General features: G+C 67.9%; 37 protein-coding genes (1 of these 37 running past the window's edge). 28 read left to right on the forward strand and 9 right to left on the reverse strand.

Going from position 1 to position 57671, the window contains the following annotated elements; translation table 11 throughout:
* Nucleotides 1-1476, forward strand: a 1476-nt coding sequence (locus ABZX86_RS37470) for an FAD-dependent oxidoreductase (RefSeq protein WP_355130771.1), incomplete at its 5' end; no start/stop codon positions are given.
* 121 nt (nt 1477-1597) lie between these two features.
* Here the strand turns inward: ABZX86_RS37470 and ABZX86_RS37475 are convergent.
* The gene (locus tag ABZX86_RS37475) at nt 1598-2362 is read right to left on the reverse strand and encodes a hypothetical protein (protein WP_355130773.1); all 765 of its coding nucleotides are present in this window, start codon (nt 2360-2362) and stop codon (nt 1598-1600) included.
* A 116-nt stretch (nt 2363-2478) separates the two neighbouring features.
* The gene (locus ABZX86_RS37480; RefSeq protein ID WP_355130775.1) at nt 2479-3252 is read right to left on the reverse strand and encodes an acyl-ACP thioesterase domain-containing protein; all 774 of its coding nucleotides are present in this window, start codon (nt 3250-3252) and stop codon (nt 2479-2481) included.
* Between the two features lie 201 nt (nt 3253-3453).
* On the opposite strand from ABZX86_RS37480, the gene ABZX86_RS37485 reads away from it, so the two are divergent.
* The 10 genes from ABZX86_RS37485 (at nt 3454) to ABZX86_RS37530 (ending at nt 15120) form a co-directional block, all read left to right on the forward strand.
* Nucleotides 3454-4944 carry a serine/threonine-protein kinase gene (locus ABZX86_RS37485; RefSeq protein ID WP_355130777.1) on the forward strand — a complete coding sequence of 497 codons (1491 nt, stop codon included), beginning with the start codon at nt 3454-3456 and terminating at the stop codon, nt 4942-4944.
* Nucleotides 4945-5028: 84 nt separating this feature from the next.
* Nucleotides 5029-6756 carry a serine/threonine-protein kinase gene (locus ABZX86_RS37490; RefSeq protein WP_355130779.1) on the forward strand — a complete coding sequence of 576 codons (1728 nt, stop codon included), beginning with the start codon at nt 5029-5031 and terminating at the stop codon, nt 6754-6756.
* A 93-nt stretch (nt 6757-6849) separates the two neighbouring features.
* Nucleotides 6850-7824 (forward strand): NADPH:quinone oxidoreductase family protein, encoded by a 975-nt coding sequence (locus ABZX86_RS37495; RefSeq protein WP_355130781.1) that lies wholly within the window; start codon nt 6850-6852, stop codon nt 7822-7824.
* Between the two features lie 43 nt (nt 7825-7867).
* Nucleotides 7868-8980: a winged helix DNA-binding domain-containing protein gene (locus ABZX86_RS37500; protein ID WP_355130783.1), complete on the forward strand. Its 1113-nt coding sequence runs from the start codon at nt 7868-7870 to the stop codon at nt 8978-8980.
* 168 nt (nt 8981-9148) lie between these two features.
* Nucleotides 9149-10489 (forward strand): amidohydrolase family protein, encoded by a 1341-nt coding sequence (locus ABZX86_RS37505; protein WP_355130784.1) that lies wholly within the window; start codon nt 9149-9151, stop codon nt 10487-10489.
* A gap of 175 nt (nt 10490-10664) precedes the next feature.
* Nucleotides 10665-11396 carry an ABC transporter ATP-binding protein gene (locus ABZX86_RS37510; RefSeq protein WP_355130884.1) on the forward strand — a complete coding sequence of 244 codons (732 nt, stop codon included), beginning with the start codon at nt 10665-10667 and terminating at the stop codon, nt 11394-11396.
* Entirely contained in the window at nt 11396-12232 is an 837-nt protein-coding gene (locus ABZX86_RS37515; protein ID WP_355130786.1) for an ABC transporter permease, read from the forward strand. Before ABZX86_RS37510 ends, ABZX86_RS37515 begins: the two co-directional genes overlap by 1 nt.
* Before the next feature lie 39 nt (nt 12233-12271).
* Nucleotides 12272-13438, forward strand: a complete 1167-nt coding sequence (locus ABZX86_RS37520; protein WP_355130787.1) for a nitrate ABC transporter substrate-binding protein — start codon at nt 12272-12274, stop codon at nt 13436-13438.
* Nucleotides 13439-13463: 25 nt separating this feature from the next.
* Nucleotides 13464-14447: a 2-oxoglutarate and iron-dependent oxygenase domain-containing protein gene (locus ABZX86_RS37525; protein WP_355130789.1), complete on the forward strand. Its 984-nt coding sequence runs from the start codon at nt 13464-13466 to the stop codon at nt 14445-14447.
* A gap of 28 nt (nt 14448-14475) precedes the next feature.
* On the forward strand, nt 14476-15120 hold the full coding sequence (locus tag ABZX86_RS37530; RefSeq protein ID WP_355130791.1) for a GntR family transcriptional regulator: 645 nt from the start codon (nt 14476-14478) through the stop codon (nt 15118-15120).
* 199 nt (nt 15121-15319) lie between these two features.
* Here the strand turns inward: ABZX86_RS37530 and ABZX86_RS37535 are convergent, their stop codons facing one another.
* Nucleotides 15320-15838 carry an Lrp/AsnC ligand binding domain-containing protein gene (locus tag ABZX86_RS37535; RefSeq protein ID WP_327146748.1) on the reverse strand — a complete coding sequence of 173 codons (519 nt, stop codon included), beginning with the start codon at nt 15836-15838 and terminating at the stop codon, nt 15320-15322.
* Between the two features lie 138 nt (nt 15839-15976).
* Here ABZX86_RS37535 and hppD point away from each other — a divergent pair, with 138 nt between their 5' ends.
* The 7 genes from hppD to tuf all read left to right on the forward strand — a co-directional run bounded on the left by hppD (nt 15977) and on the right by tuf (nt 23079).
* On the forward strand, nt 15977-17158 hold the full coding sequence (gene hppD / locus ABZX86_RS37540; protein WP_355130793.1) for a 4-hydroxyphenylpyruvate dioxygenase: 1182 nt from the start codon (nt 15977-15979) through the stop codon (nt 17156-17158).
* 104 nt (nt 17159-17262) lie between these two features.
* Entirely contained in the window at nt 17263-17793 is a 531-nt protein-coding gene (locus ABZX86_RS37545) for a DUF3558 domain-containing protein (protein WP_327142351.1), read from the forward strand.
* Between the two features lie 11 nt (nt 17794-17804).
* A complete protein-coding gene (locus ABZX86_RS37550; RefSeq protein WP_355130795.1) occupies nt 17805-18362 on the forward strand; it encodes a DUF3558 domain-containing protein in 558 nt (185 codons plus the stop codon).
* Between the two features lie 280 nt (nt 18363-18642).
* Nucleotides 18643-19017 (forward strand): 30S ribosomal protein S12, encoded by a 375-nt coding sequence (gene rpsL / locus ABZX86_RS37555; RefSeq protein WP_297627061.1) that lies wholly within the window; start codon nt 18643-18645, stop codon nt 19015-19017.
* 1 nt (nt 19018) lies between these two features.
* On the forward strand, nt 19019-19489 hold the full coding sequence (gene rpsG, locus ABZX86_RS37560) for a 30S ribosomal protein S7 (protein ID WP_297627059.1): 471 nt from the start codon (nt 19019-19021) through the stop codon (nt 19487-19489).
* Nucleotides 19490-19662: 173 nt separating this feature from the next.
* Entirely contained in the window at nt 19663-21768 is a 2106-nt protein-coding gene (gene fusA, locus ABZX86_RS37565; protein WP_355130798.1) for an elongation factor G, read from the forward strand.
* Nucleotides 21769-21888: 120 nt separating this feature from the next.
* Entirely contained in the window at nt 21889-23079 is a 1191-nt protein-coding gene (gene tuf / locus ABZX86_RS37570) for an elongation factor Tu (protein WP_327142348.1), read from the forward strand.
* 55 nt (nt 23080-23134) lie between these two features.
* Here tuf and ABZX86_RS37575 read toward each other — a convergent pair whose 3' ends face one another.
* The 3 genes from ABZX86_RS37575 to ABZX86_RS37585 form a co-directional block, all read right to left on the reverse strand.
* The gene (locus ABZX86_RS37575; RefSeq protein WP_355130800.1) at nt 23135-23407 is read right to left on the reverse strand and encodes a hypothetical protein; all 273 of its coding nucleotides are present in this window, start codon (nt 23405-23407) and stop codon (nt 23135-23137) included.
* Between the two features lie 51 nt (nt 23408-23458).
* Nucleotides 23459-24247, reverse strand: a complete 789-nt coding sequence (locus tag ABZX86_RS37580) for an aspartate/glutamate racemase family protein (protein ID WP_355130886.1) — start codon at nt 24245-24247, stop codon at nt 23459-23461.
* Between the two features lie 127 nt (nt 24248-24374).
* Complete coding sequence (locus tag ABZX86_RS37585; protein ID WP_355130802.1) at nt 24375-25619, reverse strand: FAD/NAD(P)-binding oxidoreductase; 1245 nt, start codon at nt 25617-25619, stop codon at nt 24375-24377.
* Nucleotides 25620-25782: 163 nt separating this feature from the next.
* Here ABZX86_RS37585 and ABZX86_RS37590 point away from each other — a divergent pair, with 163 nt between their 5' ends.
* From ABZX86_RS37590 to ABZX86_RS37615, 6 genes are all read left to right on the forward strand, one after another.
* Nucleotides 25783-26136, forward strand: coding sequence for an SPW repeat protein (locus ABZX86_RS37590; RefSeq protein WP_297610141.1), 354 nt, complete (start codon nt 25783-25785; stop codon nt 26134-26136).
* 5 nt (nt 26137-26141) lie between these two features.
* The gene (locus tag ABZX86_RS37595; protein WP_355130888.1) at nt 26142-26762 is read left to right on the forward strand and encodes a helix-turn-helix domain-containing protein; all 621 of its coding nucleotides are present in this window, start codon (nt 26142-26144) and stop codon (nt 26760-26762) included.
* A gap of 116 nt (nt 26763-26878) precedes the next feature.
* The gene (locus tag ABZX86_RS37600) at nt 26879-28099 is read left to right on the forward strand and encodes a lipase family protein (RefSeq protein ID WP_355130804.1); all 1221 of its coding nucleotides are present in this window, start codon (nt 26879-26881) and stop codon (nt 28097-28099) included.
* A gap of 89 nt (nt 28100-28188) precedes the next feature.
* Nucleotides 28189-29157, forward strand: coding sequence for a hypothetical protein (locus ABZX86_RS37605; RefSeq protein WP_355130806.1), 969 nt, complete (start codon nt 28189-28191; stop codon nt 29155-29157).
* A gap of 150 nt (nt 29158-29307) precedes the next feature.
* Nucleotides 29308-30045 (forward strand): DNA alkylation repair protein, encoded by a 738-nt coding sequence (locus tag ABZX86_RS37610; protein WP_355130808.1) that lies wholly within the window; start codon nt 29308-29310, stop codon nt 30043-30045.
* 224 nt (nt 30046-30269) lie between these two features.
* Nucleotides 30270-30806 (forward strand): transglycosylase SLT domain-containing protein, encoded by a 537-nt coding sequence (locus ABZX86_RS37615; RefSeq protein ID WP_355130810.1) that lies wholly within the window; start codon nt 30270-30272, stop codon nt 30804-30806.
* Between the two features lie 119 nt (nt 30807-30925).
* On the opposite strand, the gene ABZX86_RS37620 is transcribed toward ABZX86_RS37615, so the two are convergent.
* On the reverse strand, nt 30926-31981 hold the full coding sequence (locus tag ABZX86_RS37620; RefSeq protein WP_355130812.1) for a ferredoxin--NADP reductase: 1056 nt from the start codon (nt 31979-31981) through the stop codon (nt 30926-30928).
* Nucleotides 31982-32021: 40 nt separating this feature from the next.
* Entirely contained in the window at nt 32022-32645 is a 624-nt protein-coding gene (gene mftR2, locus ABZX86_RS37625; protein WP_355130814.1) for a mycofactocin system transcriptional regulator MftR2, read from the reverse strand.
* 227 nt (nt 32646-32872) lie between these two features.
* On the opposite strand from mftR2, the gene mftF reads away from it, so the two are divergent.
* Nucleotides 32873-34273, forward strand: a complete 1401-nt coding sequence (gene mftF, locus ABZX86_RS37630) for a mycofactocin biosynthesis glycosyltransferase MftF (RefSeq protein WP_355130816.1) — start codon at nt 32873-32875, stop codon at nt 34271-34273.
* Between the two features lie 2 nt (nt 34274-34275).
* Here the strand turns inward: mftF and ABZX86_RS37635 are convergent, their stop codons facing one another.
* Nucleotides 34276-35502, reverse strand: a complete 1227-nt coding sequence (locus ABZX86_RS37635) for a cytochrome P450 (protein ID WP_355130818.1) — start codon at nt 35500-35502, stop codon at nt 34276-34278.
* 167 nt (nt 35503-35669) lie between these two features.
* On the opposite strand from ABZX86_RS37635, the gene ABZX86_RS37640 reads away from it, so the two are divergent.
* From ABZX86_RS37640 to ABZX86_RS37650, 3 genes are all read left to right on the forward strand, one after another.
* Nucleotides 35670-37019, forward strand: a complete 1350-nt coding sequence (locus tag ABZX86_RS37640) for a GAF domain-containing protein (RefSeq protein ID WP_297610166.1) — start codon at nt 35670-35672, stop codon at nt 37017-37019.
* A gap of 513 nt (nt 37020-37532) precedes the next feature.
* The gene (locus ABZX86_RS37645) at nt 37533-55502 is read left to right on the forward strand and encodes a non-ribosomal peptide synthase/polyketide synthase (protein WP_355130821.1); all 17970 of its coding nucleotides are present in this window, start codon (nt 37533-37535) and stop codon (nt 55500-55502) included.
* A protein-coding gene (locus ABZX86_RS37650; protein WP_355130822.1) for a non-ribosomal peptide synthase/polyketide synthase crosses the window boundary here: on the forward strand, nt 55502-57671 show its start. The gene runs 36185 nt beyond the window's last position; only the first 2170 of its 38355 coding nucleotides appear in the window; it begins with the start codon at nt 55502-55504; the stop codon falls past the right edge of the window. Before ABZX86_RS37645 ends, ABZX86_RS37650 begins: the two co-directional genes overlap by 1 nt.

Below are 57671 nucleotides of genomic sequence, written 5' to 3' on the forward strand. Positions count from 1 at the left end.
GACCTGCTCGCGTCGCTGGCCAGGTTCCAGGACATCAATGCCGCGTACTTCGTCCGGCACCCCCTGGAGTCGAACTTCGAGCCGCTGGTGCCGCCGAGCCGCGCGCCCAAGGAGCTGGGCACCCTGCGCGTCGCCATTGTCGGCGCCGGGCCGGCCGCCAGCTACGCGGCCGAGGAGCTACTGCGCCGTGCCGATGTGGAGGTGGAGCTGTTCGACCGGCTGCCCACCCCGTACGGCCTGGTGCGCGCGGGCGTCGCCCCCGACCACCCGGGCACCAAATCGGTGGCGACCCTGTTCGAATCGGCCTTCCGCCGCGATGCGCTGCAGTTCCGGCTCAATGTCGAGGTCGGCAAGCACATTTCGCACGAGGAGCTGCTGCAGCACCACCACGCGGTGCTGTACGCGCACGGCGCCTCCACCGATCGCCGTCTCGGCGTCCCGGGTGAGGAGCTGTCCGGCAGCATTTCGGCCACCGAATTCGTCGCCTGGTACAACGGGCACCCGGATTTCGCGGACCGCGAATTCGACCTGTCCGGTGAGCGGGCCGTGATTGTCGGCAACGGCAATGTCGCGCTCGATGTGGCGCGCGTGCTGACCGTCGATCCGGATGTGCTGGCCAAGACCGATATCGCCGACCACGCCCTGGATGCGCTGCGCCGCAGCAATATCCAGGAGGTCGTGGTGCTGGGCCGCCGTGGGCCGCTGCAGGCCGCCTACACCTCGTCGGAGTTCCTGGCGCTGGCGCATCTGAAGGGCGTCGACATCATTGTCGATCCCGCCGATCTGGAACTCGATCCGGCCAGCCGGGCCGAGCTCGAGGATCCGGACGTGGAGCCCTCGCTGAAGCTCAAGTACACCCTCGCGCAGGAGTACTCGGCCAACAAGCCGAAGCCGGGCAATAAGCGAATCGTCTTCCACTACCTGGTTTCGCCGACCGAGATCACCGGCGACGGCAAGGTCGAGACCGTCGAGTACGTGCACAACGAACTCGTCAAGGAGGAGGGCGGCACCGTGGCGCGGCCGTCCGATCGCACCGGCAGCCTGGAGGCGTCGCTCGTACTGCGCTCCGTCGGCTACCGGGGCACGGCGCTCGCCGATGTCCCGTTCGACGAGAGCCGGGGCGTGGTGCCCAATGCCGGTGGCCGCGTGCTCGATGCGGACGGCAACCCGGTGCAGGGCGTCTACGTCTCCGGCTGGATCAAGCGCGGCCCCCGCGGTGTGATCGGCTCCAACCGCGTCGACTCGCAGGAGACCGTCGATCACCTGATCGCCGATTTCACCAACGGCAAACTGGTTGCGCCGCAGGCGGACCGGCAGGCCCTCGCGGCGCTGCTGACCGAACGGCAGCCCGATATGGTCGGCCGCGAAGGCTGGAAGGCCATCGATCAGGCCGAACGCACCGCGGGCAAGGCCGCCGGCCGCCCCCGCGTCAAGTTCACCAGCCTCGAGGATCTCCTCAAGGCCGCCAAGGGCTGAGCGCGATACCCGAACGCCCCGCGATATCTGAAACAGTGCGGCCCCTCCGAATCGGAGGGGCCGCACTGCTGTCCGCAGATGCCGTGCCGGGTTCCGCGCGGCCGCAGCGTAATCCGCTGCGTCAGTGCGCGAGCAGGTTGATCAGCAGGCCGTCCTTGGCGCAGATGGACGGGATCGCGGGGTCGGGCTGGGCATTGCAGCTCCAGCCGTCGATGCTGGCCACATCGGTATCGCTGACGGTCTGCACGTATTGCGTTGCGACATTGATGGCTTCGGTGCAGCCGACGCGCCCGGCCGGAGTGCCGACCGCGATGATGGTGCGGAGGCCGCCGCCCGCATCGGTGACCGTGCCGCAGCTGGCGTCCCCGACCGGGGCCGGGGAGGTGGTGGGCGGCGGGGTGGTGGTCGGCGGGGCGGGCGGAGTGGGGGCCGCCGTGCCGCGCAGGCCGATCTGGAAGCCGTCCTTGAAGCAGATGTGCGGAACGTCGGTGTCCGGCTGCGGCTCACAGGTCCAGCCGTCCACCTGTGCGGCATCGCCGGTGCGGCCGGCATTGACGTAATCGCTGGCGACCGTGACGGCCTCGGTGCAGCCGGGGATACCGGCCTGGTTCGAGTACGCGATCACATCCGAGGATCCGCCGTTGGCTCCGGTGACCGGCCCGCAGTTCACATCGGCGGGTGAGGGTGTGGGCGCGGGCGGGCGAGTCGGGTTGGGCGACTGGGTCGGACCGACGGGCCCCGGCGTGGTCGTGCCCGCGGCGCTCGTCGACTTCGCGGAGGTGGTGGTGGTGCTGCTCGTCGCCGAATCCGAGGAGTGGCCGCAGGCGGTCAGCCCGACCACCAATGCCGGCGCGGCCGCGAGCAGTGTGAGACGGGCGAATCTCATGTCGGCGAACTCCTGTTCTCGACCACCGCACGGTGATCGGCACTGCGAGAGTCTGCCAGGCTAATTGTCAGCGAACGTTATTTCGCCGGGAATGTCCGGCGAGCACCACTATTCGATCAGACCGGCAGCGGGCCGATCCGGACCGTGGTGGTGGTGATCCCGCCGACCACGAACCACAGTCGCAGTACCGGATAGCCGGTCCTGTCACCGGGCTCGTAGCGGCTGCGCACACTCACGCGCTGCCGCGCCAGCACCGGCGCGATGTATTCGATGACCGCGCGATGCGGCCCGGCCACCAGCTTCGGATAGTCGACCAGATACTGCTCCACGGCCTGCCAGTACGCGGCATTGTTCACATGGTTGTACTGGTCGATATCCGTGGCGCGCACCGGAAACGTGAGGTCGGCATCGGATTCCGGCGGTGTCTGGTCGACCAGCCACGGCCGCCAGCGCAGCCGGTGCTCACTGGTCGTGCGCGAGAGTTCGGCCAGTCCCTCATCGCTGATGCGGGTCGGCATATTGGTGAACTCGTTGATATTGATCCAGAAACCCTCGGTCTCGATGAGACCGCCGTTCTCGCTGGTGACCCGGACCCGCATATTCGTCCAGCGGGTGGACATGGCCGAACACCAGCGTGTCAGCTCCACCCGTTCCGGCCAGTGGATCGGCCGCACCACGTCCACGACCGTGCGGCGCACGATCCAGGCCGGGTCGGTGCGATGGAAGAACCCGGAATGCATTTCCTCCCAGGCAATATCCTGCAAATAACGGGCTACGGCGTCGAAACGCACCCGTTGATAGGGATCCACATCGCCAGCCCGGACGGGCCACGCCGTGGCGAAACCCATGCCCTCCTGGGGAAGCGGGGCGAGTGGCTGATCGAGTGACACTGGTGCTCCTCGCGCTGCACAGGTGTGCCGCGTTTCGTGCGGTGCTTGCTGTGACTCGACTTTACGGGGCGTGTGTCACACACTCGCGGCGAGTCGCCCCTACTTGTGTCGGACGGGTCCGGAATCCCGCACGGAATGACAGTCGACCGCCCGGCCCGTAACCTTTTCCCGTTGCACGAAAGCACGGGGAGGGCGACGCGGGTGGCTGCGGAAAACAGGGCCGGTTCGCGGTTCGGACAGTACGAATTGCGCCGGCTGCTCGGCGTCGGCGGCATGGGTGAGGTCTACGAGGCGCACGACACGGTGCGCGACCGCGTGGTGGCGCTGAAACTTCTCGATGTGGACCTGGCCAAGTCGACCACCTATGTGGAGCGCTTCCGCCGGGAATCCCGCACCGCGGCCCGATTACAGGAGCCGCATGTCATTCCGGTGCACGACTGGGGTGAGGTGGACGGTGTTCTCTTCATCGATATGCGCCTGGTGCGCGGCCAGGACCTCAGCGCGCACCTGGCCACGCACGGCCCGCTCACCCCGCGGCAGGCCGTCGAGGTGGTGGAACAGATCGCCGCCGCCCTGGACGCCGCGCATGAAAGCGGTCTGGTGCATCGCGATGTCAAACCCGCCAATATTCTGCTGACCGGTGAATTGTTCGCGTACCTGGTCGATTTCGGCATCGCACACGCGGAATCCGATATGCAGCTCACCACCGCGGGCAGTGCCATCGGGTCGTTCGCATATATGGCTCCGGAACGCTTCGAGCACAGCACCGGCGCGTCGATCAGCGCCGATATTTACGCGCTGGCATGCGTGCTGTACGAAAGTCTCGTCGGTGAGACTCCGTTTCGCACCGATGGTCATCTGGCCACCATTCACGCGCACATGATGACTCCGCCGCCGCAACCCAGTCTGCGCGCGGGCGTACCCGCCGGTTTCGATCAGGTGATCGCGACCGGTATGGCGAAGGATCCGGCGCGCCGCTACACCTCGGCGAGCCAGCTGGCCCGGGCCGCCCGGGCGGCGCTGTCACCCGCGCCTGCGCAACCGCTCGTCACGGTCCCGCCGAGCGTGGGGGGTCCGGCTGTCTCGCAACCGATTCCGCTCGTCTACCCGCCGACCGGAAGCACGGGGTCACCGGCCGTGGCCAACGGCCGTCCCGCCACGGCTCCGCTCGCACCGCCGCCGAAGCGGATCCTGCGCCCGGTCGTGGCGGTCGGGGGTGTGATCGTGGGCATGGTGCTGCTCGGGGGCGTGCTGGGCTGGCGGCTGTGGTCCGGCGACGACGTCGCCGGTGGCACCACCACCGGCGGTACCACGACGACAACGACCACCACGGGCGCCGTCACCACCACCGTCGCACCGTATGTCGGCACCGTATCCGATACGGACGCACAGGGTTTCGTCGGCGGACTGCGCTGTAATGCCAGTGATCCGGCCCTGGCGGTCGGTACTACGGCGGCCTCGCGGCTCGTGGTGTGCCGGACCGATACCGGCCGCTACTACTACAGGGGGCTGCGGATCAGCGATGGTGCGACCCAGGAGATCGATGATCCGGTCCCGGTCGGAATCGGCGGATTCACCGCGACCAATCCCGCCGACGGCACCAAGTACCTCATCACCACGCATGCACTGACCATTGTCAAGGCCGGTCAGATCCTGGCCACCGAGCCGATGCTCGAATACGCCCACCGCTGACGATTTCCCTTCAGGGACATGACAGGCCGGTGCGCGGGCCGTAGCCTTTTCCTGGGGTAGGACAACACAGGGGAGGCGACGCAGGTGGTCGCAGGGGACCGGGCCGGTTCACGATTCGGGCAGTACGAGTTACGGCGCCTACTCGGCGTCGGCGGCATGGGCGAGGTCTACGACGCCTATGACACCGTCCGAGATCGCACGGTCGCGCTCAAACTGCTGGATGTCGAGCTGGCCAAATCGCCCACCTATGTGGAGCGCTTCCGCCGCGAATCCCGCACTGCCGCCCGGCTGCAGGAGCCGCACGTCATTCCGGTGCACGACTGGGGTGAGGTGGACGGTGTCCTGTTCATCGATATGCGACTGGTCAGCGGCCGAGATCTCAAGGCGTACCTGACCTCCGAGGGGCCGATGCCGCCGGGGCGCGCCGTCGAAGTGGTGGAACAGATCGCCTCGGCGCTGGACGCCGCGCATCAGGGCGGCCTGGTGCATCGCGATATCAAGCCCGCGAATATTCTGCTGACCGGTGAATTGTTCGCGTACCTGGTCGATTTCGGTATCGCACACGCGGAATCGGATGTGCAGCTGACGAGTATGGGCAGCGCCATCGGATCGTTCGCGTATATGGCGCCGGAACGCTTCGAGCACAGCACGGCGATCTCCCCGTCCGTCGATATCTACGCGCTGGCCTGTGTGCTGTACGAAAGCCTCACCGGCGAAATACCTTTCAAGACCGACAGCAATCTCGCCACCATTCGCGCGCATATGATGACCCCGCCGCCCCGGCCCAGTGCCCGGCCCGGGGTGCCGATCGGCTTCGACCAGGTGATCGCGATCGGCATGGCGAAGGATCCGGCCCGCCGGTACGCCACCGCGGGCGAGCTGGCCAGGGCGGCCCGCGCGGCGCTCGTATCCGCCGAACACGGTGCGACCACCCGCACCTCGGTCGCGCCGACCCACCTGATTTCGCATGTCCCGCAATCATTTCCGCCGACCGGCTATCTGCCGTCGCAGGGCAGCCATCCCTCCGGGCCGGTCGGTTATCCGGGCGATCACTCCTCGGGCCCGGTCGGCTACTCCTCAGGTCCGGCCGATTACCAGCCAGGCCCGGTCGGCTATTCGTCCGGCCCTGCCGATCACCCGTCGGGCCCGGTCGACTACCAGGCGTCGCAGCCGACGCAGTTCCGCATGCCGTACGCGGAACCGCTGCGCGAGCACCCGTCCGCGCCGCTGCCCCTGCCGCCCCCGCAGCGCAGTTCCCTGCCGATCGTGGTGGGTGCGCTCGTGGGTGCGGTGCTGGTGATGGGCGGCCTGCTGGGCTGGCTACTGTTGTCCGGCAAGAACAATGGCGGCAACACCACGACCACTGCGGGCGGCACTACGACGATCGCCACCACCCCGGATGCGACCGCGCCGACCGCCGCGACGGCCCCGCCCTACAGCAATCCCGCGACCAGTCCCGCCCCCGCCGCCCTGCCCCCCTTCGCCGGATCCGTATCCGGCACGGACGCACAGGGTTTCGTCGCCGGACCGCGCTGCAATGCCGACAACCCGGCCTACGCCATCGGCCGCACCACCGCCTCCCGCGTGGTGATCTGCCGAACCGGCGTCGGCCGCTACTACTACAAGGGCGCCCGCATCAGCGACGGTGCGGGCATCGAGATCGACGATCCGGTGCCGGACGGTTCCGGCGGCTTCACCGCCACCAACGGCGGCGACGGCACCCAGTACCGCGTCACCTCCAGCGCGCTGACCATCGTCCAGGGCGGCGCCACCCTCGCCGACGAGCCGATGATCGAGTACACCCACCGCTGATTACTGCCGACTCGCCCGGTGGCGGTGACACGCCATGGCTGTATGGGTTACGTTCGGCTGGTATCCAATGGTGCATTGATCGGAGTGTGTGGCATGCGTGCAGCCGTGGTGAGCAAGCTCGAGGGGCCGGAGGCCATCGAGGTTCTCGACGTACCGGAGCCCGCGGCCTACCCCGGCGGCGTTGTCATCGAGGTGCACGCGGCGGGCATCGCCTTCCCCGATGTGCTCATGACGCGCGGTCTGTACCAGATGAAGCCGCCGCTGCCGTATGTCGTCGGCTGTGAGGTCGCCGGCATCGTGCGCGAGGCTCCCGAGGACGCGCACGTCAAGGCGGGCGACCGGGTGGTGGCGCTGACGCTGCTGGGCAATGCTGCCGCCGAGGTCGCGGTGTCGCCCGCGAACATGGTGTTCACGCTGCCCGACAATGTGTCCCTCGCCGCGGGCGCGGGTGTGCTGTTCAACGATCTGACCGTGCACTTCTGCCTCACCAAGCGCGGCCGCCTGGCCTCCGGTGAGACCGTGCTGGTGCACGGCGCCGCGGGTGGTATCGGCACCTCCACACTGCGTATGGCGCAGGCGCTGGGCGCGGGCCGGGTCATCGCCGTGGTGAGCACCGAGGAGAAGGCCGAAGTGGCGCGCGCGAACGGGGCGACCGATGTGGTCCTCACCGACGGCTGGCTGGCCGCGGTCAAGGAACTGACCGGCGGGCGCGGGGTGGATATCGTGCTGGACCCGGTCGGCGGCGACCGCTTCACCGACAGCATTCGCTCGCTCGCCTCCGGCGGCCGGGTGCTGGTCGTCGGCTTCACCGCGGGCGATATCCCGACCGTGAAGGTGAATCGCCTGCTGCTCAAGAACGTCGAGGTGATCGGTGCGGCCTGGGGTGAATGGGTCATGACCCACCCCGGCTACCTGCAGGAGCAGTGGGCCGAGGTGGCGCCGCTGCTCGCCAGCGGCCAGATCGCCCCGCCGGACCCGCTGCTGTACACCCTCGAGCACACCGCCGAGGCCGTCTCCGCGCTCGACAAGCGCACCGCGACAGGCAAGGTCGTCGTCACCCTGCGCTGACCGCACCTGCCCTGAGCGTGAAATCCCGTAGCGTGGCTGCATTGTGAAGCTTTCCCGGCAGGTCCTGAACCGCACGCTGCTCTCGCGCCAGCACCTGCTGGCGCGTACCACGCTCACCGCGCCGCAGCTGTGTGCACAGCTGGTCGGATTGCAGGCGCAGGACATGCTGCCGCCGTTCGTCGCTTTATGGAGTCGCACAACCGATTTCGATCCGGCTACAGTCTCGGCGGCGCTGGACGACCGCTCGCTGGTGCGAATCACCTTGATGCGCGGCACTATTCACCTGGTCACCCCGGTGGACGCGCTGCGTATCGCCCCGCACATCCAGCCGGAGCTCGAAAAGATCCCGTTCCGTAAGGGATTCAACTACGGCGCCATGGTCGGCCTCGATCCCGAAGAGGTGCGCGCGCAGGGTGAGAAGGTCCTGGGCGAGGAGCCCATGTCCGCGGCCGACCTGCGTGCGCACGCCGCCGCGCTGTACCCCGACCGCGATCCGGGCGCGGTCCTGCAGACCTGGCTCTACCAGCTCCCCGTGCTGCAGACCCCGCCGCGCGGCCGCTGGGGAGACAGCAGCCGCCCCGTCTGGTCCCGCGCCGAACCCTGGCTGGGCGCACCCCTGGACCACGGGTATCCGCTGGAGGAACTGCTGCTGCGCTATCTGCGCGCCTTCGGACCCGCCACCACCATGGATATGCAGACCTGGTCCAAACTCACCGGCATGAAACCGGCCGTGGCCCGCCTCGGCGACCGCGTCCGCACCTACACCGACGACCGCGGCCGCACCCTCTACGACGCCGCCGACGCCGAACTCGCCGACCCGGACCTCCCCGCCCCCGTCCGCCTGCTGAGCTGGTACGACAACGCCCTGCTGTCCCACCAGGACCGCACCCGCATCATCCCCGACGGCACCGCCCCACCCCTGCAAGCCTTCGCCGCCCAGGTCTCCTCCCTCCTCGTCGACGGCTACCTCGCCGGCATCTACAAAACCTTCACCACCGCCGACACCGCCCGCCTCCGCATCAGCCCCCGCGCGGCCTGGTCACCCCGGCAGCACGCCGACGTCGAAGCGGAAGCCCATGCCCTACTGGAATTCCTGGAACCCGACCGCACACACAGTGTCGAAATCCTCCCTCCGGGAGCGAATCTCAAACCCTGATCTCCCCGGGCTGGATGCAGTCGTCATAGACAGCTCCGTTGTCGGGGTTTACCGGCATGCAATATGGGGTGGTTAGGGTGGCGGCACGGCGTTCATGGCTGAAACGGACGCAGGTGCACCGTCGGATGGAGGCGGGCGAACCAGCCGCATTTCCGGGAGGAATGCCGCATGGTGCGCTCTACTGCTCTGTCCGCTGTTATCGGTGATGTCACCGTCTATGCCGCCACTGAGGCCGGGCCGCAATGGCTTTCGGGTCAGGATGTCGTTGTCGAGGACAGTCGCGTAGTCGCGATCGGGCCCGGCGCGGGCGCCGATCGCCCGGGATCGCGGTTCGACGGGAGCGGCGGGCATCTGATTCCCGGGTTCGTCAATACCCACACCCATCTGCAGCAGTCGGTGCTGCGCGGGGCGGGGGAGGGGCTGCCGCTGCTCGAATGGCTGCACTGCGTAGGCGAATTCACGGTGACGGCCACCCCCGAGCAGACCTATCTCGCCGCATTGGCGGGCGGGCTGGAGCTGCTGCGCAGCGGCGTCACCACCGTGGTCGAGCACATGTGGCCGAACCCCTCGGAGGCCGTGCACGATGCCGCGCTGCGGGCGCTGCAGGAGCTGGGCATTCGAGTGGTCTTCGGGCGTGGTCTCGCCGATCGTGCGGACGCCTCCCGCAAATGGGGGATGGATCCGCGCCTGGTCCAACCACTTTCGGAGATCCTCGCGCATATCGACGATCTCGATGTGCGGCTGGCGGGTTCCCGCATCACCACCGCGCTGGCGGTACCGAACCCGCGCTGCCTCACGCCCGAGGGCATGGCGACCGTGCGCGATTACGCCGACCGCACCGGCAAAACCATCTCCATCCATCTGCTGGAAACCAGCACCGACGAGGACATGTGCCAATTGCATGCAGCCACGTCGGCCGTCGACTACCTCGACGCCGGCGGCCTGCTCGGCGAACGGACGCTGGCCGTGCACTGCTGCAAACTCGACGAGCGCGGCCGGGCCGTCTTCGCCGAACGCGGAGTCTCGGTGTCCTACAACCCTTTGAGCAATATGCGACTGGGCAGCGGCGTGGCCCCGGTGCCCGCCATGCTGGCCGCCGGAATCGGCGTCGGCCTCGGCGTGGACGGCGCGGCCTCCAATGACACCCAGGACATGCTGCTGGCCCTGCGCATGGGCGCCTACCTGCAGCGCGTCACCCACCAGCGCGCCGACCTGCTCGGCTTCGACGACATGCTGCGCATGGCCACCCGCGGTGCGGGCCGCGCCCTGGGCGATCCCGCCACCCATTCCGGAGTCCGGGTGGGCGACCGCGCCGACCTGGCCCTCATCCGCTTCGATCGGGATTTCGCCTGCCTCCCGGCGCGGGATCCGGGAGCCATGCTGCTCACCACCGCCTCCCCGCGCGTGGTGGACACGGTGTGGGTGGACGGGGAGGCCGTGATCCGCGACGGCCACAGCACCCGCACCGATGAACAGGCTTTGGTTAAGCAGCTCAATAGCATGCAGTGACAGTTAATCAATTGGAAACAGTCGCACGATTGCATGTAATTCAGATCGATAACACTGATCTCACGCACACAGTGCACGCAATTCCAAGCGAGAGAAGGTGAGTGCGGTGGTCCTGCAAGACACAGCGCGGAACCCGGCCGGCAGCACCGTGCACGACCTGGGGACGAACCCGGAGATCGCGTTCGCCGGCATCGGAAAGCGCTACTCCGGCAATGGATCCGGCGAGGTCATTGCACTCGCCGATATCAACCTGCAGGTGCGGAACGGCGAATTCGTCGCTGTGGTGGGACCTTCCGGCTGCGGTAAGTCCACCCTGCTGCGACTGGCCGCTGGCCTGGAACCGCCGACCTCCGGAAGCGTTGTGGTGCAGACCGATTCGGTCGGCTTCATCTTCCAGGACGCCACACTGCTCCCGTGGCGCAATGTGCTGCGCAATGTCGAACTCTGCGCCCAATTGCGCGGTATCGACCGCACCGCGCGGCGTGAGCGAGCCACCCGCGCGCTGAATGCGGTCGGCCTGGCCGATTTCGCTACCAAACTCCCCGGTCAGCTCTCCGGTGGTATGCGCATGCGGGTGTCCCTCGCCCGCGCGCTGGCCCTCGAACCACGCCTCATGCTGCTCGACGAACCCTTCGGCGCCCTCGACGAGATCACCCGGCTGAGCATGCAGGAGGAGCTGCTGCGGCTCTACCGCGACAATGCCTTCACCGCACTGTTCATCACCCATTCGGTCTCGGAGGCGGTGTTCCTGGCGGGCCGGGTGGTGGTCATGTCCGCCCGCCCCGGCCGGGTGCACGAGGTGATCGATATCGACCTGCCGTATCCGCGCGGCCGGGAACTGCGCTTCGAGCCCGCCTTCACCGAACTGGTGTCGCGGGTCTCCCGTTCTCTGAAAGAGGCTTCGTAATGGTGGGTCTCGCCCTCTCCGCCCCCGTGCACACCCGCACCACCCCGCGCCTCCCGTACCGCTGGCTCGGCAAAGCCGTTGTGCCCCTGGTCTGTATCGGCCTGGCGCTGGGCGCCTGGTACACGGTATCGCTGGTGCTGCTCGCCCCCGACCGCCGCTTCCTGCTGCCACCGCCGCACCAGGTCTTCGCCGAATCCCTCAGCAACCCGGCGAAAATGGAGGTGATGCTGCGCGCGCTGGCGGTCACCGCCAGGGTTGCGGTCACCGGACTGTTCTTCGCCGCCGTCCTGGGAATCGCCATCGGCATGCTCATGAGCCAGACCAAGGCGATCGAACGGGTGGTGTATCCGTATGCCGTAGTGCTGCAGGCGATTCCGGTGCTCGCCGTGGTCCCGCTCATCGGCCTGTGGTTCGGCTACGGGCTCACCGCCCGCGTACTGGTCTGTGTGCTCATCGCGGTGCACCCGATCATCGCCATGACCCTGTTCGGCATCCAGAGCGTCGACCGCAACCTGCGGGAACTGTTCACCCTCGGCCGGGCGAATCGACTGCGGCGCTTGATATCCCTGGAATTGCCCGCCGCCCTGCCGTCCATCATGGCCAGCCTGCGCACCGCGGCCGGACTCTCGGTGACCGGCGCGGTCATCGGCGACATGTTCTTCGCCAAGGGCCAGCCCGGAATCGGCACCCTGCTCGACACCTACCGCGCCCGGCTGCAATCGGAGGATCTGCTCGCCGCGCTGCTGCTGGCCGCCCTGTTCGGTGTCGCTGTCTTCGCGTTCTTCACCGTCGCGCAGCGACTCACCGTCGGCCGCTGGCACGCGTCGGGCCGCTGAACTTCCCGCACCCACTTATCAACAGCCTGTGGAGAACTCATGCACACCCCTCTGCGCCTCCTCGGCGCCGCCGCGATCGCCACCCTGGTCGTCGCCGCCGGTTCCGCCTGCTCCAGCTCCTCCGAGAACGATTCCGCCGCAGTGCAACTCCCGGCCGCGCCGGCCGAACAGCAACTGGCCGGCCGCTGCCCCGCGACCGTCGTGGTCCAGTTGCAATGGGATCCGGAGACCGACTCCGGCCCCATCTTCGGGCTGCTCGGGCCCGGCTATCACGTCGATTCCGACAACAACAAGGTCACCGGACTGCTGGTGGTGGACGGCAAGGACACCGGCGTCAAACTGGAGATCCGCGCCGGCGGCCCGGCCATCGGCTTCCAGACCGTGCCCTCGCAGATGTACGTCGATTCATCCATCACGCTGGGCCTGGACCACTCCGAGGACGCCATCGCGGCCTCGGGCAAGCAGCCGATCACCGCGGTCACCACCCTGCTGCGCTCCAGCCCGCAGATGCTCATGTGGGACCCCAAAACCCATCCCGACTGGCACGGCATCGCCGATATCGGCAAAGCCGGTGCACCCGTGGTGGTTTCGCAGGGCCAGCTCTATCCGGAATGGCTGGTGTCGCGAGGGCTGTTGAACGCCAAGCAGATCGACGCCTCCTACGACAACGGACCCTCCCGCTTCGTCTCCGATCCCTCCTTCGCACAGCAGGGTTTCGCCAACTCCGAGCCCTACGTCTACGAGCACGAGGTGAAAGCCTGGGACAAGCCGGTCGGCTACCAGCTGCTGCGTGACGTCGGCTACGAGGGCTACGCCCGCACCGTGAACGTGCGCACCGACAAGCTGAACGAACTGCGCCCGTGCCTGCAGCGCCTGGTCCCCATGATCCAGAGGGCCACAGCGCAATTCCGCACCGACCCGAGTCACGTCAACGATGTGGTCGTCGATGTCGTCTCCAAGAGCGCGAACCTGACGCCCTACAGCGCGGCCCTGGCCGCCTACGGCTCCAAGACGCTCATCGACAGCGGCCTGATCGGCAATGACACCGACGGCGTGCTCGGCAGTTTCGACGAAGCCCGCGTGCAGCGTGTCATCGACCAATTCGCGCCCATCCTGCGCCACGGCGGCGCGAACGTGCCGGCGGGGCTCACCGCCAAGGACCTCGTCGACAAAGAATTCCTGGACCACACCATCACCGCAGGCTGAAAGCCCCTATCAGACAGGGAAACCCATGACCAACGACACCGCCGAAGTCGCCCGCGAGAAGCAGATGGGCGGGCTGGGCGCCGAGGCTGCCCGGGACATCCGCATTATCGACCTCACCGATTTCGAGGACCGCCGCGCCGAGATCACCGAGCAGCTCTGGGCCGCCGCCACCGATATCGGCTTCTTCCAGCTCTCCGGCCACGGTATTCCACAGGAGCAGATCGACGCCGTATTCGGGCTCACCGCAGGCTTTTTCGCGCTGCCCGAGCCGGTGAAAGGCCAGTACCCACTGGTCAAAGCCGATAATGCGGGATGGGAATCGCTGAGCCAGGTGCGCCCCTCCATCGGCGTCCCCGATCAGAAGGAGTCCTACCAGATCACCCGGCCGCATATGGACGGCCGCTGGCCCACCGCTGACGAACTGCCCGGATTCACCACGGCCGTACTGGAATTCGAGAATCGCTGCTGGGGCGTCGCCATGCAGGTGCTGTCCTGCTTCGCCGACCGCCTCGGCCTGCCTCGCGAGCACTTCACCACCGCGCACAATCCGGACTCCGAGCACTACCAGTCCACCCTGCGCCTGCTGCACTACTTCGCCGTCCCCGCCGAACTGCGTGCTGTGCCCGGCCGCTGGCGGGCCGGCGCGCACACCGACTTCGACTGCCTCACACTGCTTTTCCAGCGCGACGGCCAGGGCGGACTGCAGGTCTGCCCCGGCAAGGAGATGGCCGAACAGCAGTGGACCTCCATCACCCCGTCCTCCTCGCTCATCACCTGCAATATCGGTGACATGCTCACCCGCTGGAGTGATGACCTGCTGCCCTCCAACTTCCACCGCGTCCGCAGCCCCGGCGCCGACGAATACCAGGGTGACCGCTACAGCATCGCCTACTTCGCCCAGGCCGACCGCGACGCGATCATCGAAGGCCCGCAGGGCGTCTACCCGCCCGTCACCGCCGCCGAGTTCCTCACCGAGCGCGTCCGGGCCAACTACCGGCCGCAAGGGTAATTTCGAACCGAGCACCGAAAGGACCACCATGACCGAACCGGACAGCGAACTGCTCGGCCCCTCCGTGCACCGGCAGTTGCGGCAGCTCGTGCTGTCCGGCGAACTCGCACCGGGCGCACCGCTGAGCGTCCTCGCCCTGTCCGCGCGACTCGGGGTGAGCCGCAGCCCCGTTCGCGAAGCGGTGCAGCAGCTCATCTACGAGGGACTGGCCGTGAACGTCCCGCACGCCGGGGCGCGCGTGGCCGTCGTCGACGACGCCCAGATCCGCGATGTGCTCGCGGTGCGCTCCGTCCTCGACGGCCTCGCCGCCGCCGGCGCCGCCACCCGCCTCACCGAATTCGACCTCGGCAAACTCACCGCCATGCTGTCCGAACAGGAGAACAACCTCCGCGACAATGTGGACCCGGCCCGCGACACCGATCTCGACCTCGAATTCCACAGCTTCATCCGCGACCGCTCCGGAAACCGCACCGTCGCCGAGGAACTCGCGCGCCTCGAAGCCCAGGCTCACCTCTACCGCGGCGACCTCTGGGCCCACCCCCGCAACCGCCGCACCGCCCTCCGCGAACACCGCCGCATCCTCGAAGCCCTCGAATCCGGCCATCCGGCAGACGCCCGCACCGCCGCCGAGGCCCACGTCTGCGGCCTCATCACCCGCATGAACCGCACCTGACCCCGCACACCCGAATGGCTCCAGCGCGAGGCAGTCACGTGGAGCACGAGTCAATCGCGTTGTACGTGAGGCCTCGTCGTGTCGGGGACGTCCTCGTCATCCCGGCGCATCCCTGCTTCGCACTCTCCCGACATGGCCCAGCTTCGTCACCCTGGCGTGTTCGTTCGGCCGGGAGCTACCAAGCGGTTCAGCGGTAACTTCAGTGCGAATTGCGGTAGGCCGGAGCCTTACTCGACCCGGACGGGGTGAGCGTGCGCAGCAGCGGGAGCGTGCGCTGCGGAACCACGGTGGACAGCACGATCACGCTGTGCGACCGCGATACCGAGGAGCTGCGGTCGATGCTCAGCAGCACATGCTGCAACCCGGCATGCGAATCCGCCCCGATCCGGCACATGACATCACCGGAACCGGTGGTGGCATACGCCTCCAGCACCCCCGGGATGGCCTCCAGATCGGCGGCCACCGCCTCCAGCGCACCCTGCGCGATCTCCAGCGTCACGAACGCCTGCACATCGAAACCCGCTGCGGTGACATCGATTTGCGGATCATAGGAGGCGATCACCCCCGCCTCCTCCATGCGCGCGATCCGCGACTGCACGGTCGCGCGGGCCACCCGCGTGCGCCGCGAAAGCTCCAGAATCCCGGCCTTCTGGTACTCGTGCATGGCCGTCAGAATGGCAAGATCCAGTTCGTCCAGCTTGGCGGGCGTGCGTGCCATGGCGGGACCTCCGCTCGAGGGTGATGTGGTATTCAAATTGTCCAGCACCAGGGCCCGGATGGTGGCGTAATCAACCAGGATGTCTACTGGAATTCGCCGATATTGCTCAGCTGGCACCCGCAGCGATTTGCTGATCACATGAGCATCGAGGTTGTGCCACCGGAGTCCGACGAATTACGCCGGCTGATCGGCCTGGTCGATCATGACGCGGCCGCCGATCCCTTCCCCGTCATCGGCTGGGACGCACTGGTCTGGGCGGTCGGCAATGCCACCCAGACCGCGCACTTCCTGGAGTCCGCCTTCGGCATGCGCCTGGAGGCCTACTCCGGTCCCGAAACCGGCAATCGCGACCACAAGGCCTATGTGCTGCGCAGCGGCAGCGCCCGCTTCGTGGTGTGCGGTGCGGTGGACCCCGGCAGCCCGCTGGTGGCCCATCACGACCGGCACGGGGACGGCATCACCGATATCGCCCTCGAGGTCCCGGACGTGGACCGCTGCATCACCTGGGCGCGTACCCACGGCGCCACCATTCTGGTAGAGCCGCACGACGATACCGACGAGCACGGCACCGTCCGCTCCGCCGCCCTCGCCACCTACGGCGAAACCCGGCACACCCTCATCGACCGCTCCCGCTACGACGGCCCCTATCTGCCGGGGTTCGTCGCCCGCCACTCCGAGTACGAGCCCCGCGAGGGCGCACCGAAGCGGATCTTCCAGGCCATCGACCACGTCGTCGGCAATGTCGAACTCGGGCAGATGGATACCTGGGTCGAGTTCTACCGCCGCGTCATGGGTTTCGAGAACATGGCCGAATTCGTCGGCGACGATATCGCCACCGACTACTCCGCCCTCATGAGCAAGGTGGTCGCCAACGGCAACCACCGCGTCAAATTCCCGCTCAACGAACCGGCCGTGAGCCGCAAGAAATCCCAGATCGACGAATACCTGGAGTTCTACCGCGGCCCCGGCGTCCAGCACATCGCCCTCGCCACCGGCGACATCCTCACCGCTGTCGACACCCTGCGCCGCGAGGGCATCGAATTCCTCGACACCCCCGACACCTACTACGAGGACCCAGAACTGCGCGCCCGCATCGGCCACGTCCGGGTCCCCGCCGAGGCCCTGCAGTCCCGCGGCATCCTCGTCGACCGCGACGAGGACGGCTATCTGCTGCAGATCTTCTGCAAGCCCATCACCGACCGGCCCACCGTCTTCTTCGAACTCATCGAACGCCACGGCTCCCTCGGTTTCGGCAAAGGCAATTTCAAAGCGCTGTTCCAGGCGATCGAACGCGAGCAGGAGGCCCGCGGAAACCTCTGAGCTATAGCCGAATTGCCTGATTCATGCCTTGTCGCCGCCCCGGAACCGAGCACGCGGACGCCGCGAAACGGGCCCGGCCGCGGAGTGCACGTTAGAGTCGGGGCATGCGGATCACGTCGGCGATCGTCACGGGGTTGAGCCTCGCGCTGCTGCTGTCGGCGTGCGGCGGAAAGAGCGATTCGGACAACACCACCGGACTGCGGCCACCGCCCAAAGTGGCGACGCTGGGCCCGTTCGTCGGCGAATGCGGCCACCTCACCGATGACGAGGTCCGCGACCTCGGCGGGCTCGGCAATGTCTCGCAGGTGTTCAAGAACGCGGTCGGCTGCAATTGGAAGGCCTCCGGATTGGGCTCGGCCAGCGTAACTTTCGCCTCCTATCGCGGCAGTCCCATCGACCGCGAGAAGGCCTGGGTGGCCAGCGTCGGCCGCAATCCGCAGACCATCGACGTCGGCGGCAAGAAGGGCTTCCAGGCCCTCGACCCGGCCGGCGCCGTCTGCGATCTCGCCGTGCAGCTGGACGACGACTTCTTCGAATGGTCCATCTCCTACGGCCTGTTCTCCTCCGGCAATCTGGGCAACCCGTGCGACCGCACCCACAAGATGGCGGAACTGACCGTGCAGAGGCTCGGATGAGGGGGATGGGCATGCGGCGGACCCACGGCGCGGTACTGCTCGCGGTACTCGCACTGACCACCGCCGTCGCCGGCTGCAGCAAGACGGTCCCCGGCACCGCACTGCCCGCGGGCGGCACCACCACCGACAGCGGCGGCAAGATCAATACCAATTTCGACAAGCTGCTGCGCGAATGCGATGTGGTCTCGCTCGACGACATCACCAAGACCGTCGGCGACGGCACCTATGTGAACCCGTCCTTCAACGGCGCGGTCTGCATGTGGGATATCGAGGGCGGCACCGCGGGCAGCGGCATGATCACGCTCAACTGGTACGAAGAGGGTTCGCTCGCCAACGAGAAGGCCAATAACGACAAACTGCACTACGTGACCAACGACATAACCGTGCAGGGTCGCCGCTCACTCGAAACACATCGCCCCAACGACCCCGACTCGTGCGGCGTCAGCGCACCCGCCGCCGACACGGGGATTGTTGGCTGGTGGCTCAACTATCGGGCCGGGTCCAACCACCCGGATCCGTGCGATGCGGCCCGCAAGCTGGTGGAGTTGACGCTCAATCTGTCTCGATAATCCCCTCTACCAGCTCCTGTGTGGGGACCCCTTTTTGCCCCCTGTAAACGGTGCGGGTATCGTGGACCGCTGTGCCCGGAAGCATTCGGGCAGGTTTGTGCGCGGTACGTAGGCCAGCGAGAGCGGCTGACCTCCCCAGCATGCCCGGAAACCGGGCGGTGCATTGCGCATGACACGCCCGACCCCGTGGTGAGGAAATAGCGCGGGAACTGGGCCGAAAGCTCGAATGACCAAGACATGAAGTTCCAGACATCTGGTTACTAATAAGGAAAGCCGGTCTATGCCAACCATCAACCAGCTGGTCCGCAAGGGTCGTCGCGACAAGGTCACCAAGACCAAGACCGCGGCCCTCAAGGAGAGCCCGCAGCGTCGTGGCGTGTGCACCCGCGTGTACACCACGACTCCGAAGAAGCCGAACTCCGCGCTGCGTAAGGTCGCGCGTGTTCGCCTGACCAGCGCGGTCGAGGTCACGGCCTACATCCCCGGTGAGGGTCACAACCTGCAGGAGCACTCGATGGTGCTCGTTCGCGGTGGTCGAGTGAAGGACCTCCCGGGTGTGCGCTACAAGATCATTCGCGGTTCGCTCGACACCCAGGGTGTGAAGAACCGCAAGCAGGCTCGCAGCAAGTACGGCGCCAAGAAGGAGAAGAGCTGATATGCCACGCAAGGGCCCCGCACCCAAGCGTCCGCTGATCAACGATCCGGTTTACGGGTCCCCGCTGGTTACTCAGCTGGTCAACAAGATCCTGATGGACGGCAAGAAGTCGACTTCCGAGCGCATCGTCTACGCCGCGCTGGAGCAGGCACGCGAGAAGACCGGCACCGATCCGGTCGTCACCCTCAAGCGCGCGCTCGACAACGTCAAGCCCGCCCTCGAGGTGAAGCCCCGCCGCGTCGGTGGCGCCACCTACCAGGTGCCGATCGAGGTCCGTCCGGGCCGCGCCAACACCCTGGCGCTGCGCTGGCTGGTCACCTACTCCCGTGCCCGTCGTGAGAAGACCATGGTCGAGCGTCTGGCCAATGAGCTCCTCGACGCCAGCAACGGCCTGGGCGCTTCGGTGAAGCGTCGCGAGGACACCCACAAGATGGCTGAGTCCAACCGGGCGTTCGCGCACTACCGCTGGTGATTCGGCCCCCGGCTTTTCCGTTCGGAAGTGCCGGGAGTCGAGTCACAGTCCGGCGTGGCACGCAAGCGCCACGCCGGGCGTTGACAACGTGATGACCGCTGGCTGAAATTCTCGAAAGAGCGCCAGGGGTCGTTCCCGAAGATCCCAACTAGCTACGAGCGGGGAAGATTTCCGTGGCACAGGACGTGCTCACCGACCTCAACAAGGTCCGCAACATCGGCATCATGGCCCACATCGATGCCGGTAAGACGACCACCACCGAACGCATCCTCTTCTACACCGGTATCACGTACAAGATCGGTGAGGTGCACGACGGCGCCGCCACGATGGACTGGATGGCGCAGGAGCAGGAACGCGGCATCACAATCACGTCGGCCGCGACGACCTGTTTCTGGAAGAACAACCAGATCAACATCATCGACACCCCGGGTCACGTCGACTTCACCGTCGAGGTGGAGCGTTCGCTCCGGGTGCTCGATGGCGCCGTTGCCGTATTCGACGGCAAAGAAGGTGTCGAGCCGCAGTCCGAGCAGGTGTGGCGTCAGGCCGATAAGTACGACGTGCCGCGTATCTGCTTCGTGAACAAGATGGACAAGCTCGGTGCTGATTTCTACTACACCGTGCAGACCATCAAGGATCGTCTGGGCGCGCGCCCGCTGGTGATCCAGCTGCCGATCGGCGCCGAGGATTCCTTCGAGGGCATCGTCGACCTGGTCGAGAACAATGCCAAGGTCTGGCGCGGCGAGACCAAGCTCGGCGAAGAGTACGAGGTCGTCGAGATCCCGGCCGATCTGGTCGAGAAGGCCGCTGATTACCGTCAGCAGCTGCTCGAGACCGTCGCCGAGTCCGATGAGGCGCTGCTGGAGAAGTTCTTCGGTGGTGAGGAGCTCTCGATCGATGAGATCAAGGGCGCCATCCGCAAGATGACCGTCAACTCCGAGCTCTACCCGGTGCTGTGCGGTTCGGCGTTCAAGAACAAGGGCGTTCAGCCCATGCTCGACGCCGTCATCGACTACCTGCCGACCCCGCTGGATGTGGAGTCCGTCACGGGCCACGTTCCGGGCAAGGAAGATCAGGTTCTGACTCGCCGTCCGAGCGTCGAGGAGCCGTTCGCGGCCCTGGCGTTCAAGATCGCGACGCACCCCTTCTTCGGCAAGCTGACCTACATTCGCGTGTACTCCGGCCGGGTCGATTCCGGCGCCCAGGTCATCAATGCGACCAAGGGCCGGAAGGAGCGTCTGGGCAAGCTGTTCCAGATGCACTCCAACAAGGAGAACCCGGTGCCCGAGGGCGTCGCCGGCCACATTTATGCGGTCATCGGCCTCAAGGACACCACCACGGGTGACACCCTGTGCGATCCGCAGAACCAGATCGTGCTGGAGTCCATGACCTTCCCGGACCCGGTTATCCAGGTCGCGATCGAGCCGAAGACCAAGGCCGATCAGGAGAAGCTCGGCGGCGCGATCCAGAAGTTCGCCGAAGAGGACCCGACCTTCAACGTGAAGCTCGATCAGGAGACCGGCCAGACCATCATCGGTGGTATGGGCGAGCTCCAGCTCGATATCTACGTGGACCGCATGAAGCGCGAGTTCAAGGTCGAGGCCAATATCGGCAAGCCGCAGGTCGCTTACCGCGAGACCATCACCAAGACGGTCGAGAAGCACGAGTACACCCACAAGAAGCAGACCGGTGGCTCGGGCCAGTTCGCCCGCGTGATCATCTCTGTGGAGCCGTTGACCGATGCCGAGGACGGCGCGACCTACGAGTTCCAGAACAAGGTCACCGGTGGCCGCGTTCCGCGTGAGTACATCCCTTCCGTGGACGCTGGTATCCAGGACGCCATGCAGTACGGCGTGCTGGCCGGCTTCCCGCTGGTGAATGTGCGTGCCGCGCTGCTCGACGGCGCCTACCACGAGGTCGACTCCTCGGAAATGGCGTTCAAGATCGCCGGTTCCGCCGCCCTCAAGGAAGCGGCCCGCAAGGCCGGTCCGGTGATTCTCGAGCCGCTCATGGCGGTCGAGGTCATCACGCCCGAGGACTACATGGGCGAAGTGATCGGCGACCTGAACTCTCGCCGTGGCCAGATCCAGGCCATGGAGGAGCGCAGTGGTGCCCGTATCGTCAAGGCGCTGGTTCCGCTGTCTGAGATGTTCGGCTACATCGGTGACCTGCGGTCGAAGACCCAGGGCCGGGCCAACTTCTCCATGGTGTTCGCTTCGTACGCGGAGGTTCCGGCCAACGTGGCGAAAGAGATCATCGCCAAGGCAACCGGCGAGTAGAGCACAGCGACCGAGTACTCGGTCGCTGGGTAGTCTCTCATCGGTTTCAGATCGACCCCCTGTAATACACACCGCACTGCTGCAAAAAAGCACGCACTTAACTAGTCCAGGAGGACCACAGTGGCGAAGGCGAAGTTCGAGCGGACGAAGCCCCACGTCAACATCGGCACCATCGGTCACGTCGACCATGGCAAGACCACGCTGACGGCAGCGATCACCAAGGTGCTGGCTGACAAGTACCCGACGCTGAACGCGGCGTTCGCGTTCGACCAGATCGACAAGGCGCCGGAGGAGAAGGCTCGTGGTATCACGATCAACATCTCCCACGTCGAGTACCAGACCGAGAAGCGCCACTACGCCCACGTAGACGCCCCCGGCCACGCCGACTACATCAAGAACATGATCACCGGTGCCGCGCAGATGGACGGCGCGATCCTGGTCGTGGCCGCCACTGACGGCCCGATGCCGCAGACTCGCGAGCACGTGCTGCTCGCCCGTCAGGTCGGCGTGCCCTACATCCTGGTCGCGCTGAACAAGTCGGACATGGTCGACGACGAGGAAATCCTCGAGCTCGTCGAGATGGAGGTCCGCGAACTGCTGGCCGCTCAGGAATTCGACGAGGATGCCCCGGTTATCCGCGTCTCCGGCCTGAAGGCGCTCGAGGGCGACCCGAAGTGGACCGAGTCTATCGTCGAGCTCATGAACGCGGTCGACGAGTCGATCCCGGAGCCGGTTCGTGAGACCGAGAAGCCGTTCCTCATGCCGATCGAGGACGTCTTCACGATCACCGGTCGTGGCACCGTCGTCACCGGTCGTATCGAGCGTGGCATCGTGAATGTCAACGAAGAGGTCGAGATCGTCGGCATCAAGGACAAGACGACCAAGACCACGATCACCGGCATCGAGATGTTCCGCAAGCTGCTCGACAACGGCCAGGCGGGCGACAACGTCGGTCTGCTGGTTCGTGGCATCAAGCGTGAAGATGTCGAGCGCGGCCAGGTCGTCGTGAAGCCGGGCACCACGACTCCCCACACGGAGTTCGAGGGCCAGGCCTACATCCTGTCGAAGGACGAGGGCGGCCGCCACACCCCGTTCTTCAACAACTACCGCCCGCAGTTCTACTTCCGTACCACGGACGTGACCGGCGTCGTTACCCTCCCCGAGGGCACCGAGATGGTCATGCCCGGCGACAACACCGAGATGAGCGTCAAGCTCATCCAGCCGGTCGCCATGGAAGAGGGCCTGCGTTTCGCGATCCGTGAGGGTGGCCGCACCGTTGGTGCCGGTCGCGTCACCAAGATCATCAAGTGATTTGATCCACTGAATCACTGAAAGGGCCGTTCCCCTTGGGGGAGCGGCCCTTTCGCTATTTCTGGGGCCGGTCGGTATCGGTCTCCTCGGCGAAGGCCGAGTTGCCGTCCTTGTCGACCCAGTCGCTGATCGCGGTTCCGGAGATCATGCCGCCGCTGCCGGGCAGGACGGTCGTCGGGCGATCATCGCGGTAGGACTCGGCCATCTTGTGCGCCTGTTCGCGGTGCTCCGCGAGGACTTCCGGCTCCGGTATCGCCGGCTGTGCATTCGGCGGTGTGTTCGCTGCTGCGGGCTCGTTGCCCGCGGTATCCATGCTCTCTGTGCTCATATGGCACGACTGCCCGTATGCGCCCGCGGCAAACCTGCGGCGGGCCGATGATCAGGCGAAAGGCGTGGATCCGAGCGGCCGCAGGGTCGCTCCGAGGAGCCGCCCGGAGTCGAAAGCGGCTGCGGCGGCGGGCATTTCGCCGGGGCGGTTGCTGGTGAGGACGCGGGTGGCGGCGGTACCGGTCAGCGGCCGGCCGAGGGCGTCCATGCGGCGCAGCGTCTGCCCGGCCACGGCTTCGGCACTGTCGAAGACCCGGATGCCAGGGGGTAGCGCGGCCAGAATGGCGTCGATGACGAGCGGATAGTGGGTGCAGCCGAGGACGATGCCCTCGGTGTCCGCCGGAGTGCGCCCGGCGGCCCCGGTGATCGCTTCGGCGATGGCGGGGAGATCACCGCGATCGATGGCGTCGGCGAGACCGTGGCACGCGACTCCGGTGATTTCGGCGTCGCCACCGAACCGGGTGATGAGATCGGCCTGGTACGCGCTGGCCGTGGTAGCCGCGGTCGCCCAGACCGCTACCTTCCGGCAAGCCGCGGCGGCTGGTTTGATGGCGGGCACGGTGCCGATCACCGGCACGCCCGGACCGACCTCGGCCCGCAGCGGCTCCAGCGAGGTGACACTGGCCGTATTGCACGGCACCACAATGACTTCCGCGCCCTCGCGCAGTGCGGTGCGGGCGGTTTCGAGCACGCGTTCGGTGACCCACTGCTCGGGTTTCGGTCCCCACGGCGCGCCGTCGGGGTCCATCATCAGCAGCAGATCGATATCGGGCCGCAGTTTCCGCAACCACGCCCCCGTGGGCAGCATCCCCAGTCCGGAGTCTATGAGCGCGACGATCACACCTGTCACGGTAGTGAACATCGCACCTCGATCGCGAACCGTGTCCGCCCAATGGGTGGAATGAGCCGCCGAACGGCGCGGATCCGCGCGGTTCGGAAGTGTCGGCCGGGTTCTTCGGGCCGGGGGCTCAGGAGACCGGCTGGGCTCCGGCGAGCTGTGCGCGCATCTTCATCACCTTGCCGGTCATCCCGGCGCCGACGACCGCGACCAGGGTGCCCGCGCGGAAGAGGTGGGCGAGGAACTTACGCCCCTGGTCCTCGATGATCCGGACCTCGTCGGCGAGGCCGGGGCTGCCGAGCACCTGGATCTTCACGTTGTACTGATCACTCCACACGTACGGAACATGCACGGCGGCAGGATGATCCACGCCGAGCAGGGCGTAGGCGAGAGTTTTCGCCTGCTCGCCCGCATTGGTCCAGTGCTCGACCCGCCTGTTGCGGCCGGTGCCGAGCCGCCAGGCGGCCACATCGCCGACCGCCCAGACGCCGTCCACCCCGGTGCGGCCGACCTCGTCGGTGAGCACGCCGCCGCCGTCGGCAGGCGCTGCCAGCGGGATGCCAGATTCGGCGAGCCAGTCGGTGACCGGCACGGAGCCCACGCCGACCACCACCAGGTCGGCGTCGACGACGCTGCCGTCGCTCAGCCGGACGCCGCGTACGGCCGTCTCCTCGGGCGCGCTGTCTCCGGTGGTATTCGCCTGAGCCGGAACGTCATTCGCAGCATCGTGGGTGGTGAGCAGCGCCTCGACACCGACACCGCAGCGCACGTCGACGCCCTCCTCGCGGTGCATGCGCGCCACCAGTGCGCCGATCTGCTCGCCGAGGGCGGCGGCCAGGGGAGTGGGCTGCGGTTCGACGAGGACGACGTCCACGCCGCGCGCGCGGAAGCTTGCGGTGAGTTCGCAGCCGATGAATCCGGCCCCGATGACCACGGCGCGCTGTGCGGTGCCGAGGTGCTCGCGCAGTCCGGCGGCGTCGTCGTGGGTGCGCAGCACGTGGACGCCGCGGGCCTGCGGGAAGCTGGGAATGCGCCGGGGCCGCAGTCCGGTGGCGATGACGAGCCGGTCGTAGCCGAGCGTGCTGCCGTCGCTGAGCGTGACCTGCCGGGCGCCGGTGTCGACGCCGGTGGCGGCCACGCCGAGCCGCAGGCCGATGCGCATTTCCTGGAAGAATTCGGCGGGCCGCAGGGCGGTGTCGTCGAGCTCGCCGCGGACGAACTGTTTGGACAGCGGCGGCCGGTCGTAGGGTGCGCGGTCTTCGTCGCCGAGGAGGGTCAGTTCCCCGTCGTAACCTGCGTGTCGCAGCTCCTCGGCGGTTCTCAGGCCGGCCAGTCCCGCGCCAACAATTAGAACGTGTTCTACCGAGTGCGACATATCGCACACCATATCGGTTCCGGAGGGGGCTTGACGCTGTGTCACGCACCACATCCGATCAGCTGCTGAATCGTAGCCGAGTATTTATTGATCGGGCGGTCAATCAGGACTAAACCGGTAAGTAGGACATATTCTCAGTTCTCAGCCTTGAAGGAGGCACCCCATGTTCACCGAGAGCCGCACCCAGGATGCGGTGGCCGTCGTACTCGGCGCGTACACCGCTCTGTCTTCCCTCTGGGTTGCCCATAGTGATCGCGCCATGTGGACCCTGATCGTGCTCGGCGTACTCATCGCCCTCACCGGTCTCGGCCATCTCGCCAACGCCCTCACCGGCACCGCCCAATACGCGATGGTCGTGCTCGGCGCGCTGCTGTTCATCTCCCCGTGGGTGATGAATTTCCATGACTACACCGGTGCCTCGTGGACCGCGTGGGTGGCCGGTGCGCTGACCGCGGTGATCGGACTCGCGGCAGTGCCGGCGGTGTCGGGCCGGCTGCATACGGTGACACATCACTGATGCAGATGCATCGACCCGGAGCGGGGCGTCGCCGGACCCGGAGACTCGACGGCGACGCCCGTCAGCTCATTCTCGATGCCGCGGAGAAACTGTTCGCGGCACAGGGATTCGACGCGACCCCGACGGCTGCCATTGCCGCCGGGGCCGACGTCCCCAAAGGCCTTGTCTTCTACTACTTTCCGACCAAGGATGCGATTCTGTCGGCACTCATGGCCGAACGCGTCCCCGCCGCTCCCATCGATGACATCGAATCCGTTGTCGCCCCGGGTGATCCGGCGAAGAGTCTGGTGAATCTGGATGCCGCGCTGAATCTGCGCGACAATCACTCCTCGGTATTGCGCGTCATCATGTGGCGTGAGGCCGATACCCATCCGGATGTGCGTAAACAGTTGCGCCGCATGCGTGATCAGCTGCTGGATGTGACCGCGCGGGTGTTGCAGGCCAGTGCGCCGGGCCCGGTGCAACCGGGCACATTGCGCGCCTGTGCGGCCGCGTGGGTTTCGGCCATGTTCGCCATTGCCAGCACCGATCGGCTGCATGCCCTCGACGGTGTGCCGATCCCGACCGGCGATGAGATCTTCAATGTGGCGCAGGTGGTCGCGGCGGGGATGACACACCTGGGCTGACACGGCCGGGCTGAATGTTTGCTGGCGTGTCGCTGCACACTCTGAATGCAATCCACACGACACTCGTTTCGGGATGTAATCCGGTGCGAGCACTGCAATCTGTCGTGGAGGAACTGATGAGGGCCAAATGGTTGCCACGAATACTCGGCTACTGCGGTGTGCTCACCGTGGGGCTGGTGATCGTGGCCGTCGCCCCGGCGGCGTCGGCGGAGCCCATCTATCCCGTCGCGGATCCGGACCCGTTCTATGCGCAGCCCGCCGATATGGCGAGTCACAGTCCCGGTGATGTCCTGGATTCGCGAGTCATGCCGCCGCTGTTCTACTTCCCGGACACCACCGTCACCATGATCAAGTTCCGCTCCACCAGCTCCGAGGGTGCGCCGATCGCCGCCGTCACCACGGTGCTGACGCCGCGGGAGCATCGCCCGGACGGCCCGGTGCTGTCCTATCAGCACATCATCAATGGTCTGGGCGCCCAGTGCGCGGTATCGCGGGTGCTGTACACGACGGACCCGAATCTGTTCGTGAAGGAATCCGTCGCCCTGAATGTGGCGCTGCGGCGCGGCTGGTCGGTGGCCCTGCCCGACCACCTGGGCCCGAACGTCGCCTACGGTGCGGCCAAATTGGGTGGCCAGATCACCCTGGACGGTATTCGCGCGGTGCAGCGGCTGCCGGCACTGCAGGCGGCCAACAGCCCGGTGGCAATGGCCGGATATTCCGGCGGCGGGATGGCGACGGCCTGGGCGGCGGCCATGGCATCGACCTACGCACCCGAACTGCACATTGCCGGTGCGGCCGAGGGCGGTGTCCCGATGAGTCTGCTGAAGATGGTGAATTCGCTTGGCATGCAATCACATCCGGCGTTCGGACTGGCGATGGCGGCGGCGATCGGCCTGGAACGGGAGTATCCGGATCGGCTGCCGATCAGTACGCAGATGAATCAGCGGGGCCTGGCGGCGCGCAATGCCATGGCCAATGGTTGCACCAATGAGATCATGGCCGTCGGCGCGGGTCACAGCGCCGGCGAATTCGCCGCCAGCACTTCGATGATCGATGATCCGGCGGTGCGGGGCGTCCTGGAGGAGAACAGTCTCGAGCTCTATGACGGCATTCCGAATATGCCGGTGTTCGAGTGGCATTCGCCGAGTGATCCGCTGATCCCGGTGGATGCCATAGTCGATACCGATCACCGCTACTGTGCGGCCGGGGTGACCCTGGATATGGATATGAACGGATCACCGGAACACCTGTCCGCCGCGGTGCTCGGTATGCCGTCCGCTCTGGCCTGGTTGGATGCCCGTTTGCGCGGTGAACCGGCCCCGACGAACTGCCGATAACAGTCAATCCCCCAATACCGTTGCTCGTGAATCGCTTTCGCCGCAGCCCGACTCGCACGGGCTGCGGTGGGACGGTAAGAATGTCGCCCATGGATGCCGATTACACCAACGGGCTGGGTTCGTCCCCGAACTCTCGTCAGGAGAGCTACCGTCTCACTCACCCGGACACCGCCGACCCGGGCGGTTCGCCGAACCCGGTGCTGACCGGCGTCGACACCGGTAATCACGCCATGCTCGGCCGTACCAGCCTGGACCAGCAGGAACAGCCGGTGCAGTGGTCGGCCCCGGTGAACCGCCGCAGCGCCCCCGAGGTGGATTCGCCGATCCGCCGTTCGGTGCAGAATCTGGACGCCGTCCCGCAGTGGTCGGCCGATCTCGACGCCTCACCCCGCCGCGCCGCCCCCGATCTGGATTCCACGCCGCGACTGAGCACCTCGGAACTCGAGTCGATTCCGCGCCGCGCTGCCCCGGACCTCGATTCCGCGCCGCGCCGCGCTGCCCCGGATCTCGATTCCGCGCCGCGCCGCGCCGCGCCGGATCTCGATTCCACTCCGCGACTCAGCACTCCGGATTTCGATATGTCCGCGCACCGCACGGCGACCGACGTGGACACCCCTGTCCGCCGCGTGCCCGCCGATTCGGTTCCCCGCCGCGCCGCCCCCGATCTCGACTCGTCAGCGCATCGCGCCGCCCCCGATCTCGACGCGAGCCCGCGCCGCGCCGCCCCGGACCCGGAGCCCTCTCACCGCCGCGCCGCCCCGGAACCCGAACTGCCCGAACCGTCCCCGAACCCCGATGCCGCCCGAGCCCGCGAATTCCGCGCCGAGGACGCCCCCAATATCGATCTGCACCACATCATGAGCCTGCTGGTCGCCAGCCACGACCTCGATGTAGCAGCCCAGGCCGCCGAAGCCGAAGGCGCCGTCCCCGAATTGACCCAGGCAGCCCGCCGCACCCGCGCCGCCGCAGTAGATCTGATCGCCGCCTGGTACGGCGGCCCCGAACATATGCGCAAATTCGGCGAGGTGCTGTTACAGGCCGCGGCCGAAACCGCTTGAGGCCGAGTGCCGTTCCACGGCACAAAGGGCAGCCGACGTGTCCGCCGCAGCTGGGAGCGGGCGGCGCGCGGGCTGAATGATCCGGCGCCGCCGCCGAATTGATCGGCGCGGGTGCGAATTCTTGTCGGTGGGGTGCTCGATCATGGTGTGATGGGTGAATTGACGGCGGCGGCGGTGCAGGGCGAATTGGGGAAAGTCGCCGATGCCGTGGATGCGGTGCAGTTGCAGCGGTTCTTCAAGACCGGGCCGGGGGAGTACGGGGCGGGGGATGTATTCATCGGGGTGCGGGTGCCGAAGATGCGGGCGGTGGTGAAGCCGTTCGCCGGGTTGCCGCTTTCGGAGATCGATGTGTTGCTCGACAGTGCGGTGCATGAGCATCGGCTGGCGGGTTTGGTGATTTTGAATGGGGAGATGGCGCGGGCCATGCGCAAGCGGGGCGCGGATATCGCCCGGCAGGAGCAGATCGTCGAGTTGTATCTGGCCGCGGTGCGGCGGGGGCGCGTGAACAACTGGGATCTGGTGGATGCTTCAGCGGAGTTCATTGTGGGGCCGTGGTTGCTGGAGCGGCCGCGCGCATTGCTATTCGAGTTGGCGGAGCAGGAATCGCTGTGGCAGCGGCGGGTGGCGCTGCTGTCGAGTTTCGCATTCATCAAGGCCGGTGATGCCGGTACCACGATCGAGTTGTGTGAGCGACTGCTCTCGGACAAGCGCGATCTGATTCAGAAGGCCGTCGGCTGGATGCTGCGCGAGATCGGCAAGCGGGTGGATCGGTCGATTCTCACCGGTTTTCTCGATGCGCACGCACCCGCGATGGGCCGGACAGCTTTGAGCTACGCCACAGAACACCTCCCGGCGGAGCAGCGGGCGCACTATAGATCCCTGCGCTGATCAGCGCTGATAGCGATCCTGGTGAGCGGCCTCTCGAGACCCTGCACCGTGTGTTCATCTGTAGTTAAGTTTATGTTCATGTGGCGCAATCATTCTGTGACTTGTCAGGAACAGACCGCACGTTCGGTTATAGCCAGGCGTACTCGACCTCCATGCGGAATCTCCCCGCAACACGAGACGCAGCCGGCGGCGGTGTTCACAACACAAGTCAGCAGGTCATTGCATTGCGAAAACTGTTTCCCCTCGCCATCCTCGCCGCCCTCGCGGTAGTGCCCGTCCAGGCCGCCGCGGAGGTGCCCGGTGTGCCGCCGGAGCTGCAGCAGCCCGCTGAGCAGGCCCAGCAGTACGCCGAGAACCTGCCGCAGCCGCAGCAGGATGCGGTCCGGAGTTTCGTCCAGACGCTGCCCGCGCCGTATTCGGACCTACTGCCGCCGGTCTTCGAGAACAATCTGGACGGCTGGATCAAGAACGCCCTGTACGTCATGGGTCAGCACGGCATCCCCGGCGACTACGACGGCATCTTCCGCAATATCCAGCGGGAGTCGGGCGGTAACCCGCAGGCGATCAACCTCTACGACTCCAATGCCGCCGCCGGCATCCCGTCCAAGGGCCTGCTGCAGGTCATCGACCCGACATTCCAGGCGTACCACGTCGACGGCACGTCCTGGGACATCTACGACCCGGTCGCCAACATCTCGGCCGCCTGCAACTACGCCGCGCACCGCTACGGCTCCATCTCGAACGTCTTCTCGGCCTACTGAGGGTTCCCACCTCTCGGGGGCTTCGCCCCGAGCCCCCGTGCCCGAGTATTCCTGTCCCGCAACGGGAATCGGCCGCCGCGTCCCTGACGCGGCGGCCGATATGTCCGGAGAGTCGGGTCTCAGAACTGGATTTTGAGGTGATCGGTCACCGGGCGCGCCTGGCACCCCAGGATGTACCCGTTGGCGATGTCCTCGGGATCCAGGATCTCGGAATTCCCCATCTCCACCTCACCGTCGAGCACCGTGCACGCGCAGGATCCGCACTCGCCCTCGAGGCAGGAGTAGGGCACATCGAGGCCCTTGGACAGCATGATGTCCACCAGCGTCTGGCTGCGCGGCCAGCTGAGTTCGTGTGTCTCGCCGTCGAGTTCGACCTCGACGGTGGCCGCGTCCGCGGCTTCCTCCGCGGTGATCTCGGCCGGCGCCACATCGGCGAACGGATCACCGGCGAGCGAGTTGAAGATCTCGGCGTGGGTGCGGCTGCGCGGCACCCCGAGCTGTGCGAGCGCGTCGTGCACGCAGTCCATGAACGGCTTGGGCCCGCACATGAAGGCCTCGTACCCGGCGTAGGGCGCGGTGAGCGTGGCGAGCGCGTCGACGGACGGCAGCCCCTGCAGATTCTCCAGCCAGTGGATGACGGCGACCCGCTGCGGATGCTTGCCGGCGAGTTCGCGCAGTTCGTTGGCGAAGATCACCGAGGCGTGGTCGCGGTTGGCGTACACCACGACGATGCGCCCGCTGCCGCGCGCGAGCGCGGACTTGAGGATCGACATGATCGGCGTGACTCCGGACCCGGCCGCGAACAGCAGCAGGTCGGTATCGAGGTTCTTGGGCGTGAAAATGCCGGAGGGCGGCAGTACTTCGATCTCACTGCCCGCGATCAGGTTGTCGCACACCCAGTTCGACGCGTACCCGTCGACGGTGCGCTTGACCGTCACCTTGGGCTTGTCGTCGGTGTGCGGTGAGCTGGCGAGCGAGTAGCAGCGGGCCACGGACCCGGTGCGGTCGCTGGGGATGCGCAGGGTCAGGAACTGCCCCGGCAGGTAGCTGAAGCGTTCGCGGAGGTCCTCGGGGACGTCGAATACCAGCGAACAGGAATCGGCCGTCTCATTGATGACCGCGGAGACCCGCAGCACGGCTGATCGTGAGCTGTGCGGTACGTCGACGGTGGTCATAGTGTCCTCTCGAACCAAACTAGAACGTGTTCTAGTTTGACTATACGTGGCTGTCTCGCTGCCGGACAAGCTGAGCCTCGAGTCCGGCGATCAGCACATCCATGGAGAAGTCGTAGGAGTATTTCCCACGCAGGTCGGGCAGATGCTTCATGGCCCGCTCCACCGCCTCCGGCAGCGCCCGATCCTGTAGTGCCCCACGATCACGCGGATTCACCTTGCTGCGCCCGAAGAGGTAGGTGTGGATGGTCGCATACGAGGCGAGCACATTGCGATCGTCGAATCCCGCGTCGAACAGGATCTCCATCACGGCGGCGATGAGATCGAGTTGTTTGCCGAGCATCTGTTCGATGAGCACATCGCCGAGTCCGGGATGCCGGCGCAATTTGTCGTCGATCTGATCGATGAGATCGCGCAGCCGCATTTGCCACGGCCCGAATTCCGGTGGCGGCTTGCGCACTCCGGTGAGCGCGGCGGTGGCGACCAGGTCGAGCAGCTCGCGTTTGTCGGCGACGTAGTAATACGGGGCCATCGGGGAGACGCCGAGTTCGCGGGAGAGCCGGCGCATGGAGAGTTTCTCCACTCCGTCCTGACGGACCACCCGCAGTGCGGCTTCGACGATCTCGGCTTCCGAGAGTGTGTTGCTTCCGCCCCCGCTTGTCTGCATCCGTCCGACTCCCATACCACCTCGACCGCATCCTCGGTGGGCACAGTGGGTTCGGATTTCCGTCCCCTGCCTGTTTCACCTGCTGGTTTTTTCTCCCCAGCAGTCTAGAGCGCCGGGTGTTGCCGTGGTCCGGCTGCGTACTCGGTGCGCGGACCAATCGGACTAACCGGAGCAGTGCGGCGCGCCAATCATGATTGCCAACGGTTGGCTGACTTAGCATTTGTGGAATGCGCCATGATCGCCTTCCCGATGGTTTCGGGGTGCGGATCGATCCCAGGGTGCGCACTTACTCCGGTGGACGGTTCCTGGTCGGCGGTTCGCCGAACAGATTGCTCCGCCTAGCGCCGGAGGCTGCGGCCATGATCGGTGACGGGTACCTCGAGGTGACCGACCCGAACTCAGCTCGGGTTGCCAGACGTCTGCTCGACTCCGGAGTGGCGAATCCGCGTCCGCGCCTGCTCCCTTCGCTGGAGGACGTGACCGTCATCGTGCCGGTGCACAATGATCCGGACGGTCTCACGCGGCTGCTGTCGGCCCTGCGCGGGTACACCGTGATCGTGGTGGACGACGGTTCCGATCGGCCCGTGCGGATTCCGCGGTCGCCGGGCAATCGCTGCCGGGTGACGGTGCTGCGCCGGGATCGCCGGCGGGGCGTCGCCGCCGCCCGCAATTTCGGATTGCGGTGCGCCGCGACCGAATTCGTAGCCTTCCTGGATCCGGATGTGGTACCGCGCACCGGCTGGCTGGAGGTCATGCTCGGGCACTTCAGTGATCCGAAGGTGGCCCTGGTCGCACCGCGCATCCTGGCCATGGATCCCGATTCCACCCTGCTGGCCCGCTATGAGCACACCCGCGGTTCGCTGCATCGCGGCCGCCGCGAGTCGGCGGTGCAGGCGCACGGCCCGGTGCCGTATGTGCCGAGTACCGCACTGCTGGTGCGCCGCCTCGTGCTGCTGGGGGAGGGCGGGTTCGACGAATCCATGGCCGCCGGTGGCGATATCGACCTGTGCTGGCGGCTCGATCGCGCCGGGTGGCGGCTGCGCTACGAGCCGGCCGCGCGGGTCGCGCACAGCAATCCGGTCTCGCTGCGAAAATGGTTCGCGCACAAGGTCACCCATGGTACCGGCGTGGCTCCGCTGGGGCAGCGGCATGCGGGAATGGCCGCGCCGCTGTCGATTCCGATCTGGACCGCGGTGGCGGCGCTGCTGTTCGGCAGCCTCACCCGCTGGGGCGCCATCGGCGGCACGCTGACCCTGGTCGCGACGCTGTTCCGGCTGCGCCGGGTCTTCGCCGAACTCGACAATCCGACGCGGGTGGCCGCCATATATATGGCGCGTGGTTTCTCCGGCGGCATGTGGCGCATGGCTTCTTCGATGTGCCGCCACTATTGGCCGGTGACGCTGCTGGGCATGCTGTTCTCGCGCCGCATCCGGCACCTCGCGGTGACCATCGCGGTGGCCGACGGTCTGGCCGACTGGTTCATCCATCGTGAGGCCGGAAGTCTCGACCCGACCCGGTACGTACTGTGCAAGCGGCTCGAGGATGTCGCCTACGGCACCGGCCTGTGGTGGGGTGCGGCCAAACTGCGGGACGGCGCCGCCCTGCGACCGACCCTGCCGCCCAACTGAATTCAGCCGACCGCGGTCAAGCGCACCGGCATGTGCCGGACGCCGGTGTGCTTGTTGCTGCGGGTGTGTTCGATCGGGCCGGTCAGTTCCGCCGTGCCCACCTGATCCAGCAGTGCGGTGAAGACCACCCGCATCTCCATGCGTGCCAGCGCCGAACCGAGGCAGAAGTGCCCGCCGCGCCCGAAGGCCAGATGCGGATTGGGCCGCCGGTCGATATCGAACCGGTGCGGATCGGTGAAGACCTCCGCATCCCGATTGGCCGAGGCCCACCACAGTGTCACCTTGTCCCCGGCCCGGATTCGCTGCCCGCCCAGGGTGTGATCGCGGGTGGCGGTGCGCCGGTTGTACGGCGTCGAGGAGGCCCACCGCAGCATTTCCTCCACCGCGCCGTCCACGAGCGTCCGATCCTCCCGGAGTCGCCGCCAGACGTCGGGTCGCTCGATCAGTGCCGCCATGCCGAGCGCGATCGAGTTCCGCGTGGTCTCGCTCCCCGCTGCGATCAGCAGGCTGAAGAGCATGGCCTGCTCCATATCCGAGAGCGGCTCCCCGTCGATGGTGGCGGTGGCGGCCAGCGACATCAGATCCTCGGCGGGCTCGATCCTCTTGGCCGCCAGCAGTTGTGCGCCGTAGGCGCGGGTCTCGGCCACCGCCTGCCGGGTGCGCGCGGTGACCTCACCCAATTCCCGATCCTCGTAATCGAGTGCCACATTCGCCCATGCGAACAGCTGATGCCGATCCTGCTGCGGCACCCCCAGCAATTGCGCCACCGCCTGCAGTGGCAACTCGGCAGCGAGGTCGAGCAGGAAGTCGCACTCGCCCTTGGCGATTGCGGCCGCGACGATCGCCGCGGCCCGTCCGCGCAGCTCCTCTTCGATGAGCCGCAGCGTCCGGGGCGCAACGCTGGGTGTCAGCAGTCGCCGCACCCGCGCGTGCCGGGGATCGTCCATCATGTTGAGCAAAATTCCGGCGGCCCAGTCCGCGGGCAGGTCCTCGATGATTGTTCCTCCGCCGGAACGGTTTCCGCCGCCCTGCGAGGAGAACGTGTCCGCATCCGCGGCCGCGGTGACGATATCGGCGTACCGGCTCAGTACCCAGAACCCTTCGCCGTCCGGGGTGTGCACGGTGGGTGGATGCCACCAGACCGGCGCTTTCGCCCGGAGCCGATCGAAGACCCCGTGTGGAAATCCGCGCGCGAATCCGTCCAGTGCGGTCAGGTCGATATCGTCCACGCGCTCAGGCTTACACCGCGGCCGCCGAGTCCGTGGCGCATCCGCAATTAGATGCAGCTCACATTCTGCGGGGTTCGGTTTCCGATGTGACCTGCGGGACAAACGACCAGCTTCGTACTTAGGCGTCGGACCCCGCCGGTACTCTTCGGGGACAGAAAGAAAGGCAAATGGTCAGCAATCTCGCAGGTGGGAGTAGCCCGCAGCACGGTGCCGAGCCGGGCACCCAGTTGGGTGCGCTCGAAGCCTATGCCGCTCAAGCCCACGGATATCTCAGTGTGGGCGGCGAACAGCTCAATCAGCTGCCCGGCCTCCTACGCCCCATGGTTCTCGAATCGTGGTTGCGCACGCTCCGCGGCGGTGTCGATCCTCTGGATGACAATGACGGCCGCGGGCTACGCGGAACCGATCTGGAGCGCTATCGCGTCGCGCACCCCATCGCGGCCGTGATGCCGCTGGTGGACAAGTTGCTGCTGCGCGATGCCACCAGTACGGGACTCATGGTGGTGGTCGCCGATCAGTTCGGCCGGGTGCTCTCGGTGCACGGTAATCCTGATCGGGTGCAGGCCGCGGCCGAGGCCGGTTTGCGCGAGGGCAATGACCTGAGCGAGCGCCGGGTCGGCACCAATGCCGTCGGCCTGGTGGTGCGCACCGGGCGGGCGGCGTGGATTCACGGCCCCGAGCATTTCCTGCAGCGCATGCATCAGATCACCGGAGCCGCTGCGCCCGTTCATGATCCGGACGGCCGCCTGGTCGGTGTGCTGATGATCGCCGGCGGCGTGCGGGTGGCGCGGCCGGAGATTCTGGCGCTGGTGAAGGCGGCGGCGACGGCCGCGGAGATGGATCTGCTGCTCGCCGCGGTCCGTTCCGGTCATGACCGCCGCAGTGCGGACGCGCCGATTCCGGAGCGTCTGGGCCTGGAGGTGCTCGGCCTGGGTCAGCCGCAGTTGACGGTGGCGGGGGAGCGGGTGCCGCTCTCGCAGCGGCATGCCGAGATCCTGCTGCTGCTGGCCGAACATCCCGAGGGACTGTCGGCCGATCACCTGGCGCTGCTGCTGGATGACGCCGATCTGGACAATGCGACGATTCGCGCCGCTATGTCGCGGTTGCGATCGGTGGTGGGCCCCAATGTCTTCGGTTCCCGCCCGTATCGTTTGCGGGTCCCGATCGCCACGGATGTGGAGGCGCTGCGGGCCGCCCTGGACTCCGGGGACGTCGATACGGCGGTGCGGCTCTACGCGGGCCCGGCGCTGCCGCGTTCGAACGCTCCTGGAGTTATAGACATTCGCGATGAATTGCGGGTACGTCTGCGGACCGCTGTGTTGCGTTCCGGTGAAGCTTCGGTCTTGAGCCGATGGACCGCGGGTGCCGAAGGACGCGACGATTCGGCCGCCTGGGCGGTGTATCGATCAACCGTTGACCGAGATTCTCCGCTGTATGCGCAGATCGAGGCGAAAATCCGAGTGCTCGACCGGCGCATGGGCGTCGATGCAACGCAGTTGCAACGTTTCGACTCATAGTCTTCGCAACCGGAAGTGCGCTCGGTCACAGCGCGGCTTCGTCATGTGGTCGCACCCACATTTTCTGCGGACTCTCCGCGATCTTCGGAACCAACTAGACGCTCGTCCAACTTTTTTCGGGGAAAAAGTTCCGTTTTATTACGATTCCGCCTAGTCTTCGCAATGCATGGAGGGCATCCGTGTGATGCAGGCGACAGGGCATCGCTCACCAGAGCCGGGTGAGCAGCGTTCGTAGTGAAGTTGGAGGAGATCGACAGCAGTACACCCCAGATGCGGATGACCCGGAGGCACCCGCATCCCCGGCCGCGGAATAACGGGCAACCCGGCCGGTTCGAGCACTAGTTGGATCACGCGCACGAGCGTCACCCCCGACGCCGCGCATTCGTCGAAACACCCAGGGCAGTGCGGTTCTACCGACCTGGATGCCGGTCACTCACCGGCGTCGCCAGGTCTATTTCGCGATGCCCGAAAGCGTTCGGCCACACAGCAATTCGGCATAGCGAGGAGGCTTCGGTGCAGGGTACGGAGTTGGGTGGAGTCGGAGCGGGCAGCGATCGCGGAGTGGGCAGTCCCCCCGCATCGGAACCGTTTCCCCTCACGCCCGGGCAGCTCGGCCTGTGGTACGCACAGCTCCTCGATCCCGAGGTTCCGCTCAATGTGGTCAATTACGTGGATGTGCGCGGACCGCTCGACGCACCGGTGCTCGAGCAGGCGATCAATGCCGCCATCCAGGAATTCGAATCCCTCGTGGTGCGCCTGGTCGAGATCGACGGGCAGCCCCGGCAATTCGTCGACACCGGGAATCGGTTCGACGTTCCCCTGATCGACCTGCGTGCCGACGCCGATCCGCTGGCCGCCGCCGAAGCCTGGATGCGCGCCGACTACACCGCTCCGGTGGATCTGCTGCACGGCAGCCTGTTCGCGAGCGCGGTGCTGCGGGTCGCCGACGACCATCACCTCTGGTACCTGCGTGCGCATCACATCGTGATCGACGGTTTCGGCGCCCTCACCACCATGATGCGCATGACCGAGCGATACAACGCGCTGATGAGCGGTGTCGAACCGTCCGTCATCGAGCCCGGTTCGCTGCGCGAGCTGGTCGCCGGCGAACAGGACTACCGCGACAGCGAGCGTTTCCTCGAGGACCGCGAGTACTGGGCCGGCCGGGTGCGCGGCCTGGAGGCCACCACGCTCAACCGGCGCACCGCCCCGGCCGCGGCCACCAATCTGCGACTCGGCCGGCTGCTGCCGCCGCGGGTGCTGCAGCGGCTGCACGAGGTCGCCGCCGCGCACGGGGTGAAGTTCGCCGCCGTCGTGGTCGCCGCCTTCGGCGCATACCTGGCGCGGCTCACCGATCGGGACGAAGTGGCGATCAGCCTGCCGGTGACGGCGCGTACCGATGATCTGACCCGGCGGTCGGGAGGCATGCTCTCGAATATCGTGCCGCTGCGGCTGGCGATCGGCCCGGCGGCCACCTGGGCCGATCTGCTGGCAGCCGCCCGGACCGAACTGTCCGCCGCGGTGCGCCGCCAGCGCTACCGCGCCGAGGACATTCGCCGGGACGTCGACCGGGACGGGCAGCAGACCCGGCGGGCGCTGTTCGGTCCGCAGGTGAACCTGATGATGTTCGACGTCACCCTGTCGATCGACGGTGCGCCCGCGCGCTTCCACATGGTCAGCTCGGGCCCGCTCGAGGATCTGGGCCTGCAGATGTACTACGCCGATGCGGGCAAGGTGACGCTGGAGCTGGAGGCCAATCCGAACCTCTACGGCACCGACGAACTCGCAAGGCATCACGCGCGTTTCACCACTTTCCTGGAGCGGCTGCTGGAGCTGGATCCCGCCGCGCCGCTCGCCGCCGTCCCGGTGCTCACCGAGCTGGAACGCGAAGTGAGCCTGCGGATCTGGAACGACACCCGCCGCCCGGCGGACGCCGAGGCCACGCTGGTGTCGATGTTCGCGGCGCAGGTGGCGCGCACCCCGGGCGTGGTGGCGCTGCGCTACGCCGGGGAACCGGCCACCGAACTCACCTATGCCGAACTGTCGGGTCGCGTGAATCGCCTTGCCCGCCATCTCATCTCGCTGGGAGTCGGTCCGGAGACCATGGTGGCGCTGCATCTGCGCCGCTCGCCCGAGCTGGTCACGGCGCTCTACGCCGTGCAGGCGGCGGGCGCGGCCTATGTGCCGCTGGACCCGGATCATCCGGCCGAGCGCACCGGGCACATTCTGGCCACCGCGCGACCGGCGGTCGTGCTGACCAGCACCGTGGATCGGCCCGCGGCCGACTTCGACGCGCCGGTGCTGTGCCTGGACGAACTGGACCTCGCCGATTACTCCGACGCGCTGCTCGCGCCGTCGGAACTGCTTGCGCCGCTGCGCCCTTCGAATACCGCGTACGTCATCTTCACCTCCGGTTCCACCGGTCTGCCGAAGGGTGTGGCGGTCAGCCACGCGGCCATCGTCAATCGCCTGGTCTGGATGCAGGCCGAGTACGGCCTCACCGCGGCCGATGTGGTGCTGCACAAGACGCCCGCCACCTTCGACGTATCGGTGTGGGAGTTGTTCTGGCCCTTGCAGATCGGCGCGACCATGGTGGTCGCGACACCGGACGGGCATCGGGATCCGGCGTATCTGGCGCAGGCCATCACCGCTGAGGGCGTGACGGTCGCGCACTTCGTGCCCGCCATGCTGTCGGTCTTCGTCGGCGAGCTGGTCGCGGCCTCCGCGCGCGGCATGCGGCTGCGCCTGGTCTTCGCCTCCGGTGAGGCGCTGCCCGCCGCGACGGCGCAGCGCCTGCGCGCGCTGACCGGCGCCCGGCTGCACAATCTCTACGGCCCCACCGAGGCGGCGGTCGACGTCACCTTCCATGAGGTCACAGACTTGGACATCGACGGTGTGCCGATCGGCGCCCCGGTGTCCAATACCCGGCTGTACGTGCTCGATTCACGTCTACGGCCGGTCCCCGTGGGGACCCCGGGTGAGCTGTATCTGTCGGGGGTTCAGCTCGCCCGGGGCTACGTGGCGCGACCGGGGTTGACGGCCGAACGGTTCCTCGCGGACCCGTTCGCCGGACCCGAGGAGCTCGGCCGCCCCGGTGAATTGATGTACCGCACAGGAGATCTGGTGTGCTGGACGCCGGAGGGCGAACTGCGCTACCTGGATCGCACCGACTTCCAGGTGAAGCTGCGCGGCCTGCGCATCGAACTGGGCGAGATCGAAACCGTGCTGGCGGCAATCGATTCCGTACGCCAGGCGGTCGTGCTGGTGCGCGATGAGCAGTTGGTCGCGTACGTGGTGCCGTCCGAGCCGGGTGTGCTGCCCGCCGCCCAGTTGCGGGCCGAGGCGGCCCGGGCGCTGCCCGCGTACATGGTTCCCGCCGTATTCGTCGGGCTCGAGGCCCTGCCGCTGAACTCCTCCGGCAAGCTGGATCGCCGGGCGCTGCCCGATCCGGAGCGCACGGTGGTCCGCTACCGCGCTCCGGAATCGGTGGTGCAGCGTTCGGTGGCGGCCGTCTTCGGTGAGGTGCTCGAGCGCGAGAGCATCGGCCTGGACGACGACTTCTTCACCCTGGGCGGCAACAGCTTGATCGCCACCCGGGTGGCGGCGCGGCTGAGCGGCGATCTGGGGTGCCGGATCGGCCTGCGCGAGATCTTCGGCGCACCCACGGTGGCCGCGCTGGCGGCTCTGGTGGAGCGCCAATTCCTCGACGACGATGCCGAATTCGGTACGTCGGTACCGGAATTGGCCGTCCGGGAGCGCCCGGAGGTATTGCCGCTCTCGCCCGCGCAGCAGCGCATCTGGTTCATGAACCGCTTCGATACCGCGAGCGCCGACTACAACATGCCGTTCGCCCTGCGCCTGCGCGGCGACCTGGATGTGGCGGCGCTGCGCGCGGCGGTCGCGGATGTGGTGGCGCGGCACGAGGTGCTGCGCACCGTCTTCCCGCAGACCCCGGCCGGTCCGGCCCAGCGGGTGCTGCCGGCGGCCGTGCTGTCCCCGTTCGTGCTGGAGTCGTTCGCGGAATTGTCGCTGCCGGATGTCGGCATGGCGGACTTCGAGTCGATGGGTGCGGGCCTGATCGCCGGCACCGACCTGATCGTGTCCGTCGAGCCGATCGCGGCGGCGGACCTGGATGCCGAATTGCGCGGTTTCGCGGAGCGCGGATTCGACCTGGAGAACGAGATCCCGTTCCGGGCCCGCCTTTTCGAGGTGTTTGCCGAGGGGCAGGTAGTCGACGATAGCAATCTTTCAGCTAACGAACATGCGCTGGCCGTTGTGCTGCACCACATCGCCGCCGACGGGTTGTCGCTGCCGGTGCTGGCGCGGGATCTGGTGAACGCCTACACCGCTCGCCGCGAGGGGCATGCTCCGGGCTGGACCCCGCTGGCGCTGCAGTACGCGGATTACGCACTGTGGCAGCGGGAACGGCTCGGCGATGCCGCGGATCCGCATTCCCTGCTGGCGCAGCAGTTGTCGTTCTGGACCGATACCCTCGCGGGCGCTCCGGAGCAGCTGGATCTGCCGTCGGATCGGCCGCGCCCGGCTGTGGCCAGTGGCCGTGGCGGTGTGCATCAGCTAGAGATACCGGCCGGTCTCCACGTAAAGCTGCTGGAAACGGCTCAGCAGCAGGGTGTTTCGGCCTTCATGCTGGTGCACGCGGTGGTCGCGGTGCTGCTCTCGCGGCTTTCCGGCGAGGACGACATTGTCATCGGCACGCCGGTCGGCGGTCGCGGCGAACGTGAACTTGACGAACTGATTGGTATGTTCGTCGGCACCCTGCCGCTGCGCACGCAGCTCGACACGCGCGTACCCTTCACCGAATTCCTAGGCGCCGTACGGGAATCCGATCTCGCCGCCTTCGCACACGCCGATGTGCCGTTCGAGCAGCTGGTCGAGGTCCTGAATCCGGCACGCTCGCAGGCGCGTCATCCGGTCTTCCAGGTATCGCTGTCTTTCACCGGCGTCGGGAATATCGGTGTCGAACTGCCCGGATTGCTTGCCACGGCGGGTACGCTGGACACCGGAGTGGCTAAGTTCGACCTATCGATCGCGGTCACCGAAAGCTTCGCCGGTGCCGGTCCCGGGGAAGGTCCGGCACCGGCGGGGATTCACGCGGAATTCTCTTTCGCCACGGATCTCTTCGACCCCGCCTCCATTTCCGTTCTCGCCGGGCGCTTCCTGCGTCTGCTCGAGGCCGCCGTCACCGCTCCCGCGACCGTCGTCGCCGAGCTCCCCCTGCTCTCCGAGCTCGAGTACACCGACCTCACCACCCGCTCCGGTGGCGCGGTGGCAGCCACCGGGCTACTGCCCGGCGTACTCGAGGAAGCCGTCGAGGCAGATCCCGACAATATTGCCATTTGCGACGAACGTCGCGCCCTCACCTACGGCGAACTCGACGCTGCCTCATCACGTTTGGCGCGCCTGCTCATCAGTCGCGGGGTGGGTCCGGACGATCTGATCGCCGTGGGTGTGCCACGCTCGATCGAACAGGTGACCGCCGTCTGGGCCGTGATCAAGTCCGGTGCGGGCTGGGTGCCGGTGGATCCGGGCTATCCGGTCGAGCGCATCACCCACATGGTGACCGATTCGCGCGCGGTGCTGGGTCTGACCACCGTCGCGGCCCATGCCGCCATGCCCGCCGTACTGCCCTGGCTGCTGCTCGACGATCCCGAGTTCCGCAGTGCCTGTGCCGCTTTCGAAGACACGCCGATCGGAGATGCGGACCGGGTGCGGCCGCTGCACGCGCAGCACATCGCCTACACCATCTACACCTCGGGTTCGACCGGTCTGCCCAAGGGCGTGCTCGTCACGCACGCGGCGCTGGTGAGCCTGGCGGCCGAGCAGACCGCGCACTACTTCGGACATCCCGGTGCGCGGGTGCTGAGCGTCGGTTCGCCGTCGTTCGACATCTCGGTCATGGAGCTGCTGCTGGCCGTGAATTCCGGTGCCACCATGGTGATCGCGCCGGCCGGTGTCACGGTCGGCGCGGAACTGGCCGACTTCGCCCGGGCGCAGCGGGTGACCCATCTGGGTATGACCCCCTCGGCCGCGGCCTCGCTCGATCCCGCGACGCTGCCCGATGTGCAGTCGATCGCGGTCGGCGGCGAAGCCGTTCCGGCGGAACTGGTCCGGCGCTGGATCGCGGCCGGCCGGATCATCGTCGATGCCTACGGCCCGACCGAAACCACCGTTGTGGTCAATATGTCCGAGCCGCTGCGGGCCGGCGAGCCCGTCCATATCGGCCGTCCGATCCGCGGTGTGCGGGAATGGGTGCTCGACAGCGCGCTGCAGCCGGTGCCGGTGGGCGCCACCGGTGAGTTGTACGTCGCCGGTGCGCAATTGGCGCGCGGCTACCACGGCCGCCCGGAGCTGACCGCGAACCGCTTCGTGGCCTGCCCGTGGGCGCCCGGTCAGCGCATGTACCGCAGCGGTGATCTGGTGCGCTGGAATGCCGACGGCACCGTGACGTACCTGGGCCGCAACGACTCCCAGGTGAAGGTGCGCGGCTACCGCATCGAACTCGGCGAGATCGAGGCCGTGCTGGCCGAGCACGAGCAGGTGCGCCAGGCCGTGGTCGTGGTGCACAGCGATGCCGCCCGCGGTGATCAGCTGGTCGCCTATCTGGTCGCGGCCGATGCCGCGGCCGGGGTGCCCGTCGAGACGGTGCGCGCGAGCCTGCAGGGCCGCCTGGCGCCGCATATGGTGCCCACCGCGTTCATGGTGCTCGATGAGCTGCCGATGACCCCGAACGGCAAGCTGAACCCCCGCGCCCTTCCGGTGCCGGAGTTCGCGGCGCGCGAGTTCCGGGCGCTCGGCTCCTCGGCGGAGCGTCTGGTCGGCGCCGCCTTCACCGAGGTGCTCGGCCTGACCACCCCGATCGGCGCGGACGACGACTTCTTCGAACTCGGCGGCAATTCGCTCATCGCGACCCGGCTGACGGCCCGGCTCGGTGCGGCCCTGGACGCCCGGGTGCCCGTGCGCCTGATTTTCGACGCCCGGACGGTCGCCGAACTCGCTTCCGCGCTGGCCGAATTCGCCGGCACCGGCGGCCGCCCGCCGCTGGTGGCGGGGGAGCGGCCGGAGCTGGTGCCGCTGTCCTACGCGCAGCAGCGCATGTGGTTCCTCAATCGCTTCGACACCGATTCGGTGGCCGACAATCTGGTCGCCGCCATCCAGCTCACCGGGCCCCTGGATCGCGCCGCCCTGGCCGCGGCCCTCACCGATGTGATCGAACGCCACGAGACGCTGCGCACCGTCTACCCGGCGGTGGACGGCATCGGCTACCAGCGGGTGCTGCCGATCGCCGAGTCCGCCGTCGATCTCATCGCCGAGGAGGTCGATCCGGCTGCCCTCGACGAGCGCATTCGAGCACTCGCGACCACCCCGTTCGCGGTCGGCGACGAAGCGCCGCTGCGGTTGACGCTGCTGCGTCCCGCGTCCACTGGCGATACCGAGCACGTGCTCGTCTTCGCGGTGCACCACATCGCCGCCGACGGCTGGTCCATCGCACCGCTGACCCTCGACCTGATGGCCGCCTACTCCGCGCGCCGCGCCGGAACCGCGCCGCAGTGGCCCGCGCTGCCGGTGCAATACGCCGATTACGCGCTGTGGCAGCGTGAGCTGCTCGGCGCCGCCGAGGATACGGAATCGGTACTGGCGCAGCAGTTGCGCTTCTGGCGCGACGAGCTGTCGGGGCTGGCCCCGGAACTCGCGCTGCCGGCCGATCGGCCCCGCCCCGCCGTCGCTTCCGGCCACGGCGCGCGATACGAATTCGCCCTGGACGCCGGACTGCACACCCGACTGCGCGAGATCGCCGAACAGACGCACGCCTCGCTGTTCATGGTGCTGCACGCCGCCTTCGCCGCACTGCTGGCGAAAACCTCCGGGCAGTCCGATATCTCGATCGGCACCCCGGTGGCCGGTCGCGGCGAGCAGGCGCTGGACGGCCTGGTCGGCATGTTCGTCAATACTCTCGCGCTGCGCACCGAGGTCGCGCCGCGCGGCTCCTTCGCCGAGCTGGTCGCGTCGGTGCGCGATACCGATCTGCGTGCCTTCGCGCACGCCGATGTGCCGTTCGAACGCCTGGTGGAGGCGCTGAATCCGGTGCGCACGCCGGGCCTGCACCCGCTGTTCCAGGTGGTGCTGGATCTGCAGAACACCGCCACCGCCGATTTGGCGCTGGACGGCCTGCGGGTGTCGCGCCTGGATATCGACACCCACACCGCCAAATTCGATCTGCAGTTGACGCTGGCCGACAGCACCGACGGCGGCCTCTCCGCCGTATTCACCTATGCCACCGATATTTTCGAGGCCGAGGGCATCGCGGTGCTGGCGCGCCGGTTCGAGCGGGTGCTCGCGGCGGTGACGGCGGACGCGGAGATCGCGGTCGGTGATATCGAGGTGCTCGATGCCGGTGAACGGCAGCGGGTACTGCACGAATGGTCGGTCACCGGTGCGGACGGCTCCGAAGACGACACGCTCGCAGCACGTTTCGCGCGGGCCACGCTGCTGGACCCGCAGGCCCCCGCGGTCCGCTCCGGCGAGGTCACCCTCACCTACGGCGATCTCGATGCCCGCGCCAACCGGCTCGCCCGCCGGCTCATCGCCGCCGGTGTCGGCCCGGAATCGCTGGTGGCGGTGGCCCTTCCGCGTACCGAGGAGCTCGTTGTCGCCCTGCTCGCGGTGCTCAAGGCCGGTGGCGGCTACCTGCCCATCGACCCGAACTACCCGGCGGACCGCATCGAGTACGTGCTCGCTGATGCCCGCCCGGTCTGCGCCATCACCAGTGCCGCCGCGAATCTGCCCGCGGGCTGGTTCGGTGGTCCGCTGCTCGATCTGGACACCGTGGAGCTGGCCGGTTTCGCCGACGGCCCGGTCACCGATCAGGACCGCCGCGCGCCCCTGGATCCGGGCAATGTCGCGTACGTCATCTACACCTCCGGCTCGACCGGCCGCCCCAAGGGCGTGCTGATCCCGCACCGGAATGTGGTGCGGCTGCTGGACAATACGCAGCGCCTCTTCGAATTCGGGCCGTCGGACGTGTGGACCATGTTCCACTCCTACGCCTTCGACTTCACGGTGTGGGAGCTGTGGGCGCCGCTGCTGTCCGGCGGCAGCGTCGTGGTGATCGACTACTTCACCTCGCGCTCGCCGCAGCAGTTCCGGGAACTGCTTGCCGCGCAGCGGGTTACGGTGCTGAACCAGACCCCGTCGGCCTTCTACCAGCTGATCGCCGCCGATCAGGCGCACGACCTCGACGATCTGGCGCTGCGCTGGGTGATCTTCGGCGGCGAGGCGCTGGAACCGGCGCGCCTGCGCGACTGGTTCGCCCGTCATCCGCAGACCCCCGCGCTGGTGAATATGTACGGCATCACCGAGACCACGGTGCACGTCTCGCATCGGTTCATCACCGCCGAAACCGGTTCCGCCAGTGTCATCGGCGGCGCGCTGCCGGGTCTGACGGTGCGCGTGCTGGATTCGCGGCTGCGCCCGGTTCCGGTCGGCGCTCCCGGCGAGATCTATGTCTCCGGTGGGCAGCTCGCCCGCGGCTACCTGGCCCGCCCGGCGCTGTCGGCGGCCCGCTTCGTGGCCGACCCGTTCGGCGCTCCCGGCGAATCCGCCTACCGCACCGGCGATCTCGCCCGCTGGACCACACAGGGCGAGCTGGAGTACCTGGGCCGCGCCGATCAGCAGGTGAACCTGCACGGCTTCCGGGTGGAGCTCGGCGAGATCGAGGCCGCGCTGCTGGACGAACCGCACGTGCGTGCCGCGGCGGTGGTGGTCCGCCATGACGAGACCGTCGCCGAGGGCCGGATCGTCGGCTACGTGGTGACCGACTCCGCCGTCGATACCTCGGTCCTGCGCCAGGCGGTGGCCCGGCGGCTGCCCGAGCACATGGTGCCCGCCGCCCTGGTGGTCATCGACCGAATCCCGTTGACCGTCAACGGCAAGCTGGATCGCGCCGCCCTGCCGGCCCCGGCCTTCGAAACCGCCGCCTACCGCGCGCCCGCCACGCCCGCCGAGGTGGCGGTGGCACAGGTCTTCGCCGAACTGCTCGGCATCGAGCGGGTCGGCGCGGCCGACGACTTCTTCGCGCTGGGCGGCAGCTCACTGCTGGCGGCCCGGGCGGTCGCCCGCCTCGGTGTGGCCCTCGACTGCGAGATCCCGGTGCGCGCGCTGTTCGAAACACGCAGTGTGGCAGCGCTTGCCGCGTATGCGCACGAGGTCTCGGGCGCGGGTGCGCGACTGGCACTGACCCGGCGGACCCGCCCGGCCCGGCTGCCGCTGGCGCCGGCGCAGCAGCGCATGTGGTTCCTGAACCGGTACTGGTCCGCCGAGCAGACCTCCGGTCCCGGTGCGGCAGCGGACAATATCCCGCTGGTCATCCGCTTCTCCGGTGCGCTCGACACTGCCGCGCTGGCGGGTGCGCTCGCCGATCTGGTGCAGCGGCACGAGACCCTGCGCACCGTCTACCCGGACGGTCCGAACGGACCGGAACAGGTGATTCGCGGTGTCGCGGAGAGCCTTCCGGCCCTGACCGCCGAGCGCATCGACGAGTCCGAGGTGGATGCCCGGCTGGTCGCCGCCGCCACCCGCGGTTTCGATCTGACCGTCGAAACCCCGCTGCGCGCCGCACTGTTCACGGTGTCGGAGACCGATCACGTACTGGCCCTGGTGCTGCATCACATCAGCGCCGACGGTTACTCGCTCGGCCCGCTCGCCACCGACCTCATGACCGCGTACACCGCCCGCCACGCCGGCGCGGTTCCGGACTGGCAGCCGCTGCCCGTGCAGTACGCCGACTACGCCCTCTGGCAGCACGAGGTGCTGGGCTCGGACGCCGATCCGGACTCGGAATCGGCACGGCAGTTGGACTACTGGCGCACCCGGCTCTCCGGCCTGCCCGAACAGCTGGATCTGCCCGCCGACCGCCCGCGCCCGGCGGTGTCGACGCAGCGCGGCGGCACCCACCGCAGCACGGTCGACGCCGACCTGCACGCCGAGCTCGCCGCCCTGGCCCAGAAACTGGATGCCACCCTGTTCAGCACGGTGCACGCCGCGCTGGCGGTGCTGCTGTCCCGGCTGTCCGGCACCTCGGACATCGCCATCGGCACCCCGGTCGCCGGTCGTGGTGAGCAGGCACTGGACGGTCTGGTCGGCATGTTCGTGAACACGCTCGTACTGCGCACCGAGGTCGATCCGGCCGCCGGATTCGACACCCTGCTGGCCGGTGTTCGCGCCGGTGACATCGCGGCGCTCTCGCACGCCGACGTGCCGTTCGAACGCCTGGTGGAGGTGCTCGCCCCCGCCCGGGCGCAGAACCGGCATCCGCTGTTCCAGGTCGCGCTGACCTTCCAGAACTTCCCGCTGCCCACCCTGGTGCTGCCGGAACTGCTGGCCGCGCCCGCGCAGATCGAATCGGGCGTGGCCAAATTCGATCTGCAGTTCACCGTCACCGAGACCTGCTCCGACGGCGGGCAGACCGGTGGCCTGGATATCGAAATCACCTACACCCGCGACCTTTTCGACGCCGAGAGCATTGCCGTGCTGTCGCGCCGCTTCGAGCAGGTGCTGGCGGCCGTGGCCGCCGACTGCACCGTCGCGGTCGGCGATATCGAGCTGCTGCGCGCCGATGAGCGGGCCCGGGTGCTGACCGAATGGAATGCCACCACTCGCGAACTCGAACTGCCGGAAGGCGCCGCCGCCACCCTGGTTTCGCTGTTCGACGCGCAGGTGCGGACCACTCCCGAGGCGATCGCGGTCGTCTTCGGGGAGACCACCGTGACCTATGCCGACCTGGCGGGCCGCGTGCACCGCCTGGCCCGCAGACTCATCGACGCGGGTGTCTGCGCGGAATCGACTGTCGCACTGGCCATCCGCCGCTCCGTCGATCTCGTCGTCGCCATGTACGCGGTGCTGGAGGCCGGCGGCGCGTACGTACCGCTGGACCCCGATCAGCCCGCCGACCGCATCGAATACGTGCTGGACACCGCGCGCCCGGTCGTCATCCTGACCACCACCGGCGACGACTTCCGCACCGAGGACATCGCCCCCGTGCTCGCCGTGGACGCACTGGACCTCACCGGCTACGACAGCACGCCGGTCACCGCCGCGGAACGCCCTGTCCCGCTGCGGCCCTCGAACACCGCCTATGTCATCTTCACCTCCGGTTCGACCGGCCGCCCCAAGGGTGTGGCCGTGGAGCACAGCGCGATCGTGAACCGCCTGCTGTGGATGCAGAGCGAATACCCGATCGGCGCGGACGACGCCGTCCTGCAGAAGACCCCGGCCACCTTCGACGTCTCGGTCTGGGAGTTCTTCTGGCCCTTGCAGACCGGCGCTCGCCTGGTCGTCGCCAAGCCGGACGGCCATCGTGATCCGGCCTATCTGGTGCGGGTCATCGCCGAGGCGGGCATCACCGTCGCACACTTCGTGCCCTCGATGCTCTCGCTCTTCGTCGCCGCCCTCGATGACGCTCCGGCCGCGGATCTGCGGCTGCGCCAGGTCTTCGCCTCCGGCGAGGCCCTGCCCGCGAGCACCGCGCAGCAGCTGCGCGCCTCGACCGGCGCGGCGCTGCACAATCTGTACGGCCCGACCGAGGCCGCCGTCGACGTGACCCATCACCAGGTCATCGATGCCGACCTCGCCTCCGTCCCGATCGGCCGCCCGGTCTGGAATACCCAGCTGTACGTGCTGGATTCGCGCCTGCACCCCGTCGCGCCCGGCATCCCGGGTGAGCTGTACCTGGCGGGCGATCAGCTGGCCCGCGGCTACCTGGACCGCACCGATCTGTCCTCGGATCGTTTTGTCGCCAACCCGTACGCCGCCGGCGCCCGCATGTACCGCACCGGCGATCTGGTCAAGTGGACCACCGGGAGCGGCGAATCGGGTGCCGCGGGCGAGCTGGAATACCTCGGCCGCACCGATTTCCAGGTCAAGCTGCGCGGTCTGCGCATCGAACTCGGCGAGATCGAGATCGCGCTCACCGCACTGGATTCCGTCGCCCAGGCCGTGGTGGTCGTCCGCCCGGACGAGCGCCTCGGCGATCAGCTGGTCGCCTACCTGATCGCCGCCGCCGCGGCCATCGATGTCGACTCGGTGCGGGCCGCCCTGTCCGCCGCCCTGCCCGGCTATATGGTCCCCGCCGCCTTCGTTGTGCTGGATGCCCTCCCGCTCAACGCTTCCGGCAAGCTCGACCGCCGTGCGCTGCCCGCGCCGGTATTCGAGGCCAAGGTCTTCCGTGCTCCCGCGACTCCCGCGGAGAAGACCATCGCGGATGTCTTCGCGGATCTGCTCGGTGTCGAGCGCATCGGCCTGGACGACGACTTCTTCGAGCTCGGCGGCAGTTCGCTGCTGGCCGCCAAGGCGGCCGCCCGGCTCAGCGGTCTGCTCGGCGGCACGGTCGGCGTCCGGCTGCTGTTCGAGGCGTCCCGGGTCGGGGATCTCGCCGCCCGGGTCAGCGCCGCAACCGGTGCGGTTCTGCGTCCGGCGCTGGTCGCCGGGACCCGCCCGGAGCAGCTGCCGCTCTCACCGGCGCAGCAGCGCATGTGGTTCCTGAACCGCTTCGACGGCAATTCGATCGCGTACACCATTCCGCTGGCCCTGCGCCTGACCGGTGAACTCGATGTGGCCGCGATGCAGGCCGCCGTCGCGGCCGTGGTCGGCCGCCACGAGACCCTGCGCACCGTCTACCCCGAGACCGAATCGGGTCCGGTGCAGGTGATCCTGCCCGCCGAGCGGGCCGTGCAGGCGCTGCAGCCGATCGATATCACCGAAGCCGAACTGCCGCAGCGCATTCTGGAGCTGGCCGCCGCCTTCGACGTCACCGCCGAGGTGCCGGTGCGCCTGCGCCTGTTCCGTATCACCGATGCCCGTCGCACCGAATACGTCTTCGCCGGCGCCCTGCACCATATTTCGGCCGACGGTTCCTCCGTGGTGCCGTTCGTGCGCGACCTCATGCACGCCTACGGCACGCATCTGGCGGGCCAGGCCCCGGTGTGGTCGCCGCTGTCCGTGCAGTACGCCGACTACGCCCTGTGGCAGCGTGCCCTGCTGGGCACCGAGGACGATGCCGAATCGCTGTCGGCACAGCAGATCTCGTTCTGGCACGACACCCTCGCCGGTCTGCCCGATCAGCTGGATCTGCCCACCGATCACCCGCGCCCGGCCCGGCAGAGCCTGCGCGGCAAGCACATCACCGTTCCCGTCGACGCCGAACTGCACGCCCGCCTCGCCCGGGTCGGCCGCGCACACGGCGCCACGCTCTTCATGGTGGTGCACGCCGCGTTCTCCGCCCTGCTGGCCCGGCTGTCCGGCACCGCCGACATCACCGTCGGCACCCCGATCGCCGGTCGCGGTGAGACGGCACTGGACGACCTCATCGGCATGTTCGTGAACACCCTGGTGCTGCGCACCGAAATCGCTGCCGCCGAACCGTTCTCGGCACTGCTGAACCGGGTCCGGACCGCCGATATCGCCGCCTTCGCCCATGCCGACGTCCCGTTCGAGCGCCTGGTGGAGGTGCTGAACCCGCAGCGCTCCACCGCCCGGCACCCGCTGTTCCAGGTCGGCCTGTCCTTCCAGAACCATGAGCGGGCTGCCCTGCGGCTGCCCGGCCTGTCGGTCACGGAGGTCGAATTCGACAATGAGATCGCCCAGTTCGACCTGCACCTGTTCGCGGTAGACCACTACGGCCCGGCCGGTGTGCCCGCCGGCATGGACCTCACCCTGGGCTACGCCACCGACCTGTTCACCGAGGCGACCGCGGCGCGCTTCAGCGCCGCACTGCGCCGCGTACTGGAAACCGTTGCCGCCGAACCGGAGACGGTGGTCGGCGAGATCGATCTGCTGGGCGCGGAACTGCGCCGCCAGGTGCTCACCGAGTGGAATGCCACCGAGCGCGCGGTCGATCCCGTCACCCTGGTGGATCTGGTCGACAGCCAGGTCGCCGCCACCCCGGACGCCGTCGCACTGCTCAGTGCCGATGGTGAGATCTCGCTCAGCTACGCGGAATTCGACGCCCGGGTGAACCGGCTGGCGCGGCTGCTACTGGCCGGCGGCGTCGGCCCGGAGCGCACCGTGGTGCTGGCCATGCGCCGCTCCATCGAGCTGGTGGTCGCCATGTACGCGGTGGTCAAGGCCGGTGGCGCCTATGTGCCCATCGATCCGGACCATCCGGCCGAGCGCATCACCCACATCGTGGATACGGCCGCGCCGGTCTGCGTGCTGACCACGGTCGCCGACGGCGTCCCGTTCGAGACCGTACTGCCGGTGCACCGGGTGGATCGCCTGGACGACACCGCCTACTCGGCCGCGCCGATCACCGAGGGCGAGCGGGTCAGCCCGCTGCGCGAGCACAATCCCGCGTACCTCATCTTCACCTCGGGCTCCACCGGCACGCCCAAGGGCGTCGCGGTGCCGCACGCCGCCATCGCAAACCAATTGCAGTGGCTGCGAGGCACTTTCGAGCTCGGCGCGAGCGATCGCGCCCTGCTGAAGACGCCCGCCACCTTCGACCTGTCGGTGTGGGAATTCTGGTCGCTGCTGACCACCGGCGGCAGCCTGGTGGTGACCGCGCCCGGCGACGAGCGCGATCCGGACCGCCTGCGCGAGCTCATGGAGCGGCACGCCGTCACCGTGCTGCACCCGGTGCCGTCACTGCTCGGCATGCTGCTCACCGCGGGTCCGCTGCCCGCCTCGATGCGGGCCGTGCTGGCCATCGGCGAGGCGCTGCCCGCCGCGACCGCCGTGGATTTCCTGGACAAGCATCGGGAGCAGTCCGCCCGGCTGTTCAACCTCTACGGCCCGACCGAGGCCGCCGTCTCGATCACCTCCTTCGAGGTGGCCGAGCAGCCCGCCCAGACCGTGCCGATCGGCGCACCGGCCTGGAACAGCGGCGCGTACGTGCTCGATGCCCGCCTGCAGCCGGTCCTGATCGGCGTACCGGGCGAGCTGTACCTCTCCGGTGCGCAGCTGGCCCGCGGTTACTACGGCCGCCCCGCGCTCACCGCGGATCGCTTTGTCGCCAACCCCTTCGGCGAAGGACGGCTCTACCGCACCGGCGATATCGTCCGCCGCCGCGCCGACGGCGTGCTCGAGTATGTCGATCGCGCCGACTTCCAGGTGAAGATCGGTGGCTTCCGCATCGAACTCGGCGAGGTCGAGACCGCGCTGCGCCGTCAGGACGGCGTGACCGCGGCGGTCGCGGTGGCCCGCACCGCCGGTGACTCTGGAGCCAGGCTGGTCGCCTATGCGGCCGTGCCGGGCGCCGACCCGGCCCGCTACGACGAGGTGGCGGCCGGACTGCGCGCGGGCCTCGCCGCCGACCTGCCCAAGTACATGGTTCCGGCCGCCCTGGTGGTGCTGGAAGCCCTGCCGCTCAATGTGAACGGCAAGGTCGATCGGGCCCGGCTGCCCGAGCCCGGCTTCACCGCCGCCGCCTACCGCGCCCCGGAGACCCGGCTCGAACGCCTGGTCGCCGCCTGCTTCGCCGAGGTCATCGGCCTGGAGTCGAATGCCGATGCCGATCCGGTGGCCGGTCTGGACGCCGATTTCTTCGCCCTGGGCGGCAATTCGCTCATGGCGACCCGGCTCGCTGCGCGGCTCGGCGCGGATCTGGGTGTGCGGGTGCCGGTCGCGGCGGTGTTCGAGGCCCCGACCGTGGCCGCGCTGGCGGAGCGGCTGGCGACGGCCGACCCGTCCGAGGCCCGGCTCGCGCTGGTCCGCCGGACCGGCGAAGGCCCTGCGCCGCTGTCACTTTCGCAGCAGCGCATGTGGGTCGTCAACCGCCTGCACCCGGATTCGGCGGCCTACAATGTGCCCGCCGCCATCCGCCTCACCGGCACGCTCGACCACGAGGCGCTGACCGCCGCGGTACGAGATCTGCTGGGCCGCCACGACATTCTGCGCACCAGCTACCCCGAGATCGACGGCGAAGCGGTACAGCTTGTGCTGTCCGTGGACGAGGTCGCCATCGACATGACCCCGATCCCGGTGTCTGCCAAGGCAATTCCGGCGAAGCTGGCCGACGTCATCGCCGCCGGTTTCGATGTCACGGCGCGGCCGCCCGTGCGCATGGCACTGCTGCGGATCTCGGCCACCGAGCACGTCCTGGTCGTGGTCATGCACCACATCAGCTCGGACGGCTATTCGGTCACGCCGCTGACCCGGGATCTGGTGCAGGCCTACACGAGTCGTCGCGGTGGTGTGGCCCCCGCGTGGACTCCGCTGGCCATCCAGTACGGCGATTACAGCGACTGGCAGCGTGCGGTGCTCGGCGCGGACACCGATCCACAGAGCCTGCTCAGCGCGCAGCTGGCCTTCTGGACCGCCGAACTGGCCGGTGTGCCGGAGCAGCTCCCGCTGCCGACCGACCGGCCCCGTCCGGCCCGTCGCGATATGCGCGGCGCGACTGTCGATTTCGAGGTTCCGGCCGAGCTCACCGCTCGGCTCGCGGCGGTGGCCCGCGAGCACGGCGCGACCCTGTTCGGCATGGTGCACAGCGCTTTCGCGGTACTGCTGTCGAAGCTGTCCGGGCTGCGCGATATCGCGGTCGGCGCACCCGTCGCGGGTCGTGGCGAGCGGGCTCTCGACGATCTGATCGGCATGTTCGTGAATACCGTGGTGCTGCGCACCGAGGTGGACACCCGAGCCCCGTTCCACGAGCTGCTCCGCCAGGTGCGCGATCGTGATCTCGCGGCCCTGGCCCAGGCCGAAGTGCCGTTCGAGCGCGTGGTGGAGGCGGTGCTGTCCACCTCCGGCCGTACCCGCTCCAGCGCGTACACCCCGCTGTTCCAGGTCATGTTCACCTTCCAGAACATGAACACCCCCGCGGTGGCGCTGCCCGGTCTCGAGGTCGAGGTGCTGGAGCCGGAGCTGACCGAGGCCAAGTTCGATCTGCAGCTCACCGGTATGGAGCGCTACGACGCGCAGGGCCGGGTCACCGGCCTGCGCATGCAGTTCGCCTATGCCACCGATATTTTCGAGGCAGCCACCATTCGCCTGATGGCGGGACGGCTGCTGCGGGTGCTCGACACCGTCGCCGGTGATCCGGCGATCGTGGTGCGCGCCATCGATATTCGTACCGATGCGGAACGCCCTCGCAGTGGGCAGTCCGCACGGTCGGTCGCATCGGAGTCCTCCGACGCGGCAGTGCACTCCGGCACCGGCGCCCCGCAGGCGCCCGCCGCGGTGCCACCGGCCGAGCTCCCGGCGCTGATCGCCGCCGCCGCCGAGCTCGCTCCCGGCGCGATCGCCGTCTCGCACGGCGAATACCGCGTCACCTACCGCGACCTAGCCGCCAAGATCGCCACCGTCGCCCGTGCCATGGGTGCGGCGGCGAAGCCGGAGGCACTGGTGAATGTCGCATTGGCCGGTTTGGTACCCGGCATCCTGGCCGCCCTCGGTGCGGGTGGCCTGTCCCAAGTCCTGCGGACGCTCTCGGGCGATGCGCAGGCACTGCTTTTGTCAGAAGGAGCCCTCTGATGTCCGGTGTGGAGTCGGTCGCAATCAGCCGGTTCGGTAACCAGGCGGCGCTGCGCAGCGCCTACGGTCTCGCCGATCTGCCGAATCTGATCGAGACGGTGGCGGCCTTGGAGCCGGACCGTATCGCGGTGCGGGGTGGGGATATTTCGGTCGGCTACGGTGCGCTGGCCGCTGAACTCGGCATGCTCGCCGAGGCCATGGGTGGTGCGCTGGAACCGGAGTCGCTGGTTCAGGTCGTCATTTCCGGTCAGCTGCCCGCCCTGATGGAGGGCGAGGAGGGCGCGCTCACCGCCGTTCTCGAGGACCTGCTGAACGATGCCGTCAAGGCCGCGGCCGCGGTGCTGTCGCCGCATCTGGCGCCGATCGAGACGCTGGCCTCGCTGTTCGAGGAGCAGGTGCGCCGCACCCCCGACGCGGTGGCGCTGCAGTTCGGCGGCGAGTCCCTGACCTACGCCGAATTCGATGCCCGCGCCAATGCTCTGGCCCGGCGGCTGCTCACCGCCGGCGTCGGACCGGACGTGCTGGTCGGCCTGGCCGTGCGCCGCTCCTTCGAACTGCTGGTCGGCATGTACGCCATCGTCAAGGCCGGCGGCGCGTACGTCCCGCTGGATCCGGATCACCCGGCCGAGCGCCTGTCCTATGTGCTGTCGGTGGCGAAACCCGCTGTCGTACTGACCACTACGGCCGATGAGCCGGACTTCGATACCGCCGTCCCGGTGCTGCGCATCGACGAATTCGAGCGCACCGCGACGGGCGTCGCGCTCTCGCCCACCGCGGATCGCGATGTCGTGCAGGCGCATGCGGACAGCATCGCCTATGTCATCTTCACCTCGGGTTCCACCGGACGCCCCAAGGGCGTGGCGGTCTCGCACCGCGCGATCGTCGCGAATCTGCGCTGGCGCCAGCGCATGTACCGGTTGCACGAGGCCGACGCCGTGCTGCAGAAGACGCCCTTCACCTTCGACGTCTCGGTCTGGGAGTTCTTCTGGCCGCTGCAGGTCGGCGCGCGCCTGGTGATCGCCGAGCCGGAGGGTCACCGTGATCCGGCGTACCTGCTGCGCACGATCGCCGACTACGGCATCAGCATCGCCCACTTCGTGCCCTCCATGCTGTCGGTCTTCGTGGCCGAGGCCGCGCGCGACGGCGTATCCGATTCCCTGCGTGGCGTTTTCGCCTCCGGTGAGGCCCTTCCCGCCGCCACCGCCGCCGCCTTCCGCGACGTCAGCGGCGCCACCCTGCACAATCTGTACGGCCCGACCGAAGCGGCCGTCGACGTGACGGCGCACGAGGTCACCGCCGCCGATACCGTGCAGGTCCCGATCGGCGCGGCCGCCGATGACACCGATCTGCTCGTCCTCGACGACAATCTGGAGCCGGTCCCGGCCGGTGTGGTCGGCGAGCTGTATCTGGCCGGTGTGCAATTGGCCCGCGGCTATGTCGCCCGCGCGTCGCTGACCTCCGAGCGTTTTGTCGCCAATCCCGAGGGTGCGCCCGGCGATCGCATGTACCGCACCGGTGACCTGGTGCGCTGGACCCCCGCCGTGGACGGCGGCCCCAGCGAGCTGGAGTACCTGGGCCGCAGCGACTTCCAGGTGAAGCTGCGCGGCCTGCGCATCGAACTCGGTGAGGTCGAGGCGGCACTGCTGGATCACCAGCAGGTCGCGCAGGCGGCGGTACTGCTGCACCACACCGTGAGCGGCGATCACCTGGTCGGCTATGTGGTGCCCGCCGCCGGCGACCTGGACACCGCGGCCGTACTGGCGGCGGCACGCGAACGCCTGCCCGAGTACATGGTGCCCTCACTGCTCATGGTGCTGCCGGAGTTCCCGGTGAACCAGAGCGGCAAGCTGGACCGCCGGGCCCTGCCCGAGCCCGAATTCACCGACAGCGCAGCCGAATACCGCGAGCCCGAGACCACCGCGGAGGTGGCCGTGGCGGCCGTCTTCGCGAATCTGCTCGGCCTCGAGCGGGTCGGCGCCGAGGATGATTTCTTCGCCCTGGGCGGCAATTCGCTCATTGCCACCCGGGCCATCGCCCGGATCTCCGAGGCCCTGCGCATCACCCTGGATGTGCGCGACTTCTTCGATCGCCCGACGGTCGCGGCGCTCGCCCTGCTCGCGGAAGACCCGGTCGCACAGGCCAATTCCGATGCGGCGCTGATCGGACCGG

This window comes from Nocardia sp. NPDC006630 (genome assembly GCF_040611495.1).
In the GTDB taxonomy this organism is placed as follows: Bacteria; Actinomycetota; Actinomycetes; order Mycobacteriales; family Mycobacteriaceae; genus Nocardia.

Excerpts from the sequence above, each read along its gene's own strand:
- ABZX86_RS37475 (WP_355130773.1), bottom strand. The coding sequence starts at position 2,362 with ATGAGATTCGCCCGTCTCACACTGCTCGCGGCCGCGCCGGCATTGGTG.
- ABZX86_RS37495 (WP_355130781.1), top strand. The coding sequence starts at position 6,850 with ATGCGTGCAGCCGTGGTGAGCAAGCTCGAGGGGCCGGAGGCCATCGAG.
- ABZX86_RS37505 (WP_355130784.1), top strand. The coding sequence starts at position 9,149 with ATGGTGCGCTCTACTGCTCTGTCCGCTGTTATCGGTGATGTCACCGTC.
- ABZX86_RS37515 (WP_355130786.1), top strand. The coding sequence starts at position 11,396 with ATGGTGGGTCTCGCCCTCTCCGCCCCCGTGCACACCCGCACCACCCCG.
- ABZX86_RS37520 (WP_355130787.1), top strand. The coding sequence starts at position 12,272 with ATGCACACCCCTCTGCGCCTCCTCGGCGCCGCCGCGATCGCCACCCTG.
- ABZX86_RS37525 (WP_355130789.1), top strand. The coding sequence starts at position 13,464 with ATGACCAACGACACCGCCGAAGTCGCCCGCGAGAAGCAGATGGGCGGG.
- ABZX86_RS37530 (WP_355130791.1), top strand. The coding sequence starts at position 14,476 with ATGACCGAACCGGACAGCGAACTGCTCGGCCCCTCCGTGCACCGGCAG.
- ABZX86_RS37535 (WP_327146748.1), bottom strand. The coding sequence starts at position 15,838 with ATGGCACGCACGCCCGCCAAGCTGGACGAACTGGATCTTGCCATTCTG.
- hppD (WP_355130793.1), top strand. The coding sequence starts at position 15,977 with ATGAGCATCGAGGTTGTGCCACCGGAGTCCGACGAATTACGCCGGCTG.
- ABZX86_RS37545 (WP_327142351.1), top strand. The coding sequence starts at position 17,263 with ATGCGGATCACGTCGGCGATCGTCACGGGGTTGAGCCTCGCGCTGCTG.
- ABZX86_RS37550 (WP_355130795.1), top strand. The coding sequence starts at position 17,805 with ATGCGGCGGACCCACGGCGCGGTACTGCTCGCGGTACTCGCACTGACC.
- rpsL (WP_297627061.1), top strand. The coding sequence starts at position 18,643 with ATGCCAACCATCAACCAGCTGGTCCGCAAGGGTCGTCGCGACAAGGTC.
- rpsG (WP_297627059.1), top strand. The coding sequence starts at position 19,019 with ATGCCACGCAAGGGCCCCGCACCCAAGCGTCCGCTGATCAACGATCCG.
- ABZX86_RS37575 (WP_355130800.1), bottom strand. The coding sequence starts at position 23,407 with ATGAGCACAGAGAGCATGGATACCGCGGGCAACGAGCCCGCAGCAGCG.
- ABZX86_RS37585 (WP_355130802.1), bottom strand. The coding sequence starts at position 25,619 with ATGTCGCACTCGGTAGAACACGTTCTAATTGTTGGCGCGGGACTGGCC.
- ABZX86_RS37590 (WP_297610141.1), top strand. The coding sequence starts at position 25,783 with ATGTTCACCGAGAGCCGCACCCAGGATGCGGTGGCCGTCGTACTCGGC.
- ABZX86_RS37595 (WP_355130888.1), top strand. The coding sequence starts at position 26,142 with ATGCATCGACCCGGAGCGGGGCGTCGCCGGACCCGGAGACTCGACGGC.
- ABZX86_RS37600 (WP_355130804.1), top strand. The coding sequence starts at position 26,879 with ATGAGGGCCAAATGGTTGCCACGAATACTCGGCTACTGCGGTGTGCTC.
- ABZX86_RS37605 (WP_355130806.1), top strand. The coding sequence starts at position 28,189 with ATGGATGCCGATTACACCAACGGGCTGGGTTCGTCCCCGAACTCTCGT.
- ABZX86_RS37610 (WP_355130808.1), top strand. The coding sequence starts at position 29,308 with ATGGGTGAATTGACGGCGGCGGCGGTGCAGGGCGAATTGGGGAAAGTC.
- ABZX86_RS37620 (WP_355130812.1), bottom strand. The coding sequence starts at position 31,981 with ATGACCACCGTCGACGTACCGCACAGCTCACGATCAGCCGTGCTGCGG.
- mftR2 (WP_355130814.1), bottom strand. The coding sequence starts at position 32,645 with ATGCAGACAAGCGGGGGCGGAAGCAACACACTCTCGGAAGCCGAGATC.
- mftF (WP_355130816.1), top strand. The coding sequence starts at position 32,873 with ATGCGCCATGATCGCCTTCCCGATGGTTTCGGGGTGCGGATCGATCCC.
- ABZX86_RS37640 (WP_297610166.1), top strand. The coding sequence starts at position 35,670 with ATGGTCAGCAATCTCGCAGGTGGGAGTAGCCCGCAGCACGGTGCCGAG.